Annotated in this window: 58 protein-coding genes and 1 riboswitch (2 of these 59 only partly in view); of the genes, 39 read left to right on the top strand and 19 right to left on the bottom strand. The window is 61.4% G+C overall.

What is annotated here, in order from left to right; all coding sequences use genetic code 11:
• The 5 genes from THPRO_RS17280 to THPRO_RS09600 form a co-directional block, all read left to right on the top strand.
• Nucleotides 1-583, top strand: partial view of a hypothetical protein gene (locus tag THPRO_RS17280; protein ID WP_052064716.1) — the final stretch only. 755 nt of this gene lie to the left of the window's left edge; 583 of the gene's 1,338 nt are visible here — the last part of the coding sequence; its start codon lies beyond the left edge, outside the window; the stop codon is at nucleotides 581-583.
• Nucleotides 584-950: 367 nt separating this feature from the next.
• The gene (locus THPRO_RS09615; protein ID WP_145930790.1) at nucleotides 951-1,292 is read left to right on the top strand and encodes a hypothetical protein; all 342 of its coding nucleotides are present in this window, start codon (nucleotides 951-953) and stop codon (nucleotides 1,290-1,292) included.
• A 53-nt stretch (nucleotides 1,293-1,345) separates the two neighbouring features.
• The gene (locus THPRO_RS09610) at nucleotides 1,346-1,963 is read left to right on the top strand and encodes a hypothetical protein (RefSeq protein ID WP_065089555.1); all 618 of its coding nucleotides are present in this window, start codon (nucleotides 1,346-1,348) and stop codon (nucleotides 1,961-1,963) included.
• A gap of 30 nt (nucleotides 1,964-1,993) precedes the next feature.
• Complete coding sequence (locus tag THPRO_RS09605; RefSeq protein ID WP_065089554.1) at nucleotides 1,994-2,485, top strand: C39 family peptidase; 492 nt, start codon at nucleotides 1,994-1,996, stop codon at nucleotides 2,483-2,485.
• 44 nt (nucleotides 2,486-2,529) lie between these two features.
• Nucleotides 2,530-3,612 (top strand): IS5 family transposase, encoded by a 1,083-nt coding sequence (locus THPRO_RS09600; RefSeq protein WP_038094256.1) that lies wholly within the window; start codon nucleotides 2,530-2,532, stop codon nucleotides 3,610-3,612.
• A 348-nt stretch (nucleotides 3,613-3,960) separates the two neighbouring features.
• Here THPRO_RS09600 and THPRO_RS09595 read toward each other — a convergent pair whose 3' ends face one another.
• The 3 genes from THPRO_RS09595 to THPRO_RS16680 all read right to left on the bottom strand — a co-directional run bounded on the left by THPRO_RS09595 (nucleotide 3,961) and on the right by THPRO_RS16680 (nucleotide 6,785).
• Nucleotides 3,961-4,542, bottom strand: coding sequence for a hypothetical protein (locus tag THPRO_RS09595; protein ID WP_038087728.1), 582 nt, complete (start codon nucleotides 4,540-4,542; stop codon nucleotides 3,961-3,963).
• An 89-nt stretch (nucleotides 4,543-4,631) separates the two neighbouring features.
• Entirely contained in the window at nucleotides 4,632-5,624 is a 993-nt protein-coding gene (locus THPRO_RS16280) for a hypothetical protein (protein WP_082954564.1), read from the bottom strand.
• A gap of 153 nt (nucleotides 5,625-5,777) precedes the next feature.
• Complete coding sequence (locus tag THPRO_RS16680; protein ID WP_145930789.1) at nucleotides 5,778-6,785, bottom strand: competence protein CoiA family protein; 1,008 nt, start codon at nucleotides 6,783-6,785, stop codon at nucleotides 5,778-5,780.
• Between the two features lie 104 nt (nucleotides 6,786-6,889).
• On the opposite strand from THPRO_RS16680, the gene THPRO_RS09590 reads away from it, so the two are divergent.
• Nucleotides 6,890-7,903 (top strand): integron integrase, encoded by a 1,014-nt coding sequence (locus tag THPRO_RS09590; protein ID WP_065089553.1) that lies wholly within the window; start codon nucleotides 6,890-6,892, stop codon nucleotides 7,901-7,903.
• 74 nt (nucleotides 7,904-7,977) lie between these two features.
• Here THPRO_RS09590 and argH read toward each other — a convergent pair whose 3' ends face one another.
• A complete protein-coding gene (argH, locus tag THPRO_RS09585; protein WP_038087731.1) occupies nucleotides 7,978-9,372 on the bottom strand; it encodes an argininosuccinate lyase in 1,395 nt (464 codons plus the stop codon).
• A gap of 92 nt (nucleotides 9,373-9,464) precedes the next feature.
• Here argH and THPRO_RS09580 point away from each other — a divergent pair, with 92 nt between their 5' ends.
• Nucleotides 9,465-10,529, top strand: a complete 1,065-nt coding sequence (locus tag THPRO_RS09580) for a sensor histidine kinase (protein ID WP_038088141.1) — start codon at nucleotides 9,465-9,467, stop codon at nucleotides 10,527-10,529.
• A complete protein-coding gene (locus THPRO_RS09575; RefSeq protein ID WP_038087733.1) occupies nucleotides 10,507-11,244 on the top strand; it encodes a LytR/AlgR family response regulator transcription factor in 738 nt (245 codons plus the stop codon). Before THPRO_RS09580 ends, THPRO_RS09575 begins: the two co-directional genes overlap by 23 nt.
• On the opposite strand, the gene THPRO_RS09570 is transcribed toward THPRO_RS09575, so the two are convergent.
• On the bottom strand, nucleotides 11,195-11,677 hold the full coding sequence (locus tag THPRO_RS09570) for a thioredoxin family protein (protein ID WP_052064106.1): 483 nt from the start codon (nucleotides 11,675-11,677) through the stop codon (nucleotides 11,195-11,197). The genes THPRO_RS09575 and THPRO_RS09570 overlap by 50 nt on opposite strands.
• A 115-nt stretch (nucleotides 11,678-11,792) precedes the next feature.
• Between THPRO_RS09570 and hemC the strand changes: the two genes are divergently transcribed.
• From hemC to THPRO_RS09550, 4 genes are read left to right on the top strand one after another with little or no spacing between them, the layout of a single operon-like run.
• On the top strand, nucleotides 11,793-12,737 hold the full coding sequence (hemC, locus tag THPRO_RS09565; RefSeq protein ID WP_038087734.1) for a hydroxymethylbilane synthase: 945 nt from the start codon (nucleotides 11,793-11,795) through the stop codon (nucleotides 12,735-12,737).
• An 8-nt stretch (nucleotides 12,738-12,745) separates the two neighbouring features.
• The gene (locus tag THPRO_RS09560) at nucleotides 12,746-13,552 is read left to right on the top strand and encodes a uroporphyrinogen-III synthase (RefSeq protein WP_065089552.1); all 807 of its coding nucleotides are present in this window, start codon (nucleotides 12,746-12,748) and stop codon (nucleotides 13,550-13,552) included.
• Nucleotides 13,549-14,712 (top strand): uroporphyrinogen-III C-methyltransferase, encoded by a 1,164-nt coding sequence (locus THPRO_RS09555; RefSeq protein ID WP_052064107.1) that lies wholly within the window; start codon nucleotides 13,549-13,551, stop codon nucleotides 14,710-14,712. Before THPRO_RS09560 ends, THPRO_RS09555 begins: the two co-directional genes overlap by 4 nt.
• Nucleotides 14,709-15,998, top strand: coding sequence for a heme biosynthesis protein HemY (locus THPRO_RS09550; RefSeq protein WP_065089551.1), 1,290 nt, complete (start codon nucleotides 14,709-14,711; stop codon nucleotides 15,996-15,998). Before THPRO_RS09555 ends, THPRO_RS09550 begins: the two co-directional genes overlap by 4 nt.
• On the opposite strand, the gene THPRO_RS09545 is transcribed toward THPRO_RS09550, so the two are convergent.
• On the bottom strand, nucleotides 15,995-17,047 hold the full coding sequence (locus tag THPRO_RS09545; protein WP_065089550.1) for a CDP-6-deoxy-delta-3,4-glucoseen reductase: 1,053 nt from the start codon (nucleotides 17,045-17,047) through the stop codon (nucleotides 15,995-15,997). The genes THPRO_RS09550 and THPRO_RS09545 overlap by 4 nt on opposite strands.
• A gap of 65 nt (nucleotides 17,048-17,112) precedes the next feature.
• Here THPRO_RS09545 and THPRO_RS09540 point away from each other — a divergent pair, with 65 nt between their 5' ends.
• Complete coding sequence (locus tag THPRO_RS09540; protein WP_038087745.1) at nucleotides 17,113-18,006, top strand: SDR family oxidoreductase; 894 nt, start codon at nucleotides 17,113-17,115, stop codon at nucleotides 18,004-18,006.
• Nucleotides 18,003-18,902 carry a DMT family transporter gene (locus tag THPRO_RS09535; protein WP_038087747.1) on the top strand — a complete coding sequence of 300 codons (900 nt, stop codon included), beginning with the start codon at nucleotides 18,003-18,005 and terminating at the stop codon, nucleotides 18,900-18,902. The genes THPRO_RS09540 and THPRO_RS09535 overlap by 4 nt, the downstream gene beginning before the upstream one ends.
• Nucleotides 18,903-18,937: 35 nt before the next feature.
• Here THPRO_RS09535 and THPRO_RS09530 read toward each other — a convergent pair whose 3' ends face one another.
• From THPRO_RS09530 to dnaA, 9 genes are all read right to left on the bottom strand, one after another.
• On the bottom strand, nucleotides 18,938-19,282 hold the full coding sequence (locus THPRO_RS09530) for a hypothetical protein (protein ID WP_145930787.1): 345 nt from the start codon (nucleotides 19,280-19,282) through the stop codon (nucleotides 18,938-18,940).
• A 108-nt stretch (nucleotides 19,283-19,390) separates the two neighbouring features.
• Nucleotides 19,391-19,477, bottom strand: a riboswitch (cyclic di-GMP riboswitch).
• A gap of 82 nt (nucleotides 19,478-19,559) precedes the next feature.
• The gene (locus THPRO_RS17120) at nucleotides 19,560-19,706 is read right to left on the bottom strand and encodes a hypothetical protein (RefSeq protein ID WP_038087752.1); all 147 of its coding nucleotides are present in this window, start codon (nucleotides 19,704-19,706) and stop codon (nucleotides 19,560-19,562) included.
• A gap of 51 nt (nucleotides 19,707-19,757) precedes the next feature.
• Complete coding sequence (ubiD, locus tag THPRO_RS09525) at nucleotides 19,758-21,224, bottom strand: 4-hydroxy-3-polyprenylbenzoate decarboxylase (RefSeq protein ID WP_038087756.1); 1,467 nt, start codon at nucleotides 21,222-21,224, stop codon at nucleotides 19,758-19,760.
• The gene (gene xth, locus THPRO_RS09520) at nucleotides 21,221-22,027 is read right to left on the bottom strand and encodes an exodeoxyribonuclease III (RefSeq protein ID WP_038087759.1); all 807 of its coding nucleotides are present in this window, start codon (nucleotides 22,025-22,027) and stop codon (nucleotides 21,221-21,223) included. The genes ubiD and xth overlap by 4 nt, the downstream gene beginning before the upstream one ends.
• Nucleotides 22,027-24,069 carry a M3 family metallopeptidase gene (locus THPRO_RS09515; RefSeq protein ID WP_038087762.1) on the bottom strand — a complete coding sequence of 681 codons (2,043 nt, stop codon included), beginning with the start codon at nucleotides 24,067-24,069 and terminating at the stop codon, nucleotides 22,027-22,029. The genes xth and THPRO_RS09515 overlap by 1 nt, the downstream gene beginning before the upstream one ends.
• Nucleotides 24,070-24,103: 34 nt before the next feature.
• A complete protein-coding gene (gene gyrB, locus THPRO_RS09510; protein ID WP_038087764.1) occupies nucleotides 24,104-26,503 on the bottom strand; it encodes a DNA topoisomerase (ATP-hydrolyzing) subunit B in 2,400 nt (799 codons plus the stop codon).
• Nucleotides 26,504-26,529: 26 nt separating this feature from the next.
• Complete coding sequence (recF, locus tag THPRO_RS09505; protein ID WP_052064109.1) at nucleotides 26,530-27,603, bottom strand: DNA replication/repair protein RecF; 1,074 nt, start codon at nucleotides 27,601-27,603, stop codon at nucleotides 26,530-26,532.
• A 17-nt stretch (nucleotides 27,604-27,620) separates the two neighbouring features.
• Nucleotides 27,621-28,718 carry a DNA polymerase III subunit beta gene (gene dnaN / locus THPRO_RS09500; protein ID WP_038087768.1) on the bottom strand — a complete coding sequence of 366 codons (1,098 nt, stop codon included), beginning with the start codon at nucleotides 28,716-28,718 and terminating at the stop codon, nucleotides 27,621-27,623.
• Between the two features lie 247 nt (nucleotides 28,719-28,965).
• Nucleotides 28,966-30,297, bottom strand: a complete 1,332-nt coding sequence (gene dnaA, locus THPRO_RS09495; RefSeq protein WP_038087770.1) for a chromosomal replication initiator protein DnaA — start codon at nucleotides 30,295-30,297, stop codon at nucleotides 28,966-28,968.
• A gap of 197 nt (nucleotides 30,298-30,494) precedes the next feature.
• Here dnaA and rpmH point away from each other — a divergent pair, with 197 nt between their 5' ends.
• The 20 genes from rpmH (at nucleotide 30,495) to glmS (ending at nucleotide 48,877) form a co-directional block, all read left to right on the top strand.
• A complete protein-coding gene (rpmH, locus tag THPRO_RS09490; protein WP_038087773.1) occupies nucleotides 30,495-30,629 on the top strand; it encodes a 50S ribosomal protein L34 in 135 nt (44 codons plus the stop codon).
• 8 nt (nucleotides 30,630-30,637) lie between these two features.
• The gene (rnpA, locus tag THPRO_RS09485) at nucleotides 30,638-30,982 is read left to right on the top strand and encodes a ribonuclease P protein component (protein WP_038087777.1); all 345 of its coding nucleotides are present in this window, start codon (nucleotides 30,638-30,640) and stop codon (nucleotides 30,980-30,982) included.
• A 4-nt stretch (nucleotides 30,983-30,986) separates the two neighbouring features.
• Nucleotides 30,987-31,235 carry a membrane protein insertion efficiency factor YidD gene (gene yidD / locus THPRO_RS16275; protein ID WP_236717286.1) on the top strand — a complete coding sequence of 83 codons (249 nt, stop codon included), beginning with the start codon at nucleotides 30,987-30,989 and terminating at the stop codon, nucleotides 31,233-31,235.
• Complete coding sequence (gene yidC, locus THPRO_RS09475; RefSeq protein ID WP_038087782.1) at nucleotides 31,228-32,868, top strand: membrane protein insertase YidC; 1,641 nt, start codon at nucleotides 31,228-31,230, stop codon at nucleotides 32,866-32,868. The genes yidD and yidC overlap by 8 nt, the downstream gene beginning before the upstream one ends.
• A 1-nt stretch (nucleotide 32,869) precedes the next feature.
• Nucleotides 32,870-34,219: a tRNA uridine-5-carboxymethylaminomethyl(34) synthesis GTPase MnmE gene (gene mnmE / locus THPRO_RS09470; RefSeq protein WP_038087785.1), complete on the top strand. Its 1,350-nt coding sequence runs from the start codon at nucleotides 32,870-32,872 to the stop codon at nucleotides 34,217-34,219.
• An 85-nt stretch (nucleotides 34,220-34,304) separates the two neighbouring features.
• The gene (gene mnmG / locus THPRO_RS09465) at nucleotides 34,305-36,188 is read left to right on the top strand and encodes a tRNA uridine-5-carboxymethylaminomethyl(34) synthesis enzyme MnmG (RefSeq protein ID WP_065089548.1); all 1,884 of its coding nucleotides are present in this window, start codon (nucleotides 34,305-34,307) and stop codon (nucleotides 36,186-36,188) included.
• A 2-nt stretch (nucleotides 36,189-36,190) separates the two neighbouring features.
• Nucleotides 36,191-36,835 carry a 16S rRNA (guanine(527)-N(7))-methyltransferase RsmG gene (rsmG, locus tag THPRO_RS09460; protein ID WP_038087789.1) on the top strand — a complete coding sequence of 215 codons (645 nt, stop codon included), beginning with the start codon at nucleotides 36,191-36,193 and terminating at the stop codon, nucleotides 36,833-36,835.
• On the top strand, nucleotides 36,822-37,613 hold the full coding sequence (locus tag THPRO_RS09455) for a ParA family protein (protein ID WP_065089547.1): 792 nt from the start codon (nucleotides 36,822-36,824) through the stop codon (nucleotides 37,611-37,613). The genes rsmG and THPRO_RS09455 overlap by 14 nt, the downstream gene beginning before the upstream one ends.
• Before the next feature lie 14 nt (nucleotides 37,614-37,627).
• Nucleotides 37,628-38,479, top strand: coding sequence for a ParB/RepB/Spo0J family partition protein (locus THPRO_RS09450; RefSeq protein ID WP_038087796.1), 852 nt, complete (start codon nucleotides 37,628-37,630; stop codon nucleotides 38,477-38,479).
• A 98-nt stretch (nucleotides 38,480-38,577) separates the two neighbouring features.
• Nucleotides 38,578-38,934: an ATP synthase subunit I gene (locus THPRO_RS09445; protein ID WP_038087799.1), complete on the top strand. Its 357-nt coding sequence runs from the start codon at nucleotides 38,578-38,580 to the stop codon at nucleotides 38,932-38,934.
• A gap of 51 nt (nucleotides 38,935-38,985) precedes the next feature.
• Nucleotides 38,986-39,870: a F0F1 ATP synthase subunit A gene (atpB, locus tag THPRO_RS09440; RefSeq protein WP_065089546.1), complete on the top strand. Its 885-nt coding sequence runs from the start codon at nucleotides 38,986-38,988 to the stop codon at nucleotides 39,868-39,870.
• A gap of 56 nt (nucleotides 39,871-39,926) precedes the next feature.
• Complete coding sequence (gene atpE, locus THPRO_RS09435; RefSeq protein ID WP_038087802.1) at nucleotides 39,927-40,229, top strand: F0F1 ATP synthase subunit C; 303 nt, start codon at nucleotides 39,927-39,929, stop codon at nucleotides 40,227-40,229.
• 38 nt (nucleotides 40,230-40,267) lie between these two features.
• Nucleotides 40,268-40,738, top strand: a complete 471-nt coding sequence (locus THPRO_RS09430; RefSeq protein ID WP_038087805.1) for a F0F1 ATP synthase subunit B — start codon at nucleotides 40,268-40,270, stop codon at nucleotides 40,736-40,738.
• Between the two features lie 14 nt (nucleotides 40,739-40,752).
• Nucleotides 40,753-41,289, top strand: coding sequence for a F0F1 ATP synthase subunit delta (locus THPRO_RS09425; protein ID WP_038087808.1), 537 nt, complete (start codon nucleotides 40,753-40,755; stop codon nucleotides 41,287-41,289).
• Between the two features lie 14 nt (nucleotides 41,290-41,303).
• Complete coding sequence (atpA, locus tag THPRO_RS09420) at nucleotides 41,304-42,845, top strand: F0F1 ATP synthase subunit alpha (RefSeq protein ID WP_065089545.1); 1,542 nt, start codon at nucleotides 41,304-41,306, stop codon at nucleotides 42,843-42,845.
• 6 nt (nucleotides 42,846-42,851) lie between these two features.
• Complete coding sequence (gene atpG / locus THPRO_RS09415) at nucleotides 42,852-43,712, top strand: F0F1 ATP synthase subunit gamma (protein WP_065089544.1); 861 nt, start codon at nucleotides 42,852-42,854, stop codon at nucleotides 43,710-43,712.
• Between the two features lie 45 nt (nucleotides 43,713-43,757).
• Nucleotides 43,758-45,158: a F0F1 ATP synthase subunit beta gene (gene atpD, locus THPRO_RS09410; RefSeq protein WP_038087810.1), complete on the top strand. Its 1,401-nt coding sequence runs from the start codon at nucleotides 43,758-43,760 to the stop codon at nucleotides 45,156-45,158.
• 20 nt (nucleotides 45,159-45,178) lie between these two features.
• On the top strand, nucleotides 45,179-45,607 hold the full coding sequence (locus tag THPRO_RS09405) for a F0F1 ATP synthase subunit epsilon (RefSeq protein WP_038087812.1): 429 nt from the start codon (nucleotides 45,179-45,181) through the stop codon (nucleotides 45,605-45,607).
• Between the two features lie 52 nt (nucleotides 45,608-45,659).
• Nucleotides 45,660-47,036, top strand: a complete 1,377-nt coding sequence (glmU, locus tag THPRO_RS09400; protein WP_038087814.1) for a bifunctional UDP-N-acetylglucosamine diphosphorylase/glucosamine-1-phosphate N-acetyltransferase GlmU — start codon at nucleotides 45,660-45,662, stop codon at nucleotides 47,034-47,036.
• Nucleotides 47,037-47,041: 5 nt separating this feature from the next.
• Nucleotides 47,042-48,877 carry a glutamine--fructose-6-phosphate transaminase (isomerizing) gene (glmS, locus tag THPRO_RS09395; RefSeq protein WP_065089543.1) on the top strand — a complete coding sequence of 612 codons (1,836 nt, stop codon included), beginning with the start codon at nucleotides 47,042-47,044 and terminating at the stop codon, nucleotides 48,875-48,877.
• Between the two features lie 39 nt (nucleotides 48,878-48,916).
• Here the strand turns inward: glmS and THPRO_RS09390 are convergent, their stop codons facing one another.
• Nucleotides 48,917-49,330: a hypothetical protein gene (locus tag THPRO_RS09390; protein ID WP_038087816.1), complete on the bottom strand. Its 414-nt coding sequence runs from the start codon at nucleotides 49,328-49,330 to the stop codon at nucleotides 48,917-48,919.
• Nucleotides 49,331-49,728: 398 nt separating this feature from the next.
• Nucleotides 49,729-50,427, bottom strand: a complete 699-nt coding sequence (locus THPRO_RS09385) for a hypothetical protein (RefSeq protein WP_038087818.1) — start codon at nucleotides 50,425-50,427, stop codon at nucleotides 49,729-49,731.
• A 255-nt stretch (nucleotides 50,428-50,682) separates the two neighbouring features.
• Here THPRO_RS09385 and THPRO_RS09380 point away from each other — a divergent pair, with 255 nt between their 5' ends.
• A complete protein-coding gene (locus THPRO_RS09380) occupies nucleotides 50,683-51,390 on the top strand; it encodes an SDR family oxidoreductase (RefSeq protein WP_201786969.1) in 708 nt (235 codons plus the stop codon).
• A gap of 10 nt (nucleotides 51,391-51,400) precedes the next feature.
• Here THPRO_RS09380 and THPRO_RS09375 read toward each other — a convergent pair whose 3' ends face one another.
• Nucleotides 51,401-52,285 carry a fructosamine kinase family protein gene (locus tag THPRO_RS09375; protein ID WP_065089542.1) on the bottom strand — a complete coding sequence of 295 codons (885 nt, stop codon included), beginning with the start codon at nucleotides 52,283-52,285 and terminating at the stop codon, nucleotides 51,401-51,403.
• A 38-nt stretch (nucleotides 52,286-52,323) separates the two neighbouring features.
• Here THPRO_RS09375 and THPRO_RS09370 point away from each other — a divergent pair, with 38 nt between their 5' ends.
• A complete protein-coding gene (locus tag THPRO_RS09370) occupies nucleotides 52,324-52,710 on the top strand; it encodes a group III truncated hemoglobin (RefSeq protein ID WP_038088156.1) in 387 nt (128 codons plus the stop codon).
• A gap of 53 nt (nucleotides 52,711-52,763) precedes the next feature.
• On the opposite strand, the gene THPRO_RS09365 is transcribed toward THPRO_RS09370, so the two are convergent.
• Complete coding sequence (locus THPRO_RS09365) at nucleotides 52,764-53,159, bottom strand: DUF302 domain-containing protein (protein ID WP_065089541.1); 396 nt, start codon at nucleotides 53,157-53,159, stop codon at nucleotides 52,764-52,766.
• A gap of 180 nt (nucleotides 53,160-53,339) precedes the next feature.
• Between THPRO_RS09365 and THPRO_RS09360 the strand changes: the two genes are divergently transcribed.
• The 3 genes in view from THPRO_RS09360 to THPRO_RS09350 are tightly spaced (each overlapping or abutting the next) and all read left to right on the top strand, a layout consistent with a single transcriptional unit that may run on beyond the window.
• Nucleotides 53,340-53,861, top strand: a complete 522-nt coding sequence (locus THPRO_RS09360) for a GspH/FimT family pseudopilin (RefSeq protein ID WP_082954558.1) — start codon at nucleotides 53,340-53,342, stop codon at nucleotides 53,859-53,861.
• Nucleotides 53,858-54,427 carry a type IV pilus modification protein PilV gene (gene pilV, locus THPRO_RS09355; protein ID WP_161489962.1) on the top strand — a complete coding sequence of 190 codons (570 nt, stop codon included), beginning with the start codon at nucleotides 53,858-53,860 and terminating at the stop codon, nucleotides 54,425-54,427. Before THPRO_RS09360 ends, pilV begins: the two co-directional genes overlap by 4 nt.
• Nucleotides 54,424-55,043 carry the 5' portion of a prepilin-type N-terminal cleavage/methylation domain-containing protein gene (locus THPRO_RS09350; protein WP_038087825.1) on the top strand. Its footprint extends 136 nt past the window's final position, so only the first 620 of its 756 coding nucleotides appear in the window; it begins with the start codon at nucleotides 54,424-54,426; the stop codon falls past the right edge of the window. Before pilV ends, THPRO_RS09350 begins: the two co-directional genes overlap by 4 nt.

The following is a 55,043-nucleotide window of genomic DNA, read 5'->3' as shown; positions in this document are numbered from 1 at the left end:
CCAGGGCGGCGTCTATCGCGGCACGGAATCCGGTCGCTACAGCGGCACCTACAACGGCACCACCTCCTCCACGTCCACGGGCACGGCCGATCAGTACGGCAATGTCTACCTCGACGTGTGGGCCAAGGATTCGACCAACACGAATCCGGCAACCCAGCATCCCACCGATGGCGGCCTGATCGGTCACATCGATGTGGATAGCAGTGCGCAGGGGGCCAAGGATCTGAACGGCGACGGCGGCGCTTTCGCATTCAAGACCAAGAGCACCTCGACGGGCACCGAGTCCGGCAGCGAGCGCGGCAGCTATTCCGGCAGCGAGCGCGGTCAGTGGGGTGGCATCGAGATGGGCGCCATCGGCCTCGAAGGCACCTTCACCGGCAACGTGACCACCACGCGCCTGGTGTACACGCCTACCGCGAACAACGCGACGCTGGCTGGCGGCACGCTCAAGAACGCGAGCGGCAATATCGGGGTGAACGTGGCTGCGGGCACCGGCAACCTGCAGAACAACAGCATGGCGCTGGCCGCGACCTACCCGGGTGCGGCACCCACGCCGGTTCCGGGCCCTGGCCCGGGCGAATGACGGATAGGGTTTGACCGTCACGTCTTCGGGACGCGGTAGTCTCGATTTGACCCGGCTGCGCAGGCAGCCGGGTCTTTTTTTGGACCGGGGGACGATCGGTGCGAGTGTTGGCCGCGTCAGCAATGGACGCCATCGAAAGCCACGAAATGTAAAAGGTGTATCGCAAGGTTTACATATTCGCGCCGCCCCGAGACGCAGGCGCCATGCAGGTTCGGCGCGCTTGAGGAATTTATTGCCATCGACGGCTTTACAGTCAAAGCGTTCCGCAGACACCGGAATGATTTGTTTGTCATTTAAATCAATATCTTATGATTTGGCGCGCAACTTGCAAATAATATGGGTGTGAAGATGGACGGGTGGATGCGCCATGAAGCTGAAAATACGGAACATGAGCTCTGGAGTTCTCTGTCGCACTGTTCTCGTACTGAGTTTTGCGCTTGCGGCAGGGATGCAAACGGCAGCTGCCGATGCATTGAATCCGGCCGATCCGGTCGGCATGGGCCTGAATGCCCCGCTCAGCGATGGCGTGCTGAGTGGTGTGCGCGGGCGTGGCGCGGAGACGGATCTCAAGGTAGGCAACCAGGTGGCCGTGGTGCTTTGGGACGAGCTCAACAAGCAGGGTACCCGCGGCGGCAACAACGGGCAGCTGACGCAGGATCGTGGCAGCAACAATCATCAGGTGAATTCCATTCTGATTTCGCGACAGTAACGACGACCATGTGCCGTCGATCGCGAAAGGAATATCGAGCAGGAGAAAAACCCATGCGTGCGCAGATGAAGTGGATGTTGCTGATGGTGCCGTTGGCGGCATGGGCATCCCCCACGCTAGCGGACCCGGCAACCGCAGCCTGGAGCAACAGCAGCCTGATTCAAAGCGAGGCCATGAGCGATTTTCGCGGCGTGGTGGGCGTCAATGTCGCGGCGGGTGTCGACAATGCCCAGATCAATGCCACGTCGATTGCCTTGGGCGCCGAACGCGGCAGGGGGATCGCAAAAAATCAGATTCGACAGGAATTGAATGTCGAGATGCCAGCACTGCCCTATGAAGGCGACAGCAAGATAGAAGGGAGTGCGTTTACCCATTCGCATGGCGTGATTTCCGTCAACCAGGCCAGTGGCGTGGGCAACGCGCAAGCCAATGGTGTGGCCATTTCGGTGGGCGTCGGCGTCGAGTCACTATCCGAAAACGAGCTTGCGCAAACAGTCACCGTGGCGCGGCAGGGCAATGTCGCGACGGCGGCAACGCAGGGGCCGCGTAGCGCGATTGTCGATGAACGCGCATTCGGAGGCGCGCGCGGAGTCGTGCAGCTCAACCAGTCGGCCGGTGTCGGCAATGCGACTGCGAACGGGTTCTCGCTGAATATCAGCAACCCGCAATAATCCGACGGAATCAGACGGATGACATCGAACATGCCCATAGCGCCACAAAGCCGGAAACGCCTGTTCGCGAGTTTGTGTCCGCTGGTCATGGCGGGTGCGGTGACGGTAGCCATGCCGGTTGCGTCGCCGGCGGCCAATATCGGCTTTGCGGGTGTGCTGCCCGGCGGGAGCGGGCTTTATCACAAGCCCGTGGTCAGTCTCAAGGAAGCGAAGTACAACGGCCTGATACGCCAGCATACGGATTTCAGCTGCGGGGCCGCCGCGCTTGCGACCATCCTTAAATATGCCTATGGGCAGCCGGTCAGTGAAGCGGATGTTCTCAAGGGGCTTTTCACGGTTTCGGATGAAAGCATGGTCAGGCAGCGCGGTTTTTCATTGCTCGACATCAAGCGTTACGTCGGCAGCCTGGGCTACCGCGGACGCGGATACCGAATTCCATTGCCGGCGCTGGAACACGTCAGGATACCGACATTGATTCTGCTCGATATCAACGGCTACCAGGCTGTTGAAAAAGTCCTGTAAACCCGGAAGATTGGTTTTGTATTGTTGAGTGAGGGTTGTGGCCGATGCGCGGTGCCGACATACATCAGGATGGGCTGTTCAGCACGGTCAGCCCGGAGCAACGGGTGCCGAAGGACCATCCTCTGCGCCCGATCCGGCGGATGGTCGATCAAGCGCTCAAAGAACTCGACGCTGACTTCGATGCGCTGTATGCCCATATGGGCCGTGACTCGATCCCGCCGGAGAAGCTGCTGCGCGCGCAACTGTTGATGGCGTTCTACACCATCCGCAGCGAACGCCTGTTGGTCGAACAGATCGACTACAACCTGCTGTTTCGCTGGTTTGTGGGCTTTTCCATGGACGATCCGGTCTGGCACCACTCCACGTTTACCAAGAACCGTGACCGCCTGCTTGCAGGCGATGTGGCCCGCACCTTCTTCGCCCGGGTGCTGGATCAGGCCCGTGCGGCCGATCTGCTGTCTAGCGAACACTTCAGCGTCGATGGCACGTTGATCGAAGCGCTGGCCTCGCACAAGAGCTACCGGCCCCGGGACGAGGACGCGCCGCCGAGCGGTGGCGGGCGCAATCCCACGGTGGACTTTCGCGGGCAGAAGCGGTGTCGGGAAACGCACGTCTCCAGGACCGACCCGGATGCCTTGCTGTATCGCAAGAGCGAAGGCACGACCGCCAAGCTCAGCTACCTCGGACACCTGCTGATGGAAAACCGCCACGGCCTGATCGTCGAGTCGCAGACGAGCCAGGCCACCGGCACGGCCGAGCGCGAGGCCGGTGTCGAGCTTGTCGACGCGCTCGGCGGGAGCCACCGGATCACGCTGGGCGCGGACAAGAACTATGACACGCAAGGCTTTGTGGCGGCGATGCGTGGACGAAACGTCACGCCGCATGTGGCTCAGAACACGGCCGGGCGCCGCTCGGCCATCGACGGGCGCACCATCGGCCATCCCGGTTACCGAACCAGCCTGACGATCCGCAAGCGGATCGAAGAATGCTTCGGTTGGCTCAAGACCATTGCGGGTCTGCGCAAAAGTCGGTTTGTCGGACGCGAGAAACTGGATTTCCAGTTTGTGCTCAGCGCGGCGGCCTACAACCTGGTGCGGATGCGCAATCTGGGACTGGCAGCATGTTGAAGGCACACATCAAGGGATCGGTGCGCCCAGAGATCGGGATTTGGGCTGTTTTCGGGAAAAATCAGGCCCCAGATCCGAAGGGGCACGTCGCCAATGGACCCTGATCAACATGATAACCGCTAAATCGGGGGAATTTTCAACAGCCTGTTAGTGGCGTGTGCGGCTCGATACTTCCGAGGGGGGCCAGAGGACGCTGAGTAGGTATTGGTTCATTCATCTCGGAGCCCACAGTTGGTCATGCGCGCTGAAATGACGCCGAACGCCCGCCTTCAGCCGCGAATTTGGCGACGCGAAGCGGCGACAAATACGTCGGCTGGAAGGCATGGTTGGGCCATAGCTGGCACGACATTACTGATTTCTACTTTCATGCTTCTCCTTGATCTGCGGTGCGTCGCTCATAAACCATTCAATCATTTCCCAGCGGTCAAGTGAGCTGGAGGCGTTGCCCATGCTTTTTCTGATCTCGAGCAGAAGTGTCCCCATCAAAGCGAGCCAATCCTGTGTCTTCTCATCAATGGGTCTCAAATCTTGTTCTGTGTGATAAAAGAACTGCATCAATGCGTTGTATGCACGCACCACCGTATCGTTTGCGACCAGAGACAGTTTGAAGCCAACTTGCCGGTACTCCACTGACAGCATTTTTGCGATGGCAAGGTCGTTTTTGTTTTTGTTCTTGAACTTCGGATCCAGTGAGAAAGCAGCTTCGCTTGTGAACAAGAGAAAGAAGGGATCCAGGATTGCGTTGTAAGTTACGATTCTGTCCTCCCGCAATTTGTCCTCAAGCTCGCGAATCCGTGACGCCTGGGCATCTTGCTTCGCCTGAGATGACTCGATTCGGTTCTTGATGATCCACGCAAGCCCGCCTAGTCCCGCTAGGAGAAAGGGCGTCGCGAGCGACGCTATTGAGCTAATCGTTTCTAACGTCGTCATTCTTAGGCCCAACGGCCGGCATGTGGGGCTGGCAACCGCAGAGCGAAGCGGCGCGGTTGACAGTCCCACACGATGCCATTGTTATGCATTCACTTAGCGAAGTCTGCGACTGGTGAAATCAATAATTCATTAAGGATGCTTTCACCCTCTCGCTCTACTTCTGTATCCACATCCTTTTCTGAAGCTGAAATAAGATCTGTCTGCGACTGTGCTTCCAAAGCTGCAATTACGTCCGCAACAGGAAAGTCCCGCCTCATTTCCAATTCTTTAGCGACTTGGCGGTCAGCGGGCGCAGGAAGTGCGACGGGCGCAGGAACCTTTGCATCTGCGTGAATAAATTGTTGGACAATTCTCCATCCAGTATAAAAAAGCTCCATGAATGAGGCATCGTAGGGAATTGGGCAAACGATCAGGTTCTTGGTTGAATCTTTATAGATTTTATCAGACCCTCCTTGCGTAGCAGGCACTATCCCAACACGTAGCCCGTTAGCACCTTCCAATTGTTTTGCGTTAATTTTTAGCGTTGTTCCAATCCAACGATCCGCATCTGTCGAGCCAAAGAACAAATCAGCTTTCCATAGCCCATTAATAGAAGACGGTAGGGATGCGCGCGTACTTGGGCGATTGAATGCTGCGGCTAGCATATTCATATAACTCTTAAGCTTTGGTGGCTGCGCCCGCACCCCTGTCAAAATGCGTGAGTCATTAGTCAGGAGATCATTCGCTGTGTCAATGATTCTGGTTTTGCCGGACTTTTCTATGCCAAATAGAATGGATTGAAATTCATTGCCAGGCAATTTGCATTGCTTAGATGCGGACTCAAGACGCTCCATTACCATCGGGTCTTGACGGCGAATGGCATCATGGATTGCCCATTCAAAGCAGAACCCTATATCACCAGAGCCGTCACGATATGCTCTTGGCAACATAAAGAGCTTAATATTCTCCATACCGCCAAGCTCATTCAGGACCTCTCGCTTTATTCCCGTCAGCAGTGCCGTGAGAATCGGTCTTACAATAGCGATTCTGGCCAGCACCTCACTTCCGACAGGGTTCTGCTGGCTTTCAATCAGTAATTTCAACTTAACTCCTCATCTCTACGGGACTCGATTGCATAACGCCCATGGTAACGGGCGTTCAACATGGAGCGACTGCTCGCGCAACAATGCCGAAGGCATGCGCGAGCTGGCGCGGAGTGTTGAACGTCCCAGTGAGCCGCAGGCGAACGAGTTGACCTACTTGTTAGCACATTCCCACCTACCGTTGCATTCACCGGTGACAAATGACTCCGCGTATTCTGCTTCTTCCTCCCGAGCGGCTTTCAGTTTTTGCATTAGGTAATGGTTGGCTTGCGGTTGGCCACAGTGCAGGCATTCAGAACAATACGGGAAACTAGGAGCATTGCCTTTAAAGGTTGGGAAGGCCGAGATTTTGTTTATGCCGCGAGCCGCTAAGTTTTCGTTTCCCACGTACCCGAGTATTTTTTCAAGCACCGTAGAGCAGTTTGGTACGGTTTTAACGAAATCGTGATAGACGTCGATGCTGTATCCGTAGGGTTGTTTAACCGGCTTTCCACAACTCCAACACGTATCTTTGATGTAGTGGATATTCATTTCTTCTGGATCGGTTTTCCAGGATATGAGCCCAGACAACAGGTCTCTCACGAAATCTCGAAGAGGCAAGTTGAAGCCGGATACCAATGGAATTGAGCCCTCAATGGAATAATCTTCAACAACGAAGATCGGCAGTTCTTTTGATTGAGGATAGTTGATGGAGTTTGCGACATTAGCTGACACAAACCATGCTGCACGAATGCCCGATTCTTTGTACCTAGCCTGCCTGTATTTAAACTCACTAAGCGTTTGTTTTGAGAGTTGAATTTCAAAAGCAATTTTAGCTGATTTTTTCTCGCAAAATACATCGGCTACCCATTTATCTCCCTTTGGGGAAGCCCCTGGATGTTCAGTGATAACCGCCCAGTGAGCAGCCTTCGCTGATGTTGCGATAATTTCCTTCAAATAAACATGTTCCGGGCTTTCTGGTGCGGCATAGCAATCGGTAGCCTTCCGATAGTGAGCAAAGAAAAATGTGCCTAGGGGGCTCGTTTTCGCTATAGCTCGTTCGCCGCAGCAAGGCATAGCTAGCTTCTTGCGCTCTGGCGAGTTTTTCAGCTTGTTCCACGACTCAACGGTTTGCTCATAGGCAAACAGGTTGATGTTATCGAGTACAGCGCGAAGGGGCATTTTTCAGTGCTAACTTAAAGTAGACACCCTAAACGGGTGCGTTGAATCACACCTAGTAGGTGTCTAAACTGACTTTATGTTCGGTTTACCAATGCTTATCAACCATGTCAAGTCAGCAACCGCACCCTATAAACACCCGCAAACACACCTCGGACACGAATTCAAAGCCGAAACTGCTCGATCAAGTCCGCGAACGCTTGCGGACGCTGCATTACAGCATCCGCACCGAAGCCGTTTATGTCGACTGGGCCCGGCGTTACATTCTGTTTCATGGCAAACGCCATCCTCGGGAATTGGGCGCAGCCGAAATTGAAGCGTTCCTGAGCCACCTCGCCGTCGAGGGGCGGGTTTCCGCATCCACGCAGAATCAGGCGAAAAGCGCGCTGCTTTTCCTTTACCGCGAAGTGTTGGGCATCAAGCTGCCCTGGCTGGATGGCGTGACGAGCGCAAAGCGCGGCGAGCGGCTGCCGGTCGTGATGACCAAAAACGAAGTCGAGGCGGTGTTGGGACATTTGTCAGGCATCCACTCGCTGCTCGCGCGCCTGTTGTACGGCACGGGCATGCGCTTGATGGAAGGCATTCGTCTGCGCGTCAAGGATGTGGATTTCGAGCGTGGCGAAATCGTGGTCCGGGAAGGCAAGGGCAACAAGGATCGGATAACGATGCTGCCGACCCGGCTGGCCGATGAGTTGAGGGCGCATCTTGCCCAGGTCAAGACGCTGCACGAGAACGATCTTGCCCAGGGCTTCGGCGAGGTTTATCTGCCGTTCGCACTGGCGCGGAAGTATCCCGGCGCAGGACGCGAGTGGGGTTGGCAGTATGTATTTCCTTCGGTGAAGCGATCCATCGACCCGCGCTCAGGGGTCGAGCGCCGCCATCATCTGGATGAAAAGGGCATACAGCGCGCGATGAAGCGGGCGGTGCGCGATGCGGGCATCGTCAAGCAGGCGACGCCGCACACGCTACGCCATTCGTTCGCAACCCATTTGCTGCAGTCGGGCTACGATATTCGCACGGTGCAGGAGCTGCTGGGCCATCGGCATGTCGAAACCACGATGCGCTATACGCATGTGCTGAACAAGGGCGGACGCGGCGTGGTCAGCCCCTCGGACATGTGATTCGGGCCTCACGCGTCGCGCCGGCATGCGCCGCCGTCGAGCAGCCGGAACCGGCGTGAATGACCGCGACGCGTTTATTCGTTCTCCAGCGTCGTACGCGCTTCCTTGATCCTCGCCCGCACCGCGTCGGGCGCGGTGCCGCCGTAGTGGCCGCGGGCCGCGACGGAGCCTTCCAGGGTCAGTACGTCGAAGACGTCCGGGCCGATCTGGTCGCTGAAGGCCTGCAGCTCGTCGAGCGGCAGTTCGCTGAGATCGAGGTCGCGCTCGATGCCGTGGCGCACGGCCTTGCCGACGACTTCGTGGGCATCGCGGAAGGGCACGCCCTTGCGCACCAGATAGTCGGCCAGATCCGTGGCCGTGGCATAGCCCTGCATGGCGGCGGCGCGCATGCGCTCGCGGCGTGGCTCGATGGCCGGGACCATGTCGGCGAACACGCGCAGGCTGCCGCGCACGGTATCGACCGCATCGAACAGGGGTTCCTTGTCTTCCTGATTGTCCTTGTTGTAGGCGAGCGGCTGGCCTTTCATCAGGGTCAGCAGGCTGATCAGATCGCCGTTGACGCGGCCGGCCTTGCCACGCAGCAGCTCGGGTACGTCCGGATTCTTTTTCTGCGGCATGATCGACGAGCCGGTGCAGAAGCGGTCGGGCAGGTCGACGAAGCCAAACTGCGCCGAGGCCCACAGGATCATTTCCTCGGACATGCGCGAGAGGTGGGTCATGATGAGCGCGGCGGCGGCGCAGGTCTCGATCGCAAAGTCGCGATCGGAGACGGCGTCGAGCGAGTTCGCCGCGACGCCCTCGAAGCCGAGCAGGCTGGCCGCGTAGGCGCGGTCGATGGGGTAGGTGGTGCCGGCAAGCGCGGCGGCGCCGAGCGGCATGACGTTGACCCGGCGACGCGCATCGCGCAGGCGCGCGCTGTCGCGGGCGAGCATTTCGTACCAGGCGAGCAGGTGGTGGCCGAAGGTGACGGGCATGGCGACCTGCAGGTGGGTGAAACCGGGCATGATGGTGTCGGCCTCGCGCTCGGCGAGATCGAGCAGGCCGCGGCGCGCGCGCTTGAGTTCCGCGAGGATGTGGTCGATTTCCTCGCGCAGCCACAGACGGATGTCGGTGGCGACCTGGTCGTTGCGCGAGCGCCCGGTGTGCAGCTTCTTGCCCGCGGCGCCGATGCGCGCGGTCAGCCGCGCCTCGATGTTCATGTGCACGTCTTCGAGCCCCACGGACCACTCGAATTCGCCGCGCTCGATCTCGCCGAGGATCTCGTCCAGCCCGGCGACGATGTCGTCGCATTCGCGGTCACTGAGCACGCCGACGTGGGCAAGCATGTGCGCATGCGCCTTGGAGCCCTCGATGTCGTGCCGGTAGAGCCGGCGGTCGAAGTCCACCGAGGCGGTGAAGGCCTCCACGAAGGCGTCCGTGGATTCGCTGAAACGCCCGCCCCAAAGCTTGTCGACACGCTGATCGCTCATCTTTTACCTCCTGTAGGCTCGCGAGTATACGCAACTTGCGTTTACCGGCGAACTCGCTGACCATCGGTGAAAATCCTATAAAAGACACCCGCATGCGCGTAGAGGGCAGTCCATCGAGCCCGTTTCTCCCGGATTTCTGCCGGGATAACACTCTGCTGCTCGTGATCCTGATGGCCGAGTTGCTGGCCGTGATCCTGTCGCTGGCGCATAGCGGTACCGGCGTCCACTTCTGGCGCGCGCTGGCCCTGACCTCGCTGTTCATCCAGTGGATAGCGCTCGGTTCGATCGCGGCGCTCTGCCGTCTCGGCCCCTGGCTGAACCGGCGCCCGCCCGTAGTCGCCGCCGCCATCGCCTACGTCATCGTGATTCTGGTCACGCTCGGACTTTCGGCCCTCACCGCGCTGTTTCTCGATTGGGTCGTACGGCCGGACAACGTGAACCTCGACCGCGACCTCCAGTTTCTAATGCGCAACACCTTGATCAGCGCCATAGTGACCGCGGTCGGTCTACGCTACATGTATGTGCAACACGATTGGAAACGCAGCATCGAGGCGCGAACGGGGGCAAGACTGGCCGCGCTGCAGGCTCGCATCAGACCGCATTTCCTGTTCAACAGCATGAACAGCATTGCGGCCCTGATCCGCAGCCGGCCTGCGGTCGCCGAAACGGCGGTACTCGATCTGGCCTCGGTTTTCCGCTCGGTGCTGGAGGAGCGGGACTGGTCCACCCTGGCGGAGGAGCTGGAGCTGAGCCGGCACTATCTCTCGCTGGAGGCCCTGCGCCTGGGCGACCGACTGCGGATCGAATGGCGCATCGAGCCCGGATTGGATGCGGCACGCATGCCGGCGTTGTCGCTGCAGCCGTTGGTGGAAAATGCCGTTTACCACGGCATTCAGCCCAGGCCGTCGGGCGGTACCATCCGCATCGACGCGCGCCGCGACGGCATGAAGCTGGTCGTGGTCGTCGAAAACCCCTTGCCAGGGCCCGATGCGAACCCGCACCGCGGCAACGGGATGGCCGTGGACAATCTCAGGGAACGGCTCGCTCTGGCCTACGACGGCCGAGCGAAGCTCGTGGTCGAACAGGACGCCGAGCGGTTCTCGGTGCAACTCCGCCTGCCGATGGAAGCAAAAGATGCGCGTGATGATCGTGGATGACGAACCCCTGGCACGCGAGCGCCTCAAGGCGTTGCTGCCCGACTGCGGGGACTACACCCTCTGCGGCGAAGCCTCGAACGGCGAGGAAGCACTGCAGACCGCCGCCCGCTGCCGGCCGGACATCGTGCTGATGGATATCCGCATGCCGGGCATCGACGGCATGGCCGCCGCGCGGCGGCTCGCCGAGCTGCGCGACGCGCCCGCGGTGATTTTCACCACCGCCTACGACCAGCACGCCCTGTCCGCCTTCGAGGCCCAGGCCACCGACTATCTGCTCAAGCCCGTGCGCCGCGAACGTCTGCAGGAAGCCCTGGCCAAGGCGCAGCGGCTGACGCGGCCGCAGCTGGCCCACGTGCTGCAGGATGCCGAAGACGACGGCGAAGGACGCAGCCATCTGTGCGCGCGTTCACGCGGGCGCCTGGATCTGGTGCCGATCGAGGAGGTCTATTACCTGCGCGCCGACCACAAGTACGTGACCGTGCGCCACCCCGGCGGAGAGATGCTGATCGAGGAATCGCTCAAAACGCTAGAAGAGGAATTTCCACGTCGTTTTCTGCGCATCCACCGCAACGCCTTGGCGGCACGGGCGCATATTGCCGGGCTGGAGCGCGACGCGCGCGGCCGGCTGACCGTCTACTTCAAGGGCATCGACGAAAGACTGGAGGTCAGCCGCCGGCACGCGGCTGAGGTGAGGGAGTCCGTGCAGCGTCTTTGAGCACGGCAGCCGCATGATCGATCGCCTCGTCCAGGAACGCGCCGTAGAAGTCGGGGGTGCTCAATCCCACCAGCGGCTTGGTCAGCAGGCGCCCGTCCGGGCCGAGCAGCAGCACGGTCGGCGTCACGGTGACGTTGTAGCGCGCGGCAAAGGCCTCCGGCGAAACCCAGGCGCCGTCGAACCCCTTCAGGCGCTGCCCCGAATCGCGGTGGAGCTGCAGCAGGATCACGCGATCGCGATAATCGCCGCTCAGGATCATCGGTTCGAGGAAATCCTCCCGCACGGCGATGCAATAGGGACAGTCGCGCTGAGCGATCTCGATCAGGATGGGACGTTTGCCTGCTGCCGCTGCGACCGCCGCCAGATCGCTCGCCTCCGGCAGCTTGCCGGCCGCGTGCGCACCCACCGAGGCGAACAGCAGCAGCCCCGCCACGACACACCAAATCCTCGCTTCTCTGACCATCCCGACCCCCAGACCCGCGCCGAACAACGCCGCAGGCTAATCCTATATACTCATAGCCCTGTTTCACGCAACCATCATATCGATTATGACGAATCGCCTCAGGATAGCCACCCGCAAGAGCCCGCTCGCCGTGTGGCAGGCCGAGGAAGTCGCCAGACGGCTGCGCGAGCTTCACCCCGGGCTGGAGGTCACGCTGGTGCGCATGAGCACGCGCGGCGACCAGATGCTCGACAGCCCGCTGTCCAAGATCGGCGGCAAGGGTCTGTTCGTCAAGGAACTGGAGCAGGCACTGCTCGACGGCGAGGCGGACATCGCCGTGCACTCGATGAAGGACGTGCCGGTGGCCTTCCCGCCAGGGTTGGGGCTGCAGGTCATCCTCGAACGCGACAGCCCCTTCGACGCGTTCGTTTCCAACCGCTACGACAGCCCGGCCGACATGCCCCCCGACGCGCACGTGGGCAGCGCCAGCCTGCGCAGACAGGCGCAGATCATGTCGCGCTTCCCGCGCTTCACGGTCAGCCCGCTGCGCGGCAACGTCAACACTCGACTCGCCAAGCTGGATGCCGGCGAATACGACGCCATCATTCTCGCCGCCTCCGGATTGCGCCGCATCGGCCTGAGCGAGCGCATCCGCGCCGTCATGGACGCGGACGAATCCCTCCCGGCCATCGGGCAGGGCGCCCTTGGCATCGAAACCCGGCTGGACGACGCTCGCGTGCAGGCGCTGATCGGACCGCTGGACCATGCCGATACGCACTGCTGCGTACGCGCCGAACGTGCGCTGAACGCACGCCTCAACGGCGGCTGCCAGGTACCGATCGCCGGTTATGCCGAACTCGACGGCGACCGCCTGCGCTTGCGTGGTCTGGTCGGCACGCCCGATGGCGGCCGGATCTACCGCGCGGAAGCAGACGGCCCCGCGGACATGCCCGAAGCACTGGGCACGGCAATCGGCGAAGCACTGCTGGCGCAGGGCGCGGGCGAGGTCTTGGTCTCGCTCGGCATCGCACCGCCCGACGTCGCCCACTAGGCTCGCCCATGGCCATGCCCGCCCCCATGTCGGACCGCCCGCTCTCCCATCTTGGCGTGGTGATCACCCGCCCGGCTCATCAGGCCGAAACCTTGTGCGCGCGCATCGAGGACGCGGGCGGGCGGGCCATACGCTTTCCCGTTCTGGAAATACTCGATCCCATCGACCGCGCGCCGCTGATTCGGCAGATCGACCAGCTCGAAACCTTCGATCTGGCGATCTTCATCAGCCCCAATGCCGTGCACAAGGTCATGAACCTGGTCAAGGCACGGCGCAGTTGGCCCGCCAATGTGCGCATTGCCGCCATTGGCGCGAAATCGGCCCGTGCGCTCGAACAGAGCGGTCTTACCGTGGATATCCGGCCCGGCCGGCGTTTCGACAGCGAAGCGCTCCTGGAGGCGCCCGAGCTGCAGGACATGGCCGGTCGCCGCGTGATCATCTTTCGCGGCGACGGCGGCAGGGAAATGCTCGGCGATACCCTGCGCGCGCGTGGTGCCGAGGTGGTCTACGCCAATGCCTACCGCCGTGAAAAGCCCAGCGGCGATAACGGTGCGCTGCTCTATCACTGGTCGCGCGGCGAGGTCGGCGTCGTCATGGTGACGAGTGCTGAGGGCCTGCACAACCTGTTCGATATGGTCGGCAAGCTCGGCCAGATGTGGCTGCGCAAAACGCCTCTGATACTCGGCAGCGCTCGCCTGGCGGAAACCGCCCGCGAGCTGGGTCACCAGCTGCCGCCCATCGTCGCCGAAGATCCAAGCGACGAAGCGATGTTCGATGCTCTCTCCAATTGGGCCAGTCACCGGGACGCGACATGACAAGCGAAGCCTCCGAACCCAAACGCGGAGATCAGGCGGCGCCTGACGCGCTCACGCCTACGACCGCTCAGGACGCCCCGGCAACCGAGCCGCCGGCAGCCGACGACGCCGCAACGGATGCCGGGGAAACCCCGACGCCTCCGCGCGCTTCGGCCAGCGGGCGCGTGGCGCTGGTACTGGCGCTGCTCGCGCTGATCCTGTTGGCCGCCGGCGGCGGCGCGGGTTACTGGGCCTGGTCCCAGTTCCGCCACACGATGGACATGCAGGCGGCTACCCTCGCGCAATTGCGCGAAACGCTGGACAGCAAGGCCTCCGAATCGAGTCTCGCCGACCTGGATCAGCAGACCAGGCAGCTCGACGCGCAGCAGCAGGCACAGTCACACGCCCTCAAGTCGCTCAACCAGGCCCTGCAGCAAAGCCAGGTTCTGAACCAGCGTGATCAGCGCGGCTGGACGGTCTCCGAGGTCGAGTATCTGATGCGCATCGCGCGCTACCGGCTCGACCTTCTGCACGACGTTCATGGCGCCGTGGCCGCGTTGACGCAGGCCGACCAGCGCCTGGCGCATCTTGGCGACCCCGATCTGCTGCCGGTGCGCCAGGCGCTCGCCGCGGAGATCCAGTCGCTGCGCGACTACCAGGCTCCGGACAAGGTCGGTATTCTTTTGCAGCTCAATCAGATCCTCAGCCACATCGTCCTGCCCACACCGCTCGGCACGGCGCTGCTCGATCGCGGCGACGCGACCGCCACCCCGGTCCATGCCGAAACGACGAAGAAGCCCGGCGGCTTCCGCGGCTTCATCGAAGCCGTATGGCACAGCATCTCCGAACACGTGAGCATTCGCCACTATCCCCAGCGCGTGAACGACCTCGCCGTGATCACGACGCAGGCGCAGGCCGCACAGTCGCTGTATCTGTACCTCGAAAACGCACGCGCGGCCGTACTGGCGGGCGATAACGGGGCCTATCACCAGGCGCTCGCTCACGTCATGGACGCCCTTCACCAGGGCAATGGCGATCAGGCGCTGCGCAGCGGCCTGCTCAGCACACTCGACAAGCTGAACGCGGTCGATCTGGCGCCGCCTCTGCCATCGCTCGGCGAGGCCCTCAAGCGGCTCAGACATCTCGCCGCCGCCGCGCCGGCCGGGGGTCCGTCTGCATGAGACTCCTGTTCGCCGCCTTGCTGGCAATGTTGGTGACCGGTGCCGCCGTGCACTGGGCGCTGCGCGATCCCGGCTACGCGGTTCTGGCCTGGGGACATTGGTCCGTCGAGCTGTCGCTGGTCGATCTACTGGTGGTACTGGCCCTGTGCTTCGTGCTGCTCTACGGCCTGATACGTCTGATCGCCCGGGTCTGGCGCACCCCGCGCGACCTTTCCGCGCGCCTGCACCTGCGCCGCGCCGAGCGGGCACGGCGCGGCCTGACCCGTGGCCTGATCGAGCTGGCCGAAGGACGCTGGAAGGAGTCGGAAAAGCTGCTGATCCGCAGCGCCTCCGGCAGTCAGACGCCGCTGCTCAACTACCTCGCGGCCGCCAGAAGCGCGCAGATGCAGCAGGCCTACGACCGGCGCGACGAATACCTGCGTCGCGGCCTTGAAAGCAACCCAAATGCACAGGTGGCCGTCGAGCTGACCCAGGCCGAGCTGCAACTCGCGCATGGGCAGACCGAGCAGGCACTCGCCACGCTCAACCATCTGCGCGAGGTGGCGCCGGATCACGCCTACGTTTCCAAGCTGCTCGGCCGTCTGTACATCCAGCTCAACGACTGGGAGGCACTGGCCAAGCTGCTGCCGCGTCTGCGACGTACCACGGCCATCAGTCCCGATCGCGTCGAGGATCTGGAGATCAAGGTGTTCGGCGGACTCTTCGCCCGGCAGACGGAGCAGGCCGATCTGTCACGCCTGAGTGGATTCTGGGAGGCGCTTCCGCGCAAAAGCCGTCAGCGACCCGAGCTGATCGGACTTTACGTCGACCAGTTGATCGCGCTCGGCGCTACGGAACAGGCGGAGCGCCTGCTGGCGCGCAGCCTGAACCGCTCCTGGAGCGATGCACTTGCCGCGCGTTACGGCATGCTGTCGCTGCCCGAGCCCACACAGCAGCTCAAGCAGGCGGAATCCTGGCTGCGCTCGAATCCGCACAGCGGAGCTTTGCTGCTCAGTCTGGCGCGCATCAGCCGTGGTGCCCAGCTCTGGGGCAAGGCCCGCAGCTATTACGAAGCCAGTCTCGCTGAAAACCCCGGCGGCGAGGCCTATCTGGAACTGGGCGAGCTGCTCGTGCAGATCGGCGAGAACGACGCCGCCTGCGACTGCTACCACCGCGGCCTGAGTCTACTGATCCACGGTGCACAGGCGCTGGAAAAAGCCAACATCCGTCCAGAAAGGGATCGCTATCTCAGACCGCAGATCAGCGAGCGCCTCGTCAACGACGTCGACGACATCTATACGGTTTAACCGACGTCGCCATCGTCCGACTGCAGCGCTTCCAGCGTATCCGCGCCATACTCGAAACTATCGTAAAACAATCGGTCTTCCGGCAGCCCGCGCGCCAGAAAGGCCTTTTCGGCCGCCGCGATCATCGCCGGAGGTCCGCAGAGATAGACGTCGAATGCGCTCAGATCAGGGTATGCCCGGAGCACCGACTCATGCACCCATCCGGTCTCGCCGGACCAATCATCGGCCGGCAACGGCGCCGACAGCACGGGCGTATAACTCAGTGGCGCCCATGCGTCCGCCCAGGCCCGCACTTGCTCATGGCGATACAGGTCCGCGCGCGCGCGCGCCCCCCAGAAAAAATGAATCGGCCGCTCGACGCCCGTTTCCATGGCATGCTCGATCATGCCCTGGATAGGCGCATACCCGGTGCCTCCGGCGACCATCAGCAGCGGACGCTCGCTGTCCTCGCGCAGAAAAAATGCGCCTAGCGGACCTTCGATACGCAGCAGTGCCTTGGGCGCCATGCCGCCGAATACGCTACCCGTGAAATGACCGCCGGGGACATGGCGGATGTGCAGCTCGAGGTACTCGCTGCGATGTGGCGGATTGGCCAGGGAGAAGCTGCGCCGACGCCCATCCTTGAGCAGGATGTCGATGTACTGGCCCGGCAGGAACGTCAGCTGCTCCGTACTGGGGAGACGCAGGCGCATTTCCATCACGTCGTGGTTGAGCCGCTCCAGCGCGACCACGCGCACCGGCAGGATCTTGACCACGATGTCGCGCGCGGCACCGATGTCGCGAACTTCCAGCTCCAGGTCGCTCAAGGGCACGGCCTGGCAGCAAAGCACCTTGCCGGACTCGATGTCCTGCGCGCTCAGGCCCGGGGGTTTCCTGGGTCCATAGTCGACTTCGCCTTCGATCAAGCGGCCTAAACAGCTGCGGCAGGCGCCGTTGCGGCAACCATAGGGGAACGCGAACCCCTCGCGCAGCGCGGCTTCAAGGATACGCTCGTCGTCATCCACCTCGAAACTGTGGCCGCTGGGGCGTAAAGTCACCGTGAAACTCATAGTCGTTCCGTCCGCGTATTGGCAAACGCAGTATTATGTGGGATTGAATCAACGGATATAAGGCCGTGACGACCACGCTCATTATCGGATGCGGCTACGTGGGAACGCGCGTCGCGCAGCGGTTGCGGGCCCAGCCTGGCCATACCGTCGTCGCCACCACGCAACGCCCGGAACGGGCAGAAAGGTTGCGCGACCTGGGGGTCGAGGCCGTTGCCCTCGACCTGGATGGTGACGATATCGCCGGCCTGCCCCTGCCCGAGCCGCCCTACCGCCTGCTCTACCTCGTCGCGCCGCCGCCGCAGGGCGAGGTCGACACACGTCTGCAGCGCGTATTGCGACACCTCGCCGATCACGCGCCAACCCATACCGTCTACGTCGGCACGACCGGTATATACGGCAATCAAGATGGCCGCTGGGTCGACGAACAAACGGCGCCGAAGCCCGCCAGTGCGCGTGCATATCGCCGGCTTGATGCTGAATCACGATTCACCGCCTGGTGCGCCGCATCCGGAAGCAGTCTCACCCGGCTCCGCGTGGCCGGTATCTACGGCCCCGACAGGCTGCCGCTCGATCGCATCAGGCAAGGGCAGCCGATCGTCATTCCGGCGCAAGCGCCCTGGAGCAATCGTATCCAGGTCGAGGACCTCGCCACGGTTTGCCTGGCGGCACTTTCACGGACAGGTCAAAACGAGTTGTTCAACGTCACTGACGGCAATCCCAGCAGTACGAGCGCATATGTCCTCGCCGTTGCCGACGCATGCGGACTCGCTCCGCCACCCTGCATTCCTCTCGCGCAAGCCATACGCCATGCCAGCCCGGCCGGACTCAGCTATCTCACCGAATCCCGGCGGATCGACATTCGCAGACTACGAGATGCATTGGGTTTCACACCGCAATACCCGGATGTGACCGCCTATCTTGCCGAAAACCGACTCGACCCCGGCTACCTCGCAAAATGACCTATCTCAAACTTTTCGCGATGGCCCTCTTCTGGGGTGGCACATTCGTTTCCGGACGCCTGCTATCCGGCCATGTTGATCCTGCCGCAGCCGCTTTCATTCGTTTTACCTTCGCATCGATCTGCCTCTTGTTTCTTGCGCAGCTGATCGAGGGTGGATTGCCGAGGCTCGGCGGTCGTCAAGTATTGGCCGTTCTGCTGCTGGGTGCGACCGGTGTTTTCGCTTACAACCTTTTTTTCTTCAAGGCACTTGAAACACTCGCCGCCGGAAGGGCGGCGGCGACCATCGCCATGAACCCGGCACTGATCGCATTGCTGTCCTGGCTTCTGTTACGCGAATCGTTAAGCGGTGTGCGGTTATTCGGCATCGCCACGTCGCTATGCGGGGCTCTGATCGTAATCTCGCATGGCGAACCCGCCCGCCTGCTGGATGGCGGTTTGCCCAGCGGCACGCTGGACATCTTGGTATGCTTGGTCAGTTGGGTCGCCTATTCGTTGATCGGCCGACAGGTGATGCGCGGGCTTACGCCGCTGGCTTCCGTGACCTATTCGTCGATGGCAGGCGCGCTAATGCTCTTGTGGCCAGCTCTGCACGGCGGGGTCGCCAGCGCGGTCTGGGCCTATACGGCGATGGACTGGGGCAATCTCGCATATCTCGGTATCGCGGGCACCGCCCTGGGATTCGTCTGGTACTACCAGGGCATTAAGCGTATCGGCGCCACTCGCGCCAGCATTTTTATCAATATCGTACCGATCAGCGCGGTCACGCTGGGGCACCTGATACTGGGCGAGGTGGTCGATGGCTCACTGGTCGTGGGCGGACTGTTGGTGATCGGCGGGGTCTATCTGACCAACGTCGGATTGGCCAACCCTTTCAGGCGGCGTACCCTCGCCTAACCACCTAACTAACGCCGAACGCCGAACGCCTGACGTCAGAAGGTGCTGACCAGGTAGAAGCCGTACTTGATCCTGCCCGCGATATCGGGACGGAAGTCCTGCCCGACGATCGAAACCGGCGGATCGCTCGCGGCTCCAAGGTAAAAGCCCAATCTTGCCGGGGCGTAACCGTCGACGCTGACGCTCTGAATGCCGCCTGCACGCATGCGGACATCATTGACCAGAAGCCCGGGTGCAACCGCCCGAGCCTGCGCTCCGACCAATGTCCAGGTCAGGCTGTTGTCCTGCGGCAGATCGAACTCCGTATTGGCTACGGCGAGCGCCGGCATGGCCATGCAAAGGGCCAGTGCCCACGCACGGATACCGCTCAATCGGTTCATCGCAAGCTCCCTCTTCATATACTTATCGGTAGGGAGTCCCAAGCCGTCGCATAGTCATCCGTCGCCGCACCTTTAGTGAGTCGGAGATTCACCACGGATCTCATCCGCTGTGGCAACCGGCTGTCATGGCTCATGACGAGCTGTAGACCCCTGGCTTTGCGTCCCCGCCTTTCGACGGGTTTGCCTTTTCCCTATTCGGTCTATGGATGTTAGGCGAAAGCTCCCGATGATGGCAAGTTCGTCGACTAACGGCCGTCGATGACGGACCGGCGGTCGGTCATCGTTGCAGAATCAGCATGATCCCCGCAACCACCGCCAAAGCAGACATCAGCAACTCACGATATTCAAAACGTATGTGCACCAGTGTGCTGAGTCCCGTCAGCAGCAACCAGATACCCGTCAGCACAAATCCCAGACGACGCATGGGAGATCTCCTTGTATTGGTTTTTGGTGTTGGTTTTGGCCCGTAAGCGGATCAGCCCAGATTCAGGCTGGGCCAGAGCGCATCGACGCGAGCCTTCACGCCCTCATCCATCTCGATGGGGCGCCCCCATTCCCGTTGCGTCTCTCCAGGCCATTTGCTGGTCGCATCCAAGCCCATTTTGGAGCCGAGTCCAGACACGGGCGATGCGAAATCAAGATAGTCGATGGGCGTATTGTCGATAAGGACCGTGTCTCGTATCGGATCCATGCGTGTGGTGACGGCCCAGATCACATCCTGCCAGTTCCGCGTGTCGATGTCCTCGTCCACGACGATCACGAACTTGGTATACATGAACTGCCGCAGGAAGCTCCAAACGCCCATCATCACGCGCTTGGCGTGCCCAGGATACTGTTTGCGCATGCTGACGACGGCCATCCGGTACGAACAGCCCTCCGGCGGAAGATAGAAGTCGACGATTTCTGGAAACTGCTTTTGCAGCAGCGGCACGAAGACCTCGTTGAGCGCAAGGCCCAGCACGGCAGGTTCGTCCGGTGGGCGCCCGGTGTAGGTGCTATGGTAGATGGGGTCGCGCCGATGGGTCATCCGGTCCACGGTCAGAACGGGGAAACGATCGACTTCGTTGTAATAACCCGTATGATCGCCAAACGGCCCTTCATCGGCCTCATCGTCGGGCATGATACGCCCTTCAAGCACGATTTCTGCCGACGCAGGCACGGACAGGTCCGAGCCCAGGCACTGCGTTAATTCGGTCTTGCTGCCACGCAACAAACCGGCAAACGCATATTCGGACAGGCTGTCGGGCACCGGCGTAACCGCCGCCAGGATCGTGGCCGGATCGGCGCCTAGCGTTACCGCGACAGGGAAACCCTCGCCAGGGTGTGCCTTCTGCCAGTCGCGGAAATCCAACGCGCCACCACGATGCGACAGCCAGCGCATGATCACCCGATTTCGCCCTATTACCTGTTGCCGATAGATGCCCAGATTCTGTCGCTCCTTGCATGGACCCCTGGTTGTAACCAGTCCCCACGTGATCAGCGGACCCGCATCTCCGGGCCAGCATGTTTGCACCGGAAGGCGTGAGAGATCGACATCGTCACCCTCGAGCACCACCTCGTGGCAAGGCGCAGCCGTCACCAGTTTAGGCGCCATATCGAGAATTTTTCTGAATATGGGCAGGCTCTTCCATGCTGCCTTGAGTCCCTTTGGCGGTTCGGGCTCCTTAAGGAATGCCAGCAACTTGCCGACTTCACGCAGGGCTTCGACCGATTCCTCGCCCATACCCATCGCCACGCGCTCCGGTGTACCGAATAAATTCGCCAGTACCGGAATCTGGTGGTTCCTCGGATTTTCGAACAGAAGCGCTGGCCCGCCGGTTCTCAGTATGCGGTCGCATATCTCCGTCATCTCAAGTACGGGATCGACCTCCACCGCGATACGTCGCAATTCACCGCGCGACTCGAGTTGGCGCATGAAATCCCTGAGATCGCGGTACTTCATCGTGCCTGTACATCCATTGCGTTATCCAGATCGAATTCGCCGATCACCGGCGCATGGTCGGACGGTCTGTCCCAACCACGTGGCGTACGATCGATCCAGGCGCGAGTGCAACGCTTTGCCAATGCCGTATTGGCCAGTAGCAGGTCGATTCTCAAACCGAGATTTCGACGAAAGCCCGCTGCGCGGTAGTCCCACCACGAAAATGAATTATCAGGTTGCTCAAAAAGCCTGAAGGTATCCTTGAAGCCCAGCGATTTGATGTTTTCCAAGGCGGACCGTTCCTGTACCGAACAAAGTATCTTGTCTCGCCACATATCCGGGTCGTGTACGTCCTCATCGGCTGGCGCAATATTGAAGTCGCCAAGGATTACGTAATAGTCGTAAACGCCTACGTCCGATCGTACGTAATCCGTCACCTTATCCAGCCAGTGCATTTTATACGCGAACTTGTCCGAGCCGACTTCCTGTCCATTCACGACATACAGATTCAATATTCTCAGATTCCCAATATCGGCGGCCAGTATTCGTCTTTGCGGATCGTCAAGACCCGGGATGTCGGTCAGCGGGTTTCGAATTTCATAGTGAGTTCTCGCCAATATCGCGACGCCGTTATACGTCTTTTGGCCCGAGTAAAGCACCTCGTAACCCAATTCCGAAAAGTGATCGGCGGGAAAACGGTCGTCCGGAAGTTTGGTTTCCTGCAAGGCAAGAATGTCGGGTTTTTCCGCGTCTAGCCACTCAATCACGTGCGGAAGCCGTACATTGAGCGAATTGACATTCCAGCTTGCGATTTTGACCGGCATCAGGCCGCTATCCCCATATGTTTGAGGAGCGCATCGATCCTGGGCTCGCGTCCACGAAACCGCTTGAATAGCTCCATGGCCGGCTTCGAACCGCCCATTTCCAGAATATTCTCGAGGAATGCCGTTCCCGTACTGCTGTCGAAAAGGCCCTTTTCCTCAAATTTCGCGAACGCATCTGCCGATAGGACTTCGGCCCATTTGTAGCTGTAATAACCTGCCGCATAACCACCGCCGAATATATGCGCGAAGCTGTGCTGGAAACGATTGAAGGCAGGCGGCCTTACCACCGCCACCTCCTGTCTGACCTCATCGACGATGGCCTGAATCTCCGCCGCATTCGGCGCTGTTTCCAACATGTGGAGACGCATGTCCACCATCGCGAACTCCACCTGCCTCAGCATCTGCATGCCTGCTTGAAAATCTCGGGTAGCCAGTAACGAGGCTCTCAAGGTGGCCGGCAGCGAGGCGCCGGTTTCATAGTGACCGGAAATGCTTTCGATGACTTCGTCCTGCCAACACCAGTTTTCCATAAATTGGCTCGGCAATTCGACGGCATCCCACTCAACTCCGCGTATACCCGAGAGCTGTGCATACGGCACTCGAGTGAGCATGTGATGAAGTCCGTGGCCGAATTCATGAAACAGCGTAACGACCTCGTCGTGCGTGAACAGGCCCGGTTTACCATCAACAGGCGGTGAGGAATTACATGTCAGGTAAGCAACCGGGTGACGAACACCATCGGCCGCCGCGTGATAAGCCCTGCATTCGTCCATCCATGCGCCACCGCGCTTATGCTTGCGCGCGTGCAGGTCGACATAAAATTGTGCTCGGAGCTCGCCCGTACTGTCGTGCACATCGTAGAAGCGGACATCCTCATGCCAGGTTTCAATCTTGGCGTCGCTGAGCGAAATACTGATGCCGAACAGTCGATTGGCAAGGTTGAATAAGCCTTGCAGAACACGATCGACCGGGAAATACGCTTTGACTTCCTCTTCACTGTATTGGTATCGATGCTCTCTCAACTTCTGCGTGGCGTACGCCATGTCCCATGATTGTAACTGTGGTATATCAAGTTGCTCCGCAGCAAAGGCTCGTAATTCGTCCAATTCTCGTTGAGCTGCCTGACGCGACCTTTCTGCAAGATCTCGCAGAAAATCCATCACTTCCTCTGCCGACGAAGCCATCTTGGTCATCAACGATTCTTCGGCAAAATTTCGCATACCCAGCAAATGTGACAGTTGCAGCCTCAGATCCAGAATCTCACACATGATCTCGGAATTATTCCAGCGTCCGGCTTGCGGTCCCTGGTCCGACGCTCGTGTGGCATAGGCGGTATAAATCTGCTCGCGCAGGTCGCGGTCATCGCAATAGCTGATAACGGCATCGTAGGAGGGAAAATCCAGAGTCAGACGGTAACCGGCTTCGCCAAGTGTAGCGGCTGCCTGTCTGGCCTGTGCCAAACCCGATGGCGTCATGCCCGCAAGCCGGTGTTGGTCGCTGACGTTCACGCTCCAGCCATCCGTCGCATCCAGGAGATTCTCTTCGAATTTCGACTGCAAGGCCGACAGTCTCTGCTGCAACCTGGAGAACACTTCCTTGTCTGCCGGTGCCAGGTCGACACCGGAAAGATGAAAATCCCTCAAGGTATCGTCGACCAGTTTGCGCTGGGTTTCATCCAGCGCCAGCTCTTCCGCACGCTCGGACAGATCACGCCAAAGCTCGTACAAGGCGCGGTTGTGACCCAACTCAGTGTGATAGGCCGAGATCAACGGCAGGCAGGCGTTATAGGCCTCGCGTAATGCCTCGTGGCTGGAAACCGCATTCAGATGCCTGACCGGCGACCATACCCGCTCAAGCCCCTCGTCCAGTTCTGCCGCCCACTCCGCCACGTTGTTCCAGTTCGCCGGTTCGCCACTGTCGAGACGCTCAAGGATGCGTCGGCGATTGTCCGCCAGCTTTTGCGTAATCGCCGGTACCACGTGAGCGGCCTCGATGCTCGCGAATGCGGGCAGCCCGTGGGATTCGAGCAGTGGGTTATACATGGGGCACCTAAATTTAAATTATTGATATATAAGTTTAAATATCAATATTCTCGGCTTTGAGAGCATTCGCTTCGATGAAATCGCGACGCGGTTCCACCTGATCTCCCATCAGTGTCGTGAACACTTCGTCTGCCGCAATCGCATCCTCGATCCGTACCTGGAGCAGCCGCCGCGTCTCGGGATTCATGGTGGTTTCCCACAGTTGATCCGGATTCATCTCGCCCAGACCCTTGTAACGCTGAATGGAAACGCCGCGTTTGCCTTCCTCGGTCAGCCAGTGCATGACCTCGGCGAAGTGACCGACCGGCTGACTGCGTTCGCCTCGTTGGATAGAGGCACCCACTTCCAGCAGTCCATCGATGCGCTCCGCCAAACCATTGAGCAGCGCGAACTCCGCCGACTGAAAGAACGCCATCGGAATCTCTTTCGCGCTATCAAGTCCGTGCTGCGTGCGGATCAATCTAATAACCGCATGCGCTTCATCCACCTCGACCCGTAGCGTCGCTGCCTCCAGTTTTGCGTTGGCGCGCTCGGTCAGGATTTGAAGCCAATTGCGGAGCGACGGCACATCATCCACTTGCTGGCGCAGCGGCAGGAACATCATCTCGCCAGTCACCTCCGACGGATAACGCCTTGCCAGTCGTCGGACCGTTGCGACGCAGGCTTGATAGCGTTTCGCTAGATCACCCAGCGCTTCCTCGCTCAAAGGCGGTGCAACGGCATTGATATGCAATTGCGCGCCGTCCAGCGCGTTTTGCAGCAGATACGCCGTCATTTCCGCGTCGTCCTTGACGTAATGTTCCTGCTTGCCGCGTTTGATCTTGTACAACGGCGGCTGTGCGATGTAGATATGCCCGCGTTCGACAAGCTCGTGCATCTGCCGATAGAAGAATGTCAGCAGCAACGTGCGAATATGCGAGCCATCGACGTCCGCATCGGTCATGATGATGACGCGATGGTAGCGCAGCTTGTCCGGGCTAAATTCATCACGGCCGATCCCGCAACCCAGCGCAGTGATCAGCGTGCCGACCTCCGCCGAACCCAGCATCTTGTCGAAACGTGCCTTCTCGACATTCAGTATCTTGCCCTTGAGCGGCAGGATTGCCTGCGTCCGCCTGTCTCTGCCCTGTTTTGCGGAGCCGCCTGCCGAGTCACCCTCCACCAGGAAAAGCTCAGATAACGCCGGATCCCTTTCCTGGCAGTCCGCCAGCTTGCCCGGCAACCCCGCAACGTCAAGCGCCCCTTTGCGGCGCGTCATCTCGCGTGCGCGCCGGGCCGCCTCTCTTGCCCTTGCGGCATCGATGATCTTTGCCACGATGGACTTGGCTTCGACCGGATTTTCCAGCAGGAAGCTTTGCAGACGCTCCGACATCTCGGATTCGACCACCGCCTTGACCTCGGAAGAAACCAGTTTCTCCTTGGTCTGAGAGGAAAACTTAGGATCCGGCACCTTGACGGACAATACGGCTGTGAGGCCTTCTCGCGCATCGTCGCCGCTCATCGAGACCTTTTGTTTTTTGCTGATGCCTTCGGCCTCAAGATACTGGTTCAGCGTCCGCGTCATCGCCGCGCGGAACCCCGCCAAATGCGTACCGCCATCCTTTTGCGGGATGTTGTTGGTGTAGCAGAAGATGGTTTCCTGGTAGCTGTTGTTCCACTGCAGCGCGACTTCAACGCCGATGCCGTCACGTTCCGCCGTGAAATAGAGCACCGTCGGGTGCAATGGTTCCTTGTTGCGGTTCAGGTGCGCCACGAAGGCGTTGATGCCGCCTTCGTATTGAAAGACATCACGTTTATCGTTGCGCTCATCCGATAGCTCGATGCGCACACCCGAGTTCAGGAATGACAGTTCGCGCAGTCGCTTGGCGAGTATGTCGTAGTGGTATTCGGTGTCGCCAAATATTGACGGACTTGGCTTGAAGTGAACCATCGTGCCGGTCCTATCGGATGGTTCGCCCCGGACAAGTGCCGTCGCCGGCTCACCCATGCGGTAAGTTTGACGATGAACATGGCCTTCCCGGTATACCGTCAGCTCCAACCACTCGGAAAGCGCATTTACCACCGATACGCCTACGCCGTGCAGTCCGCCCGAAACCTTGTATGAATTGTCATCGAACTTCCCGCCCGCGTGCAGCACGGTCATGATGACTTCCGCGGCCGGCCGCCCTTCCTCGGGATGGATGTCCACTGGGATGCCGCGGCCGTCGTCTTCGACCCGTATGGAATTGTCGGGCTTGATCTCGACCTTGATCGAATGGCAGTGACCAGCCAGGGCTTCATCGATCGCATTGTCAACGACTTCGAAGACCATATGGTGTAAACCGGTACCGTCATCGGTATCGCCGATGTACATGCCCGGGCGCTTGCGCACGGCATCCAGCCCTTTCAGTACCTTGATATTCGACGAGTCGTAGCGCTTTTGGGTCTCAGACATAGGTTCACCTCGATGGCAGCGGCCCATTATAACAGTTCGCTCAACCGCCCATGTTCCACGTGGAACATACGATGGTCGCCATGCATAAACGGTTGGGCATCGTCCAGACTCAACGCGCTGACAAAGCACTGGCCTGAGCGTTTTCCGATTGCATCCGCGACGAGCCGTACCGAATGCGCATCAAGTTCGGAAGCGATATCGTCGATCATCAGCGTGCAACTGTGTCCTGCGTTCGATTCGTACAGGGTCATCTGGGTCAACATCAACGCCACCGTAACGCGTTTGATCTGACCTCGTGACAGCGCGGTTGCGGCAGGTTCGCCTCTGTGCAGAACGGTCAGATCGGCACGGTGGGGCCCAACCATGGCCGAGCCGAAACGTATGGCGCGTTGACGGTGTTTGCCCAATGCGTCCAGAAGGGGCGTATTGACATGCCAACCGGGCTCATAGACCAGCACCCGGTCTTCAGGCTCAGGCCAAAGCGGGTCCATAGACGAAAGAGATGCGAGCAACTCTGACAGATAAAACCGGCGACGGCGGTCAATGTCCTCGCCGTGAACAGCCAGCGCTTGTTCCAGGCCGTGTAGGATATTGCGATCAATCCGTCCCTTGAGCGCGCAATTGTACTGCGCAAGCGCACGGCGGTACTGGCGCCAAACGGCATGAAAACCGGCATCGGCATAAAAACAGCCCCAATCCAGAAAGGCCCGGCGATGCGCCGGACCCGAGGTCAGCAGACGATGGGAGTCGGGGTGGATGATCTGTACCGGCAAGGTGCGCGCGGTCTGGGCCACGCTGGTGGCGTCGGTGCCGTCGATTCTAAAGCGATTGCGCTTGCCGGCACGCTGAAAACCGATACGTGTGATACGCCCATCGCGGCGAACCGAGCCTCTGACCCAGCATTCGGATTCGGTCGAGGAGACGACACGGTCCAGTTGACTCGTGCGGAACGAACGCCCCAACGAAAGCAGATGAATGGCTTCCAGCACGCTGCTCTTGCCGGCCGCGTTGTCTCCCGTGATCAGGTTGACACCAAAGCCCGGCGAAAACGCCCCCTCGGACAGGTTGCGTATATTCGAATAAGCGATCTCGGTCAGCACACGGGCAATGCGCCAGGCTACAGGCGCATGGGCATGACCACGTACAGCGCGCTTGGTTCGTCCGGATCGGTGATCAGCACGCTGCTGCTCGAGTCCTTGAAACAAAGCTGAAGCGTATCGCCGGATACCGTTGCGATCACATCCATCAGATACGTCAGATTGAATCCAATATCCAGACTCTCACCGTCGTAGTCCACCTGCAGATCGACCTGCGCTTCTTCCTGCTCGGGGTTGTGAGCCTCGACACGCAGCAATTGTCTGTCGAGCCCGATCCGTACGCCTCGGTACTTCTCGTTGGAGAGAATGGAGACACGCTGCAGCGCCTGGCGCAGCGTTTCGCGTGAGACGGTCAGTATTTTTTCACCGCCGCTTGGAATAACGCGCTTGTAGTCGGGGAAGCGTCCATCGATGAGCTTTGACGTAAACCGGACGTCATCGAACTCCAGGCGAATCGCCTGAGTGCCCAGGTGGATCGTCACCTGGGCATCGCGTTCGTCCAGCGTACGCACGAGTTCCATGATTGCCTTGCGGGGCACGATCACCGCATGTTCGCCGCTACCCGGCGCGTTATCCAGTTTCGCCAGCGCAAGGCGATGGCCATCCGTGGCGACCGCGGTAACCTGGCCGGGATTGACCTCGAGCAACAGGCCGTTGAGGTAGTAGCGCACATCCTGCTGAGCCATCGCGAACGAACTGTGGACCAGCAAGCCCTTGAGCTGCGCTTGATTGAGCGAAAACTGGGCCTGCGCCACGAATTCATCCAGGTTCGGATACTCGCTGGCGGGCAATGTCACCAGGGAGAATCGACTACCGCCCGATTTGAGTATCGCGCGCCCTTCCTCGAAATCCAGCGATATCTCGGCATCCTCGGGCAAGGCCTTGCAGATTTCATAAAGCTTGCGTGCAGGCAGTGTCGCGGCCCCATCTTCCCCATCGATCAGAAAGCAATGGCTCACCAGCTCGATTTCGAGATCGGTCGCGGTCAATCTCATCCGATTGTTCTCGATTTGCAGCAGCACGTTACCCAGTATCGCCATGGTCTGTCGGCGCTCGACCGCACCGATAACGCGCTGCAAGGGTTTGATGAGTTCTGAACGGCTGATCGTAAAACGCATGGTCGGCTTCCAGTGTCGGTGGGTCGGCTGGTTATTAAGGTTTAAAAAATAAAAGATGATAGTAATAGGCTAGCGGCCTTTCTGTGCATAACTATCATAAATATATGATTTAAAGGTTATTTATGGGCGATATCGGTTAGGGTAAGCGGGCGCCCCGGCTGTCATCTAGCTGTGGATAAGTTGTTCGCCATTTTGCACCCGATCGGACTTCAAGACTATTTATACAGCTTATCCACAGGTCGTTCCGCTAGCTCGTCAACAGTCTTACCAGATTGGTGTAATCCTCTTCCATACGGGCATCGCTTGCCCTTAACTCCTTGATTTTACGGCACGCGTGCAACACGGTGGTGTGGTCGCGGCCGCCGAAGGCATCGCCGATCTCAGGCAGGCTGTGACTGGTGAATTCCTTGGAAAGCGACATCGCCAGCTGACGCGGGCGCGTAATCGAACGGCTGCGGCGTGTCGACAACAAGTCCGCGACCCTGATGTTGTAGTACTGCGCAACGATTTTCTGGATGTTGTCGAGCGTGACCAGCTTGTCCTGAAGTGCCAGCAGGTCGCGCAGGGCCTCCTTGGTGAAGTCGAGGGTGACCTCGCGGCCGCTGAATTGCGCGCTTGCGATGATTCTGCGCAGCGCTCCTTCCAGTTCGCGGACATTGGACCGGATACGTTTGGCTACGAAGAAGGCGACCTCGTTGCTCAATGCGATCCCGGCGGCCGTGGCCTTGCGCTGCAGAATCGCTACCCGCGTCTCAAGCTCAGGCGGCTCTATTGCTACGGTCAATCCCCATCCGAAACGCGATTTGAGACGTTCTTCCAGCCCGTCGACCTCCTTGGGATAACGGTCGCAGGTCAGGATGATCTGCTGCTGGCCTTCGAGCAGCGCGTTGAAGGTGTGGAAGAACTCTTCCTGGGAGCGTTCCTTGTTGGCAAAAAACTGGATATCGTCTATCAGCAGCGCGTCGACCGAGCGGTAGTAGCGTTTGAAGTCGGCGATCGCGTTGTGCTGCAGCGCCTTGATCATGTCGCCGACGAAACGCTCCGAATGCAGATAGATGACCCTCGCGTTCGGGCGCTGCTTGAGAATGGCATTGCCAACGGCGTACATCAGGTGTGTTTTGCCGAGGCCGACGCCGCCGTAGATGAACAGCGGGTTGTAGGCCCGGCCGACGTTTTCCGCGACCTGAAACGATGCCGCGCGCGCGAGCTGATTGGACTTGCCCTCGACGAAATTGTCGAAGCTGAAGCTCGGGTTTATGTTGTGCCGCGCACTGGCCCGGCGCTCGATCTCGGCGCCGGACTTGCGGGCCGGGCTGGCCTTGGGACGACTTTCCGCGCTTCCGACCTCGATCAGGACCGGAAGATCCGCGCGCTGACTGAGGTCGGCGACGATCTCGCTGATACGCCCGAGAAAGTGCTCGCGCACCCAGTCGAGCACGAAGCGGTTGGGGGCCAGAAGACGCAGGGATTGGGCCGACTCGTCGGCATGCAGTGGACGCAGCCAGGTGTTGATCTGCTGTTCGGATAGTTCGTTTTGGAGCTGGGCAATGCAGGATTGCCAGAGTGGACTGCCAGCCAAAGCTTGCCCCCTGGGGGATCGGGAAAACGGATGAGATCGTATGACGCTCGACGGACGAAAGAGTGTATACGCAGGCATCATCCGGTTCCACTTGGCTAGGTGGCACGTACTTGACACCATGACGGGCGCCGCGTAACTTTCCCCCTCTTTTTCCTGAGCCCGGGATGGCCCGGTCTCGCCAAGTGGATTGAACCGATATGAAACGTACGTTCCAACCCAGCAATCTCCATCGCAAGCGCACCCATGGTTTCCGCGCGCGCATGCGTACCCAGGGTGGCCGTGCCGTGATCGCCGCACGCCGAGCGAAGGGTCGCCATCGCCTGACGCCGTAACGTCGGCCATGATTCCGGCACAGTCCTTTCCGCGCTGTGCCAGGCTGACGGAAGCCGCCGACTACTCACGCGTATTCGCGGGGAGGCACAGGTCTGGCGGCCGCGTCTTTTTGCTGAAGTGGACGCCGAACGACACCGGCAGAGCGAGACTGGGGCTAGCGATATCCCGCAAGTGTGCCAAGCAGGCGGTGGTCAGGCAGCGAATCAAGCGCGTAATCAGGGAAAGCTTCCGTCAACGGCGGTTGGCGTTTCCGGCGGTCGATATCGTGGTAATGTGCAGACCGGATGCAGCCAGACTGGACAAGCGGCGCCTGCGCGAGGCCTTGGAGCGACAGTGGCAATCGATCGGATAAAACCATGCGTGGTTTGCTGATCTTACTGATCAAGGGTTACCGCCTGTTCCTGAGCCCGTATATCGGGCAGCATTGCCGATTCCAACCGACATGCTCCGCCTATGCCATCGAGGCGTTGGAACGTTTCGGCGCCATCAAGGGTGGTTGGCTGGCGGTCCGGCGCCTGTCCCGTTGCCATCCCTGGCATCCGGGCGGCCATGATCCCCTTCCGAACGAACCCATAAAACAACCAACAAGTCGACACGATGGATAACTTCCGCCCCCTGCTGTACATCTCGTTGCTGTTCGTGCTGTTCGTGATCTGGCAGGACTGGCAGCATGCCCATCAGCCCAAGCCACCGGTTGCAACGGCGACGCAGGGCGGCGGCGGTATGACGGCGGACAAGGGCACGGGCGTGCCGAGCGTCACGCGGGGGGCACCTCCCGCCGCCGCAAGCGTACAGGGCGCCGGGCAGGGCGAGCGCATCCACATTCGCACGGACGTGCTCGATCTTACGCTCAGCACGCGCGGCGGCGATATTCTTGAGGCGAGGCTGCCGACCTACCCGGTGTCGGTCAACAAGCCGAACGACCCGTTCACCCTGATGTTCGATCGTGACGGTACCTTCGTAGCGCAATCGGGTCTGGTTTCGGCCGATGCGAAACGGGCGCCGGACCATTACGCGCTCTATCGCACCACGCAGACGTCCTACGACATGAAGCAGGGCGAAAACACGCTGCGCGTGCCGCTGACCTGGACCGGGCCGGAGGGTGTCAAGGTGACCAAGACCTATATCTTCCACCGTGGCAGCTTCCTGGTCGATGTCGACTACCGCATCGAAAACGCCGGCACGAAACCCTGGAAGGGGATGCTCTATTCGCAACTCGTGCACGGACCACTGGAGAGTCACAGCAGTTTTCTTCAGGCTCACTCCTACCAGGGCGCGGCCTACTACGACGGCAGCTATCAGAAGGTGCCCTTCGATGACATGGCGAAATCGCCCTTGTCCAAGACGGTCAAGGGCGGCTGGATGGCCATGGTGCAGCATTACTTCCTGGTGGCCTGGATACCCGCGAAGGATCAGGATTACGATTACTACAGCAAGGCCGTGACGGGCGGCAATCAGCCGCTTTATCTGATCGGCTATCGCACCGGAGCGGTCGATGTCGCGCCCGGCGGCGATACGCGGGTAGGCAGCCGCATGTGGATCGGGCCAGAGCTCCAGGAGAAGCTGGAGAAGGTGGCGCCGGGCCTCGATCTGACTACGGGTTACGGCATTTTCACCGTCATCGCCAAGCCGCTGTTCTGGTTGCTCAGCAGAATCCACGGCTTCGTCGGCAACTGGGGTTTCGCGATCATCCTGCTGACCCTGATGATCAAGCTCGCTTTCTACAAGCTGTCCGCGACGAGCTATCGTTCGATGGCGCGCATGCGCAGCCTGCAGCCCAAGATGCAGGCACTCAAGGAGCGCTATGGCGACGACCGCCAGAAGCTCAGTCAGGCCACGATGGAGCTATACCGGACCGAGAAGATCAATCCGCTCGGCGGCTGTCTGCCGATCGTGGTGCAGATCCCGGTATTCATCGCGCTTTACTGGGTGCTGCTCGAAAGCGTCGAACTGCGCCAGGCGCCATTCATCTTCTGGATTCATGACCTGTCGACGAAGGATCCCTACTTCGTCCTGCCGGTGATCATGGGTATCACCATGTTCCTGCAGCAGCGCCTGAACCCGGCGCCGATGGACCCCCTGCAGAAACGCATCATGACCATCATGCCGCTGGGTTTTGCCGTGTTCATGGCCTTTTTCCCTGCAGGCCTGGTGCTCTATTGGGTGGTCAACAATACGCTTTCGATCGCCCAGCAATGGCTGATTACCAAGCGTATGGAAAAAGACAGCGGGAAATAGCATGAGCGCGCCTGACGAGCGCGACACCATTGCCGCCATCGCCACCGCGCCCGGGCGCGGTGCGATCGGCATCGTCAGGGCCAGCGGGCCGCAAGCCCTGGCGCTCGCGCAACGCTTGACCGGGCGCGATCCGCCCGCACCACGTACGGCCGTTCTGCGCACCTGTCTGGACCACCGCGGCGAGGCCATCGACCAGGGTCTGCTGGTGTGCTTTCCCGGCCCGGATTCCTTCACCGGCGAGGATGTGATCGAATTCCAGGGGCATGGCGGCCAGCTTCTGCTGCACCTCATCTGGGAGCGTTTGCTGGCACTGGGCGCGCGACCGGCCCGCCCCGGGGAATTCAGCGAGCGGGCATTTCTCAACGGGCGCATCGATCTGACGCAGGCGGAAGCCATCGCCGACCTGATAGACGCAGGCAGTCGGCAGGCGGCGCGCGGTGCGATGCGGTCACTGCGCGGCGAGTTCTCGTCCCGCGTCGAGGCGCTGCGCACCCGCCTCGTAGGCCTGAGAATCGAGCTGGAAGCGGCGATCGATTTCGTCGACGAGGATGATGTCGGACCAATCGGCGATCGCCGCCTGACGGCCTCGCTTGCGGACGTTGCCGCGAGCCTCGACGCATTGCTGATGCAGGCGGAGCAAGGACGCAAACTGGCTCAGGGCGCTGTCATGGTCATCGCCGGGGCGCCCAACGTGGGCAAGTCGAGTCTGCTCAATCGGTTGGCAGGCGACGACATGGCGATCGTCACGCCCATTGCCGGAACCACGCGCGATCTGCTGCGCACCGATGTCGTGATCGCCGGCATGCCGGTACGGATCGTTGATACGGCGGGCATTCGAGAAACCGAGGATCCGGTGGAACGCGAGGGCGTTGCGCGAGCGCGACAGGCGATAGATCAGGCAGACCTGATTCTGGCGATGGACACGGGCGACGAGCCGACAGACGGCGTGACATCGGTCACGCTGCCGCCGCAGATACCCGTGCTGCGCGTTAGGAACAAGATCGATCTGAGAGGCGAGCCCGCAGGCTGGTTAAGCGGTTCTGACGTGCTCGGCGTCTCGGTGCTGACCGGGGAAGGGATGGATCTGCTGACCGACGAGCTGGCGCAGCGGCTCGCCGGAGCTGCACAGGGCGAATCGACCTTCACGGCGCGGCGTCGGCAGGTGCAGGCGCTCAAACAGTGCGCCGACGCGGTCGAGGCGGCGCGCGCGGGCCTGCAGCAAGGACTCGGCATCGAGCTGCTGGCCGAGGACTTGCGCCGTGCGCACGATCGACTGGGCGAGATCACCGGCCGCGTCACGCCGGACCAGTTGCTCGGAGAGATTTTTTCGACCTTCTGTATCGGCAAGTAACGACCGCAGGCAACGCATTTTGACGGTCCGGCTTGCTTGCCGGACAATGTGTCCGGCTGCGGTTAAGTGCCGCGTGGGAAGGCTAATGAACGAACAGTACGATGTCATTGTGGTCGGTGGTGGCCACGCCGGTACGGAAGCGGCGCTTGCCGCCGCGCGTATGGGCGCGCGCACGCTGTTGCTCACACACAATATCGAAACCATCGGGCAGATGAGCTGCAATCCTGCGATCGGTGGCATCGGCAAGGGTCATCTGGTCAAGGAAATCGATGCCATGGGGGGTCTCATGGCAGCCGCTGCCGACCGCGCAGGCATACATTTCCGGACCTTGAACGCGCGCAAGGGTCCGGCCGTGCGCGCCACGCGTGCGCAGGCCGACCGCAGCCTATATCGCGCGGCCGTGCGCGCGGCCGTGGAGACGCAGCCCGGTTTGAGCGTGTTCCAGCAGTCGGTCGACGATCTGATCCTGCAGGGCGGGCGCGTCACGGGTGTGGTGACGCAAATGGGGCTGCGTGTGAACGCGGCCAGCGTGGTGCTGACTGCGGGAACCTTTCTGGCGGGCCGTATCCACATAGGGGAGCATCAACGGGAAGGCGGTCGCGCAGGGGATGCGCCCGCCACGACGCTTGCGGCGCGGCTGCGCGAACTGCCGCTCGGTGTCGGCAGGCTCAAGACGGGCACGCCGCCGCGGATCGACGGCAGGAGCATCGATTACAGCGTGCTCGAAATCCAGCCTGGCGACGAGCCAAGACCGGTATTCTCGTTTCTGGGTTCGCGTGATCAGCATCCGCGACAAGTGGCCTGTCATATCGCGCGGACCAATCCACGAACGCACGCGTTGATTGCCGAGGCAATGGACCGCTCCCCGCTCTTTTCGGGCCAGATCGAGGGCGTTGGGCCCCGTTACTGTCCGTCCATAGAAGACAAGGTCGTCCGGTTCGCTGATCGCGACTCGCATCAGATTTTCGTGGAGCCCGAAGGGCTGGATACCCGCGAGATCTATCCGAACGGTATTTCGACCAGTCTGCCGTTCGATGTCCAGCTCGCGCTGGTGCGCAGCATCCGGGGTTTCGAACAGGCCCACATCACCCGGCCCGGCTACGCGATCGAATACGATTACTTCGACCCGCGCGGGCTTGCGGCATCGTTGCAGTCGCGTGAAATCACGGGGCTTTTTCTGGCCGGTCAGGTCAACGGCACGACCGGTTACGAGGAAGCGGCTGCGCAGGGTCTGTTGGCGGGCGTCAATGCCGTGTTGTGGCAGCGTGGCGAGCCGCCTTGGTCGCCGGCCCGCCACGAGGCGTACCTCGGCGTGCTGATTGACGACCTGATCACGCAGGGGACCCTTGAACCCTACCGCATGTTCACCAGCCGCGCGGAATACCGGCTGATGCTGCGTGAGGACAACGCGGACCTGCGGCTGACGCCGGTGGCGCGGCGTCTCGGGCTGATCGACGACGACCGCTGGGCCGCCTTCGAGCGCAAGCGCGAGGCCATCGAACGCGAGCAGACGCGCGCCTACGATACGCGTTTGACGCCGGAGGACTGTCGGCAGGGCGACCTTGCCGACCGCATGGGACAGATACCCGTGGAGCCACTGCGCGTGGCCGAGCTTCTACGACGCCCCGGCGTGAGCATGCGCGACCTGCAGGCGGCGGGTGTCTACCGCTGTGCGAGCGAGGACGAGGCCGTGCTGGAGCAGGTCGAAATACAAGCCAAGTACGCCGGGTACATCGAACGGCAGACGGCGGAAGTCCGCCGCAACCTGAGTCAGGAAGGTCTGGAAATCCCCGGTGACCTCGACTATGCGGCGGTCGACGGGCTTTCGCATGAAGTCCGCCAGAAGCTGTCCCGGCATCGACCGCGGACGCTGGGGCAGGCCTCGAGGATATCCGGCGTGACGCCGGCCGCTATCTCGCTGTTGCTGGTGCACCTTCGTCGCCGGCACGGCGAACGGGTTTCCGCCTGAACATGGATGGCGTGGTCGTTGCCCGCCTCGAGGCGGGCCTGGAGGCGCTGGGCCTGGATCGGGACCCGGAGCGGATTCAGGCCCAGCAACATTACCTCGAACTGATGGTGCGCTGGAATCGGGTGCACAATCTCACGGCCATACAGGGCGACCGCGAACTGGTGTCGCATCACTTGCTCGACAGTTTGTCCATTCACCGATTTCTGCACGGCGACCGTGTGCTCGACGTTGGTAGTGGTGCGGGCCTGCCCGGGATTCCATTGGCCATCTACCATCCGGCGCGCCATTTCACCTTGCTGGACGCCAGTGCGAAGCGCGTGCGCTTCCTGCGGCAGTGCGCACTGGAGCTGGGCCTGGACAACGTCGTCGCCGTGCACGCACGGATCGAGCGCTACACGCCCGTGGAGGGCTTTGCTACAGTCGTCAGCCGGGCATTCGCGACCCTGGCCGATTTCACGCTGGCGGTCAGACACGCCGTGTCACCCGGTGGGCACATGCTGGCGATGAAGGGCCGCTATCCGGCTGCGGAACTGGATGCCCTGCCGACGGGCGTGCGGGTGCATGCGGTGCACGAATTGCAAGTGCCGGGGCTGGACGCCCGGAGACATTTGGCGGACCTCGGCTGGGAAGCGAATGACCACAACTAGGATCAGGGCGCTGGCCAACCAGAAGGGCGGCGTCGGCAAGACCACGACCAGTGTCAACTTGGCGGCGTCGCTCGCGGCGACGCGCCGGCGCGTGCTGTTGGTGGACATGGACCCGCAAGGCAATGCCACGATGGGCAGCGGGGTAGACAAATACCATCTCGCTTACTCCGCCCTCGATCTCATGCTGGGCGATGTCGGCGCCAGCGATGCGATACGTCCGGCGGCGGACCACGGCTACGACATCATTCCGGCCAACGGCGATCTTACCGCGGCCGAGGTCGGTCTGATGCAGGTGCAGGAAAAGGAATACCGCCTGCGCGCCGCGCTCGAGCCGATACTCGGACGTTACGATTACGTGCTCATAGATTGTCCGCCGTCGCTGAACATGCTCACGGTCAATGCGCTGGCGGCCGCGCATGGGGTCGTGATACCGATCCAGTGCGAATACTATGCGCTTGAAGGCCTGACTGCGCTGATGAAGACCATTGAGCGGATTCGCGAGAACGTGAACCGCGAGCTGGAAATCGATGGCCTGCTGAGGACCATGTTCGACCCCAGAAACAATCTGGCGAACGACGTGTCCGCGCAGTTGATCGCGCACTTCGGAGACCGCGTATACCGGACCATCATTCCGCGCAACGTGCGTCTGGCCGAGGCACCGAGCTACGGTATCCCCGTATTGAACTATGATCGCGCCTCCAGCGGAGCGCTGGCGTACCTCGCGCTGGCTGGCGAGATCATCCGGCGCGACGAGCGGTCACGAAACGGTACCGATTAGGAGACTCTGAAAACATGGTGAGGCGTAAGCGAGGCTTGGGCTCGCGCGGACTGGATGCCCTCTTGTCCGGTCAGGCGGACAGCGCGGAAGACGACAACGAGGACGGCGAGCTGCGCACACTGGCGGTGGAGCATATTCAGCGCGGACGCTACCAGCCTCGGATGAATATCCGCAGCGAGGAACTGGAAGAACTGGCATCGTCCATCCGCGCCCAGGGGCTCATACAGCCGGTGGTGGTGCGCAAGCATGGCGACGGCTACGAGCTGATCGCCGGCGAGCGCCGCTGGCGCGCGGCCCAACTCGCGGGATTGCGTGAAATTCCGGCACTGGTCAGGGATCTGCCCGACCAGGCGGTGGCGGCGATGTCGCTCATCGAGAATATCCAACGCGAAGATCTCAATCCGATCGAGGAATCGATGGCGCTCGCGCGCCTGATCGAGGAATTCGGACTGACCCATCAACAAACCGCGGATGCCATCGGCCGCTCGCGCGCGGCGGTAACCAATCTGCTGCGTCTGCGCGAACTGGGCGAGGTCGCGCGGCAGTTGCTCGAGACGGGAGTCATCGAAATGGGCCACGCCCGTGCCTTGCTCGCGCTGGAGGCCGCCGAGCAGGCACGCGTGGCGCGCGAGATCGCGGCCAAAGGCCTGAGCGTGCGGCAGGCGGAGCAGCTGATCCGCACGCGTGCGAAAGCGCCCGTCGCCCCCAGGAAGTCCTCTCCGGACGTCGCCAGGGTGGAAACGGACATTGCCGAACGACTGGGGGCTAAGGTGCGTATCGAGCAGGGTAACAAGGGCAGTGGCCGCCTGATCATCCAGTACAACAGTCTCGATGAACTGGATGGGATTTTGTCACATATCAAATAATTAGGTGTTCGGTTGACGCTGTCAGGGCGACTCTCTATACTGCGCCGCGGGCATGTACGGGGGGAGGCCCCGGGGCCCTTCCGGTCGAAGAGGGCGGTATGCGCAGCGCAATCTTGATGTTTCAGGCCGGATTGGTGCTGATCGGGGTAGGATTAGCCGCTTACGCAAAAGGACAACATGGTATCGAGGCCGCGCTCTATGGCGGCGCGGTGGCCTTGGCCAATACTTTGATGCTGGTACGCCGCATCGAGCGCGTCGAAGCGGCGGTTTCGGTCAGCGCCCAGCGCGGAATGGCGCAACTTTATCTCAGCGCTGTTCTACGCTTTGTGTTCGTTCTGGCGGCGCTGGCGATAGGGCTGGGCTGGTTCAAGCTCGCTCCCCTCCCGCTGATAGGCACTTTTGTAGGTGCGCAGGCCGCATACATCTTGATAAGCATGCGTGCGAACGGCCGCTGAGCGGACCGCGCGGACAGCAGACAGATAGACACGATTGAGGAGCGTACGAGAATGAGCGCAGCCGAAACCTCTCAACCGGTAAATCCCGTTGAGTACATGCAGCACCATTTGACCGACTGGTGCATCGGTTGCGATCCGAAGACGCATCAAACCTCGAATATCATCGATTTCCACGCATTCTTCGTCGACTCCTGGCTGATGGGTCTGCTGATCGCGATTCTGATCGGCTTCGTGGCCTGGCGTATCGGCCGCAGCCTGGATGCCGACAATCCGACCGGCATGCAAAATCTCCTTGAAGCAATGGTCGAGTTCGTCAACGGCCAGATCAAGGACGTATTCACTTCCCGCGCCAATCCGCTCATCGGTCCGCTGGCGCTGACGATCTTCGTCTGGGTTTTCCTGATGAATTTCGTCGATCTCATCCCGGTCGACCTGATTCCGCTGACGGTTGCCTGGATCGGCCACCATGTATTCGGCGTCGAGGGTCCGGTGTATTTCCGCGCCGTCCCGACCGCCAACCTCGGTGCGCCTTTCGGGATGGCCCTGACGGTCTTCGCCCTGGTGATCTTCTACAACCTGAAGGTCAAGGGTCCGGTCGGTTACGTCAAGATGTTTCTGTTCCACCCCTTCGGCAAGTATCTGGTGCCGGTGAACATCGTCATGACGCTGATCGAGGAAATCGCCAAACCCCTGAGCCTCGCCCTGCGACTGTTCGGCAACATGTTTGCGGGCGAGCTGGTGTTCATGCTCATCGCTCTGCTGGTGCTGACGCATGCCGATACCCTGAATTGGGGGCTGTTGGGCTGGTACCCGCTACAGATTCTGGCCGGTCTCGGATGGTCCATATTCCACATCCTCGTGATCTCCCTGCAGGCCTTCATTTTCATGGTACTCACCATCGTGTACCTGGGAATGGCGCATACCTCGGATCACTAAGAACGTTCTTTTAACCTAGCCATTGACGAAATCATCAGACTTTTGAGGAGGTCACCATGAACTTGAATCCCGAAATGATCACCATGATCTACGCCTACACCGCCGTCGGCGTGGGCGTGATCCTTGCCGCTGCGGGCCTTGGCTCGGCCATCGGCTGGGGCCTGATCTGCTCCAAGACGCTCGAGGGCATCGCACGCCAGCCCGAACTGCGCCCGACCCTCATGACCAATATGTTCATCTTTGCCGGCCTGATGGAATCCTTCCCCTTCATCATCCTGGCCTTCGCCATGTGGTTCCTGTTTGCAAACCCGTTCATCGGTGCGGCCACCAGCGCCGTCAAGGCTGCCGTAGGCGGCTGATCTTCCGATAAACCCAGCCTGCAGACCGGGGGGCTACCGTGAGTATTACCGCAACACTTTTTGCCCAGATCCTGACGTTCGGGTTGCTGGTATGGTTCGTCAAGGCGACCCTGTGGGGGCCGATGACGCGCATGCTGGAGGATCGCAAGAGCCGCATCGCGGAAGGTCTTGCGGCCGCCGAACGCGGGCGTCGCGAACACGAACTTGCCGAGCAGCGTGCCGAGGAACGTTTACGCGAAGCCAAGGCGCAGGCCGCTGAGATCATTGCGCAGGCGCAAAAGCGCAGCGCCGAGATCATCGACGAGGCCAAGAATGCGGCTACCGCCGAGAGCGATCGAATCAAGGCGGCTGCAGAAGCCGAGCTCAACCAGGAGATCGCCAGGGCACGGCAGCAGTTGCGTGGTCAGGTCGTTACCCTGGCCGTCGAAGGCGCCGGCCGTGTGCTGGTGCGTGAGGTCGACGCCAAGGTACACGAGCAGGCGCTCGACGATCTCGTCGGCCAGATCTGACGGAGACCCGTACTATGTCCGAGCAGATCACCTACGCCCGACCCTACGCCAGGGCGGTTTTCGAGCTGGCGCAGTCCTCGCAACGCGTCGATGCCTGGAAAAAGGCCGTCGACACCTTGGCCGAGCTGGTGCGCCTGCCCGACGTGCAGACGCTGATCCTAGACCCGCGTGTGCCGCCATTGGTCCAGGCACAGATCATCATCGATGCCGGCGGTGACGTATTTGATGCTGAGTCGTCCAACCTAGTGCGCCTGCTGGCCGAAAACCGCCGTCTGCAGGCAGCCGGCGAGTTGGCCGCCTGCTTCGAGTCGCTTCGCGATGCCGCGGAAGGCACGGTCGAGGCCGAGGCGATCAGCGCCTTTCCGCTGGACGAAAAGCAGCGGGATTCGCTGGTGGCGGCGCTCAAGCGGCGGCTGGGCAAGAACGTGAATCTCAGCACGCGCGAGGATCCCGAACTGCTGGCGGGCGTTGTCGTACACGCAGGCGATCTGGTCATCGATGGCTCACTCAAAGGACGTCTCGGGCAGATGGCCCGGGCCATGAGCCGCTAAGAGGAATTTAAGAGATGCAACTCAATCCGACTGAAATCAGCGATCTCATCAAAAAGCGCATCAAGGATTTCGAGTCCGTGGCGGAGGCCCGCACCGAAGGTACGGTGGTCAGCCTTTCCGACGGCATCGTGCGCATTCATGGTCTGTCAGACGTGATGGCGGGCGAGATGATCGAGTTCCCCGGCGAGACCTACGGCCTCGCGCTCAATCTGGAGCGCGATTCGGTGGGTGCCGTGGTGTTGGGTGACTACAAGCACATCAGCGAGGGCGACGCCGCCAAGTGCACTGGGCGTATCCTCGAGGTGCCGGTCGGCCCCGGCCTTCTGGGCCGCGTCGTGGACTCGCTGGGCAATCCCCTTGACGGCAAGGGTCCGATCGAATCGGACGGGACCTCGCCGATCGAAAAGATTGCGCCCGGCGTGATCGAGCGCCAATCGGTCGACCAGCCGGTGCAGATGGGCATCAAGGCCATCGACGCCATGGTGCCGGTCGGTCGCGGCCAGCGCGAATTGATCATTGGCGACCGCCAGACCGGCAAAACCGCGGTGGCCGTCGATGCGATCATCAACCAGAAAGGCACCGGCGTTAAGTGCATCTACGTGGCGGTCGGTCAGAAAGCCTCCTCGATTGCCAACGTGGTGCGTAAACTGGAAGAGCACGGCGCGCTCGAACACACCATCATCGTCGCCGCCGCCGCCGCCGATTCAGCAGCCATGCAGTACATTGCGCCTTACGCGGGCTGCGCCATGGGCGAGTACTTCCGCGACCGCGGCGAAGACGCGCTCATCGTGTACGACGATTTGACCAAGCAGGCCTGGGCCTACCGACAGGTGTCGCTGCTGCTGCGTCGCCCGCCGGGCCGCGAAGCCTATCCCGGTGACGTGTTCTACCTGCACTCGCGTCTGCTGGAGCGCGCCTCGCGCGTCAATGCCGACTATGTCGAGGCGTTTACCGGTGGCAAGGTCAAGGGTAAGACCGGCTCGTTGACGGCGTTGCCGATCATTGAAACCCAGGCCGGCGACGTGTCCGCCTTCGTGCCGACCAACGTGATCTCGATCACCGACGGCCAGATTTTCCTGGAAACGGACCTGTTCAACTCCGGTATCCGTCCGGCGATTAACGCGGGCCTCTCGGTTTCGCGCGTGGGCGGTGCGGCGCAGACCAAGATCATCAAGAAGCTGGGCGGCGGCGTGCGTCTGGCGCTGGCGCAGTATCGTGAGCTGGCGGCTTTCTCGCAGTTCGCCTCGGATCTGGACGACTTCACGCGCAAGCAGCTTGAGCGCGGCCAGCGCGTCACCGAGCTTATGAAGCAGAAGCAGTATCAGCCGTTGTCGATCGGGGAGATGGCTTTCTCGCTGTTCGCCGCAAACGAAGGCTTCCTGGATGACGTCGACGTCAAGAAGGTCGTCGACTTCGAGGCGGCCCTGCACAGCTATCTGAGGTCCGAAAAGGCCGAATTGCTTGCACGCATCAACGAGAAGGGTGATTTCAACGACGAGATTGCCGCGGAGATGAAGCAGGCTCTGGAGCATTTCAAGGCCAACAACGTCTGGTAACGCGCAATGGCAGCCGCTAAAGAGATCCGCTCGAAGATCAAGAGTATCAAGAATACTCAGAAGATCACCAAGGCCATGGAAATGGTGGCCGCGAGCAAGATGCGCAAGGCGCAGGAGCGCATGGAGGCGAGCCGCCCCTATGCGCAGAAAATCCACGAGGTGATCGGGCATCTGTCGATGGCGCATCCCGAGTACCGCCATGCGTACATGGAGAACCGCGATGTCAAGCGGGTCGGCTTCGTGCTGATTTCCACGGACCGCGGGCTGTGCGGCGGCCTCAATGTGAACCTGTTCAAGCGTGCGCTGGCGTCTATGCGTGAGTGGCAGCAACAGGGCAAGGAAATCGATCTTTGCCTGATCGGTGCCAAGGCAAGCTCATTCTTCAAGCGCTTCGGCGGCAACATCGTCGCTCAGACTACACACCTCGGCGACAAACCGAGGCTCGGTGATCTGATCGGTTCGGTGGGTGCCATGCTTTCGGCTTACGAGGAAGGCCGTATCGATCGCCTCTATCTGGTCGAGAACGAGTTCGTCAATACCATGACGCAAAAGCCCGTGATCACTCAGTTGCTGCCCATCGAGCCGATCAAGGACGAGCGCCTTGAGCACCACTGGGACTACCTGTACGAGCCCGAGGCCAAGCAGGTGCTCGACGAATTGCTCAAGCGCTATGTCGAATCGCTTGTCTACCAGGGGGTGGTCGAGAACGTGGCTTGTGAGATGGCTTCGCGCATGGTCGCCATGAAGAGCGCTTCGGACAACGCGGGTTCGCTGATCAACGAGCTGCAGCTGGTGTACAACAAGGCCCGCCAGGCCGCGATCACCCAAGAGATTTCGGAAATAGTCGGCGGCGCCGCGGCCGTCTAAACAGACGCACCGGCCCAAGGAATACGTGTTTACAGGGGACAGACCATGAGTTCTGGGAAAATCGTTGAAATCATCGGTGCCATCATCGATGTGGAGTTTCCGCGAGACAACGTGCCGAAGATCTACGACGCACTGAAGATCGAGGAAAAGAATCTCACGCTGGAAGTGCAGCAACAGCTGGGCGACGGCGTGGTGCGCGCGATCGCGATGGGCTCGACCGACGGCCTGCGCCGCGGTATGGATGTTGCCTCCACCGGCGCGCCGATTTCGGTGCCGGTCGGCAAGGGAACCCTGGGACGCATCATGAATGTCCTGGGCGAACCGCAGGACGAACGCGGGGAAGTGAAGACCGAGGAAAGGTGGCCGATCCACCGCGCTGCTCCGACCTTCGACGAACAGGCGAGCTCGACCGAACTGCTCGAAACCGGCATCAAGGTCATCGACCTGCTTTGCCCCTTCGCGAAGGGCGGCAAGGTCGGTCTGTTCGGCGGCGCCGGTGTGGGCAAGACCGTCAACATGCTCGAGCTGATCAACAACATCGCGACCCAGCATTCCGGGCTTTCGGTGTTTGCGGGCGTGGGCGAGCGCACCCGCGAGGGCAACGATTTCTATCACGAAATGTCGGAAGCCAACGTCATCCGCCTCGACAATCTCGAGGAATCCAAGGTGGCCATGGTCTACGGCCAGATGAACGAGCCGCCGGGCAACCGTCTGCGCGTTGCGCTGACCGGCCTCACCATGGCCGAGTACTTCCGCGACGAAGGTCGCGACGTGCTGATGTTCATCGACAATATCTACCGCTACACGCTGGCCGGTACCGAGGTGTCCGCACTGCTGGGCCGCATGCCGTCCGCGGTGGGCTACCAGCCGACTCTGGCTGAGGAAATGGGCGTGCTTCAGGAGCGCATCACCTCGACCAAGACCGGCTCGATCACCTCGATCCAGGCCGTGTACGTGCCTGCGGACGATTTGACCGACCCGTCTCCTGCGACCACCTTCGCCCACCTCGACGCGACTGTCGTGCTGTCTCGCCAGATTGCGGAGCTGGGCATCTACCCCGCGGTGGACCCGCTGGACTCGACCAGTCGCCAGCTGGATCCGCAGGTCATCGGCGCCGAGCATTACGATACGGCGCGCGCGGTGCAGAATGTGCTGCAGCGCTACAAGGAGCTCAAGGACATCATTGCGATTCTGGGCATGGACGAGCTGTCGGAGGACGATAAGCTGATCGTCGCCCGTGCGCGCAAGATCCAGCGCTTCCTGTCACAGCCCTTCTTCGTCGCCGAAGTGTTCACCGGCGCGCCGGGCAAGTACGTGTCGCTCAAGGATACGATCCAGGGCTTCAAGGCAATCGTGGCCGGCGAGTACGACCACCTGCCCGAGCAGGCGTTTTACATGGTCGGCACCATCGACGAAGCAGTCGAGAAGGCCAAAACTCTCAAGTAAGCTGACGATCGGGGTCCAAGATGGCAATGACCATGCACGTCAATATCGTCAGCGCGGAAGAGTCGATCTATTCCGGCACGGCGGAGCATCTGTTTGCACCCGCCGCGCTGGGCGAGGTCGGCATCTGGCCGAGGCACACCCCGCTGCTTTCTCAGCTGAAGCCCGGCGAGGTCCGGGTCAAGCCTGAAGGTTCCGCCGAGACGATGCATTTTTTCGTTTCAGGCGGCGTGCTGGAAGTCCAGCCGCACGTCGTGACCGTGCTGGCTGACAGCGCGGTGCGGGCGAAGGACCTTGATGAAGCCGAGGCCAAGGCCGCCAAGGAGCGTGCGGAGGCATCGATGGCGAACCGCAAGGCCGACATCGATTTCGCGCGCGCGCAGGCCGAACTGGCGGAGGCCGAGGCGCGTCTGCGCATGATTCGCAACCTCAAGCAGGGCCGTCACGGCTAAGCCAGACGCGCTTGCGCCCGGCGGGCCACTGCCGCCCGATGGATCGCACCTGATGCCCGTGGATGTACCGGTAGTTCCCGTGATCCTGGCCGCCGGCCGAGGGACACGCATGCACTCCGCCCGGCCGAAGGTTTTGCAGGCCTTGGCCGAAAAGACCTTGCTGGCGCATGTACTCGATACCGTCTGCGGGCTGGAGTTGGCGCCGCCCGTCGTGGTGCTCGGCCATGCTGCCGATCAGGTGGAGGCGGCCCTGGGCGGCAATTATGTCACCGCAACTCAGTCGCCGCAGCTCGGCACCGGCCACGCATTGCAGTGTGCGCTCGCTGCCATCGATGCCGCCGCCGTGGTGCTGGTGCTCTACGGCGACGTCCCGCTGATACGTCCGCAGACCCTGAAGGCCTTGCTGGCAAGTCGCCCCTCCGACGGGCTTGCACTGCTCACTGTGACGTTGCCGGACCCCAGCGGCTACGGGCGTATCGTGCGCGACGATAGCGGTGCGGTTGTCGGCATTGTCGAGGAACGCGACGCGGACGAATCCCAAAAAGCACTCCGAGAAGTCAATACCGGTATCATGGCGGCGCCTTGTGCGCGCTGGGCCGATTGGTTGTCGCGCGTTGGCTGCGACAATGCGCAGGGCGAATACTATCTGACCGACTGTATCGCGCTCGCGAAAGCGGACGGCGTTCCTATCGCGACGCATCGTTGCCACGATATCGATGAAACTCAGGGCGTCAACGACCGAAGCCAGCTCGCACAGGCGGAGCGCGTCCTGCGCGCGAGGCGGGCGAGCGCGCTCATGCGGGCCGGTGCGCTGCTGAGAAATCCCGATACGATCGAGATCCGCGGGCATGTCCACGTCGGTAGCGATGTCGAGATCGACAACGGCGCGGTTTTCGAAGGCGATGTCACGCTGGCGGACGGCGTTCGCATCGGCGCCCACTGCGTATTGCGCAATTGCCGTCTTGAGCGCGGGGCCGAAGTGCTCGCGCAGTCGGTGATCGATGGCGCCGAGGTCGGCGCTGGGTGTCGCATCGGACCATTCGCGCGCCTGCGGCCTGGGACGCGCCTGGCCGCTGGCGCGCATGTGGGCAATTTCGTGGAGATCAAGAACGCGGAGATCGACAGCGGCAGCAAAATCAATCACCTGAGCTATATCGGCGATGCCAGCATCGGCGCGGGCGTCAATGTTGGTGCCGGCACCATCACCTGCAACTATGATGGCGTGAACAAGCATCGGACGCGGATCGGCGCGCATGCGTTCATAGGCTCGAACACCGCTCTGGTGGCGCCCGTGAGCGTCGGCCCGGGGGCCACCATCGGCGCGGGGTCCGTGATCACGCGCGACGCGCCCGACGACAAGCTCACACTGGCGCGCGCCCGCCAGTCAACGATAGAAGGCTGGCGCAGGCCGGCCAAGCACAAGGAATAGCGCGCATGTGTGGGATAGTCGCCGGCATCGCCGAAAGAAACGTGCAGGACATTCTGCTCGAAGGGCTGCGCAGGCTCGAATATCGCGGCTACGATTCGGCCGGGCTGGCCGTGCTCGACGAGCAGAACCAGCTGCATCGGCGTCGACGGGTAGGCAAGGTCGCGGAGCTGGGGCAGGCGTTGGCCGAGACGCCGCTGATCGGCAAGGCCGGTATCGCACATACCCGCTGGGCGACACATGGTTCGCCGACGGAGTTGAATGCGCATCCGCACATATCAAGTGGCCGTGTGGCCATCGTCCACAATGGCATCATCGAAAATCACGCACCGTTGCGCGCCGAGCTGAAGGCGCTTGGCTACAACTTCGAGTCCGAGACGGACACCGAGGTCGCTGCACACCGAATTGCCTACTACCTCGATCGGGGTGACGACCTTTTGCAGGCCGTGCAGCACGTGGTGGCCGAGTTGGAAGGTGCCTATGCCCTGGCCGTGATCGCCTGCGATGATCCCGGGCGCGTGGTCGCGTGTCGCAACGGACCGCCATTGGTCGTCGGTTTCGGTATTGGCGAACATTTCGTGGCCTCGGACGTGCAGGCCCTGCTGCCAGTGACTCAACGGTTTTCGTTCCTTGAAAACGGCGAAGTGGTCGACCTGCGCCGAGACGAAGTGGCCATCTATGACCGCGAAGGCGACCGGGTGATGCGCGAGATAAGGGTTTCCGGGCTGACCGCCGGCGCCATCGATCGCGGACAGTATCGCCATTTCATGCAGAAGGAAATTTTCGAGCAGCCTTTCGCGATCAGCGAGACACTGGAGGGGCGCGTGATCGAAGATCGGCCGCTCTCGCCCGGTGTGCTGGGCGTGGCGGCAGAGGCGCTTCTGCCGCAGATCGAGGCCGTGCAGATCGTTGCCTGCGGGACCAGCTATCATGCCGGCATGATCGCGCGTTATTGGATGGAAGAGATCGCCAATATCCCCTGCCAGGTAGAGGTGGCCAGCGAGTACCGCTATCGCCGTCACGTGGTGTTGCCCAATTCGCTGTTTCTGACACTGTCCCAGTCCGGCGAGACCGCAGATACGCTGGCCGCGGTGCAGGCATCGCGCGACGAGCATTACCTCGCCCGGCTGGCAATCTGCAACGTGCCCGAAAGTTCGCTGGTACGCGAATCCGAACTGGTGCTGTTGACGCATGCGGGTCCCGAGATCGGCGTGGCCTCGACCAAGGCCTTTACGACCCAGCTGGTGGCGCTGATGCAGGTTGTGCTGTTGCTGGCGCAATCGCGCGGCGCGGACGCCGCTGTGATGCGCAGGTTACGCGGCGAGCTCTTACAGCTGCCGGGCTTGGTCGAAAAGGCGCTGGCGCTCGATCCACTCATCACCCGCGTTGCCGAGCGCTACGTCGAACGCGGCCACGCGCTGTTTCTTGGGCGCGGCGCGTTCTATCCGGTGGCGATGGAAGGCGCACTCAAACTCAAGGAAATCTCTTACATCCATGCCGAGGCCTACCCTGCGGGTGAGCTCAAGCACGGGCCGCTGGCCCTGGTCGATGCGGACATGCCGGTAATCGCCGTCGCGCCGAACAACGACATGCTGGAGAAGCTCAAATCCAATTTGGAGGAAGTGCGCGCACGTGGCGGAGAGCTGTTCGTGTTCGCCGAGCCGGGCGTAGCGCTCGAGAACGGTCCGGGGATGAACGTGATCGAGGTGCCTGGGGGCTCGGGGATGCTGGCCCCGGTGCTGATGACCGTGCCGCTGCAATTGCTGGCGTATCATACCGCGGTATTCAAGGGTACCGACGTCGATCAGCCGAGGAACCTGGCGAAGTCCGTCACCGTGGAGTAATCGCGTGGTTGGGCGGTCACGCGCAGCCGCAACGCTACCTCAATTGTCCGGTTGCGAGGCGGCATCCTGCGCGTCCTGCTGGGCCTGCTGCTGGGCTTGCTGCTGGGCCTGCTGTGAGGATTCCTGGGTTTGCTGCGACGTTTCCTGAGCCTGTTGCGACGACTCCTGAGCCTGCTGCGAGGATTCCTGGGCTTGTTGGCTGGATTCGCTGGCCTGAGCGCTTGCGTCGGACGATTCGTGAGCGGCGGAACGCGCCTCGGAGGCGCCGGGGGGCGGCACGAGCGCATGGTCGCCAGCCGGGATGCTGATGTGATTCTCGATAGCGCCCTGGACGTCCTGATTGGGCCCCACGACGTTGATGGTGATGTCAAGATCGCTACCGGCGGCTTGCGCATTGGCGGAAAGTGCCAGGCCGGTCAGTAACATCATGGTTGCCAGGGTGTTGCGTCGCATGTCGTCAATCCTCGAGGCGCGTCTCCAATCGGGCTGTGCAGGCCACAATAGGACGCGCTATCCTGGGTCGGTCTCCTGCGGTATGGTCCCCGCGGGTCGCTCCGGTATCGTTTCCGGTTATGTGTCTTGTCTGTTAACACGACGCGGCCGAAAAAAAAGTTCCATCGATCAAGTGCGTAATCATGTCCCGCGCAAACGGCCGCTTCAAGTCATTCTTATGATGCGGAGCTGTGGCGCATGACCGGCGTATGCGCGCCTTTAGCGCCGTCGACACGCTTCTCGGGACGGTATGTGCGTGTCGCTGCGCGATGAAAAAAAGCGGCACGGATCTGCAAGGATCCGTGCCGCGCAGGGCCTGCCGATTCAGGCCTGAGCTGTGCCTAGCGTGTCGTGCGGGCTTAGCCGTCGATACTCATGTTGACGGTGTTGGGCGGATAGATGCGCGCCACCGACAGATCGGTCTGCAGACGCTTGAGCTTGACCGCGTGGCCGACCTTGAGCGGCGCATAGCCGTAGAGTTCGGGGTGCAGATTGATCGCCAGCAAAGTCGTAGCCACTTCCTCGGAAGACTGGATCGGCCCGAGTTGGCCGACCAGACGATTCCAGGCCTTGTTCAGGCGGCGCATCTGGTCGCCCTTGGCGAGCACGGCGTTCCAGCTGTGCATCTGGCCATTGATGCGTGCCTGTATGCGATACACCTGGCCCATGTGCCCGGCAACATTGACCTGCGTGTGGGTCGGGATGACACGGATGCTGCTGGGTTCCACGTTGAGACCCGGGCGGCGCGGGCTTGTTACGGTCTGGGCCTTCGACTCGGTGTCGCCGGGGGCCGAATAACGGCTTACCAGCTGGCCGTGGTCGATCCAGTAACTCACGTCCTTCTGACCGAAGAGGCCGGGCGTGCCGTATTTGATGCTGGCGCGGGTGACCTGCGCCTGATCGATGCCCATCTTCAGGCGGGCATGGTTGGCCAGCGTGTACTCGGCCTTGAGAACCCCATTGTGATGCGACTGTTCGGTCAAGGGGCTGGCGGCCACGGTGATGCCCGCAACGGTCATGCCCAGCAGTGCGTAGGAAAGGTAGATGTAACGCTTCATGTTCGTTCTCCCAATTCAGTCGGTCGATAAAGCCCGTCGATGCGTTTGCTAACGGACAGTGCTCTGTCTCGTTACGGCTAAGCACGCAGACACGCGCAATAAAGTTCCCGAAAAATCCGTATTGGCGATAAATAAAGCGAATTTTTCGTAATCCGTAAGACTCAAAGGCTGAAATGGAACCCGCCGCCCAGGAATGCCGTGTTAAAAGGGTTAAGCGGGATATTTTCCCGGCCAGGAGCGTGGCGAAATCCACCAATGGCCGGCGTCGCGAGGTTTGAATTCATGCACAGTGTTTTGATTACGGGGGCCGGGCGTGGCATAGGCTTGGCTTTGGCCAGGCATTACCGCGCAGCTGGCTGGCGAGTCTATGCCTGCCATCGGCAGGCCAGCGCCGAGCTGGAGCGGATTGCAGATGACAATCTGAGCCTGCATGCGCTGGATGTGGCCGAACCGGAGCAGATGGCCCGGCTTGCCGATTCGCTGTCGGGCCTCCCGCTAGACGTACTGTTCAATAACGCGGGTGTCTACGGCCCATCGGTGGACGGTTTCGGGTCGCTGGACGCCGAAGGCCTGCTGGATACCTTGCGCGTCAATACGGTTGCCCCGCTGCTCCTGGCGCAGGCGCTGCTGCCCAATCTGCACGCCGGCGCGCTCAAAACGATCGCGACCCTGACCAGCCGCATGGGCAGTATCGGCGACAATGGTTCCGGGGGACATTATCCCTACCGCGCATCGAAGGCCGGGCTGAACGCGGCGCTCAGGAGCCTCTCGATTGATCTGCGCCCGCATGACATCAAGGTACTGATACTGCATCCAGGCTGGGTGCGTACGGATATGGGCGGTGCGCACGGAACGCTGTCCGTGGAACAGAGTGCGGCGCAATTGTTTCGGCACGTGGCAAGCGCACAGATGCGCGACAGCGGACGTTTTATCGACATCGATGGCAGTAAGCTGCCGTGGTAGGCGTGGCAATCTAGCCGTTGAGACTCAGCAGGTTTTCAATCAGTCTTTGCGCCTGTCCGGCATAGCCGCCACCGAACAGGTTGTAGTGATTGAGGACGTGGTAGAGGTTGTACAGGTGCTTGCGGCTCTCATAGCCGCCCGGCAACGGCCAGACGGATTCGTAGGCGGCGCGGAAGCTTGCGCCGAAACCACCGAACAGTTCGGTCATGGCGAGGTCAGTCTCGCGGTCGCCGTAATACGGTGCCGGATCGAATATCACCGGATTGCCGTCGGCGTCATAGGCGTGATTGCCGCCCCAGAGGTCACCGTGCAGCAGCGCGGCCGGCGGCGCATGACCGTCGAGCAGTGCGGGCAGGCGGGCGAGCAGGCGATCGCCCGCCTCCATGAGTCTCCTTGGCGCGCCATGATCCGCCGCCATTCGCAGTTGCGGCGCGAGGCGTCGCTCGTACCAGAAACGCGTCCAATCGCGCATGGGGCGATTGTCCTGCGGTGTGGCACCGATCGTATTGTTGCGATGCCAGCCGTAATGCGGGCCGGTATGACGGTGCAGCTGCGCCAGCCGTTCGCCTAGGGCGGTCTCTTTGCCGTGATACGAAAGCGATAGGTATTCGAGCACCAGGCAGGCGCGGGCGTCGACGACGCCGTGCCACAGCGGACGCGGGCAACGGAGCGTGGCCGTAGCGTTGATGGCCGCAAGCCCTTCTGCTTCGGCAGCGAACATTTGCAGGGCAGGGGCGGGGCCGCATTTGACGAAATACGACAAACCGGAGAGCGTCAACCGCCACGCAAGGCTGGTATCGCCGCCGGGTACCGGCTGCACGCGCTCGATTCGTGCGGAGATACCCCGCTCGCGCGCCAGGCGCGCGGCGAGCGCCGGCCAGAAGTCATCGTTCATGCCGCGGGTGGGCCGGCGCCCGGTGATAGCATGTGCGCATGACGACACATCGACGCCTGAACCCTCTGAGTCAGCGTATCGGCCGAGAAGCCGTGGAGCGAACGATCGCTGAATTTTACCGCCGCCTGCGTGCTGACGCACTGCTCGGACCTAATTTTGCGAGCCTGCCCGATGGGCCCGCGCATGAACGTCGGGTGGCGGATTTCTGGTGGATCGCCATGGGCGGCAAACCACCTGAATACGAGGTGGCGGTGGATATGGTCGGTGTGCATGCGCGGCTGAACCTGCGGGCGGCGCATTTCACACGATGGCTGGAATTGCTGCGGCAAACCCTTGATGCCGAATTGCCTCCGGATCAGTCGGCCGACTGGCTGCGCATGGCCGAGGGCATCGCCGCGCGGCTCGCTACGGCGCTCGCGCGTTAGCGCGTGCGGGAAAGCCGCCCTGCCCGCGTCTTTGCCGGACAGGGCGGCAGGCTTCAGCCCGCGGCCAGCGCGTCGCGAACGGCCTCCAGGCGGCCGCGTACCTCGCCGGCGAGTTCACCGATGCCGTCGCGCTCGACCAGGCCGAGTACGGCCTGCGGGTCCATGAAGCCGACCGTGACCTTGCCGTCACCATCGTCGCGCACCACCACGTTGCAGGGCAGCAGCAGGCCGATGTCGGGATCCGCGTCCAGCGCGCGGTTGGCGAGCTGTGGATTGCAGGCGCCGAGTATCCGGTACGGGCGCTTGTCCACGCCGATCTTGGCCTTGAGCGTGCCGGCCACATCGATGTCCGCCAGTACGCCGAAACCTTGGGTCTTGAGCGCATCGGTCACGCGTCCGATGACCTCGTCGAAACCCGCATTCAGGCTGATCGAGAAACCATATGCCATATCGTCCTCCGGTTATTCTGCAGTGAACCCGCGGTCGAGGCGGGTCGCACACATGGTAACGGACTTGAGGCGAGACTTCGCGCGCGCGCGCCGCCCCGCTCGTCAGCCGTAAGCGGGGCTTCATCCGCTGCCGGTTCGAGGAGCCTTTACAGCCCTCGCGGACCTCTTTACATAGGGAGCATGGGAAAAAGAACAAGACAAACTGCGTTCACGCTGATCGAGCTGATGGTGGTGGTCGCGCTGGTGGCGATTTTCGCGCTGGTGGGCATTCCAGGCTACCGCAGCATGACCACGACCAACCGGATGTCGACGGAAATCAACAGCCTGATGGGAGACATGCAGTATGCGCGCAGCGAGGCGATCATGCGGGGCGTCAACGTGAGCATCTGCGCGAGTTATGTGCAGAACAGCCCGCCGACCTGCGACAACCCGGCCACTGGCTGGAACGCCGGCTGGATCGTGACCGTTGTCGGCGGGCCGGTGCTGCGCATTCATGACGCCATGACCTCCTCCGACAGCTTCAGCAGCTCGAACACAAGCACGGGCAATCTGAATGCCGTCACCTTCGACCGCGGTGGTTTCAGCGCCAATGCCGGCACCATCTCGCTGCACGATCAGGCGGACACGGTCAGTCGCCGGCAATGTCTGGTGGTTTCGATGGTCGGGCGGGTGCGACTGGAGAGCGGAGGTGTGTGTCCATGAAACCCCGGACCACGCAGAATGGCTTCAGCCTGATCGAGGCGCTGGTGGCGCTGTTGGTCATCACCATCGGCCTGCTTGGCGTCGCCGGCCTGCAGGCGCTGGCGGTCAACAACACGCATTCGGCGAGTCTGCGCAGCATCGCGGCCATGGAAGCCTCCAACATGGCCGCCTACATGGCCGCCAATGCCAGCTACTGGGCCTATGTGGCGCCCGCCGGCTTGACCGTGACGCCGATCGGCGCATCGGCCACGTTCACCGGTGCCGGTGCCAGCGTATTGGCCTCGGCGATGCCGAGCAGCTGCACCGGGACCAGCAGCAATTGCAGCGCCAAGGGCATGGCGGCCTGGGATTTGCGCAACTGGGGCATCGGCCTGGGCCGCCAGCTGCCCGCGGCCCAGGGCCACGTGGCCTGCTACACGGCGGTGAACGACCCGATGACCTGCGTGATTTCCGTGCAATGGCGCGAGAAAACGCTGGCCCTCAATGCGCCGGGCGCATCGGGTACCGCGGTCGCGCCCGCGCCGTCGACGACCATGCAGACCTACTCGCTGGTGACCCAGCCATGAGCAGGCGCATGCGGCATCAGGCGGGACTCGGCCTGGTCGAGCTGATGGTGGCCATGGTGCTCAGCCTGTTCCTGCTGGCCGGTATCGTGACCGTGTTCGTCAGCACCAAGCAGACCTACGCCGAGCAGCAGGCGATGGCGGCATTGCAGGAGAATCAGCGCTTTGCCGGCTCGATGCTGGGGAACGTGATCCAGCAGGGTGGCTATTTCCCCTACAGCAGCACCATCCCGACGAATTTGATCGCATTCCCGGCGAACGGCACCTTTACCACCGCGGGTCAATTCATCTACGGCACCGGCTCCACCATCGTCGTGCGTTATGTGGCGGCGCCAAGCGGTGCCAGCAGCAGCCCCATGATCAACTGCAACGGCGGCAGCAACGCCAGCAGCCTGGCGGTGGTGACGGTGAATGTGATCAGTGTGGATCCGGCCCAGTCCGAGCTGGAATGTCAGGTCAACGGCAATACACCACAGCCTGTCATCTCGCCCTTGGCCAACATGGGCTACAACCCCTTGGGTGGCGGCATCACCGGCCTGCAGGTGCTGTATGGGGTGGCGGCGCTGTCCGGCGGTTCGGTTCGCCAATATCTGACCGCCGCCGAAGTACAGGCACAGAA

This window comes from Acidihalobacter prosperus (assembly GCF_000754095.2).
GTDB lineage: Bacteria > Pseudomonadota > Gammaproteobacteria > DSM-5130 > Acidihalobacteraceae > Acidihalobacter > Acidihalobacter prosperus.
Note: the sequence above shows the minus strand (reverse complement) of the source record. Positions and strands in the feature narration are given on the sequence as shown.

What these genes read in the sequence shown, in the direction of transcription:
- THPRO_RS09575 (WP_038087733.1), top strand. Translation starts at nt 10,507, where the DNA reads ATGCGCGTGATGATCGTGGATGACGAACCCCTGGCACGCGAGCGCCTC.
- atpD (WP_038087810.1), top strand. Translation starts at nt 43,758, where the DNA reads ATGAGTTCTGGGAAAATCGTTGAAATCATCGGTGCCATCATCGATGTG.
- THPRO_RS09615 (WP_145930790.1), top strand. Translation starts at nt 951, where the DNA reads ATGAAGCTGAAAATACGGAACATGAGCTCTGGAGTTCTCTGTCGCACT.
- mnmG (WP_065089548.1), top strand. Translation starts at nt 34,305, where the DNA reads ATGAACGAACAGTACGATGTCATTGTGGTCGGTGGTGGCCACGCCGGT.
- THPRO_RS09365 (WP_065089541.1), bottom strand. Translation starts at nt 53,159, where the DNA reads ATGGCATATGGTTTCTCGATCAGCCTGAATGCGGGTTTCGACGAGGTC.
- ubiD (WP_038087756.1), bottom strand. Translation starts at nt 21,224, where the DNA reads ATGAAGTACCGCGATCTCAGGGATTTCATGCGCCAACTCGAGTCGCGC.
- dnaN (WP_038087768.1), bottom strand. Translation starts at nt 28,718, where the DNA reads ATGCGTTTTACGATCAGCCGTTCAGAACTCATCAAACCCTTGCAGCGC.
- THPRO_RS09425 (WP_038087808.1), top strand. Translation starts at nt 40,753, where the DNA reads ATGTCCGAGCAGATCACCTACGCCCGACCCTACGCCAGGGCGGTTTTC.
- THPRO_RS09600 (WP_038094256.1), top strand. Translation starts at nt 2,530, where the DNA reads ATGCGCGGTGCCGACATACATCAGGATGGGCTGTTCAGCACGGTCAGC.
- THPRO_RS09610 (WP_065089555.1), top strand. Translation starts at nt 1,346, where the DNA reads ATGCGTGCGCAGATGAAGTGGATGTTGCTGATGGTGCCGTTGGCGGCA.
- THPRO_RS09405 (WP_038087812.1), top strand. Translation starts at nt 45,179, where the DNA reads ATGGCAATGACCATGCACGTCAATATCGTCAGCGCGGAAGAGTCGATC.
- xth (WP_038087759.1), bottom strand. Translation starts at nt 22,027, where the DNA reads ATGCCGGTCAAAATCGCAAGCTGGAATGTCAATTCGCTCAATGTACGG.
- THPRO_RS09530 (WP_145930787.1), bottom strand. Translation starts at nt 19,282, where the DNA reads ATGAACCGATTGAGCGGTATCCGTGCGTGGGCACTGGCCCTTTGCATG.
- THPRO_RS16680 (WP_145930789.1), bottom strand. Translation starts at nt 6,785, where the DNA reads ATGCCCCTTCGCGCTGTACTCGATAACATCAACCTGTTTGCCTATGAG.
- mnmE (WP_038087785.1), top strand. Translation starts at nt 32,870, where the DNA reads ATGAGCGCGCCTGACGAGCGCGACACCATTGCCGCCATCGCCACCGCG.
- hemC (WP_038087734.1), top strand. Translation starts at nt 11,793, where the DNA reads ATGACGAATCGCCTCAGGATAGCCACCCGCAAGAGCCCGCTCGCCGTG.
- THPRO_RS09380 (WP_201786969.1), top strand. Translation starts at nt 50,683, where the DNA reads ATGGCCGGCGTCGCGAGGTTTGAATTCATGCACAGTGTTTTGATTACG.
- argH (WP_038087731.1), bottom strand. Translation starts at nt 9,372, where the DNA reads ATGAGCGATCAGCGTGTCGACAAGCTTTGGGGCGGGCGTTTCAGCGAA.
- rpmH (WP_038087773.1), top strand. Translation starts at nt 30,495, where the DNA reads ATGAAACGTACGTTCCAACCCAGCAATCTCCATCGCAAGCGCACCCAT.
- pilV (WP_161489962.1), top strand. Translation starts at nt 53,858, where the DNA reads ATGAAACCCCGGACCACGCAGAATGGCTTCAGCCTGATCGAGGCGCTG.
- THPRO_RS09605 (WP_065089554.1), top strand. Translation starts at nt 1,994, where the DNA reads ATGCCCATAGCGCCACAAAGCCGGAAACGCCTGTTCGCGAGTTTGTGT.
- atpB (WP_065089546.1), top strand. Translation starts at nt 38,986, where the DNA reads ATGAGCGCAGCCGAAACCTCTCAACCGGTAAATCCCGTTGAGTACATG.
- THPRO_RS09455 (WP_065089547.1), top strand. Translation starts at nt 36,822, where the DNA reads ATGACCACAACTAGGATCAGGGCGCTGGCCAACCAGAAGGGCGGCGTC.
- THPRO_RS09550 (WP_065089551.1), top strand. Translation starts at nt 14,709, where the DNA reads ATGAGACTCCTGTTCGCCGCCTTGCTGGCAATGTTGGTGACCGGTGCC.
- THPRO_RS09555 (WP_052064107.1), top strand. Translation starts at nt 13,549, where the DNA reads ATGACAAGCGAAGCCTCCGAACCCAAACGCGGAGATCAGGCGGCGCCT.
- THPRO_RS09545 (WP_065089550.1), bottom strand. Translation starts at nt 17,047, where the DNA reads ATGAGTTTCACGGTGACTTTACGCCCCAGCGGCCACAGTTTCGAGGTG.
- THPRO_RS09370 (WP_038088156.1), top strand. Translation starts at nt 52,324, where the DNA reads ATGACGACACATCGACGCCTGAACCCTCTGAGTCAGCGTATCGGCCGA.
- THPRO_RS17120 (WP_038087752.1), bottom strand. Translation starts at nt 19,706, where the DNA reads ATGCGTCGTCTGGGATTTGTGCTGACGGGTATCTGGTTGCTGCTGACG.
- THPRO_RS09560 (WP_065089552.1), top strand. Translation starts at nt 12,746, where the DNA reads ATGGCCATGCCCGCCCCCATGTCGGACCGCCCGCTCTCCCATCTTGGC.
- THPRO_RS09390 (WP_038087816.1), bottom strand. Translation starts at nt 49,330, where the DNA reads ATGCGACGCAACACCCTGGCAACCATGATGTTACTGACCGGCCTGGCA.
- yidC (WP_038087782.1), top strand. Translation starts at nt 31,228, where the DNA reads ATGGATAACTTCCGCCCCCTGCTGTACATCTCGTTGCTGTTCGTGCTG.
- atpA (WP_065089545.1), top strand. Translation starts at nt 41,304, where the DNA reads ATGCAACTCAATCCGACTGAAATCAGCGATCTCATCAAAAAGCGCATC.
- atpG (WP_065089544.1), top strand. Translation starts at nt 42,852, where the DNA reads ATGGCAGCCGCTAAAGAGATCCGCTCGAAGATCAAGAGTATCAAGAAT.
- THPRO_RS09595 (WP_038087728.1), bottom strand. Translation starts at nt 4,542, where the DNA reads ATGACGACGTTAGAAACGATTAGCTCAATAGCGTCGCTCGCGACGCCC.
- THPRO_RS09445 (WP_038087799.1), top strand. Translation starts at nt 38,578, where the DNA reads ATGCGCAGCGCAATCTTGATGTTTCAGGCCGGATTGGTGCTGATCGGG.
- THPRO_RS09450 (WP_038087796.1), top strand. Translation starts at nt 37,628, where the DNA reads ATGGTGAGGCGTAAGCGAGGCTTGGGCTCGCGCGGACTGGATGCCCTC.
- THPRO_RS09535 (WP_038087747.1), top strand. Translation starts at nt 18,003, where the DNA reads ATGACCTATCTCAAACTTTTCGCGATGGCCCTCTTCTGGGGTGGCACA.
- gyrB (WP_038087764.1), bottom strand. Translation starts at nt 26,503, where the DNA reads ATGTCTGAGACCCAAAAGCGCTACGACTCGTCGAATATCAAGGTACTG.
- THPRO_RS09360 (WP_082954558.1), top strand. Translation starts at nt 53,340, where the DNA reads ATGGGAAAAAGAACAAGACAAACTGCGTTCACGCTGATCGAGCTGATG.
- glmU (WP_038087814.1), top strand. Translation starts at nt 45,660, where the DNA reads ATGCCCGTGGATGTACCGGTAGTTCCCGTGATCCTGGCCGCCGGCCGA.
- yidD (WP_236717286.1), top strand. Translation starts at nt 30,987, where the DNA reads ATGCGTGGTTTGCTGATCTTACTGATCAAGGGTTACCGCCTGTTCCTG.
- THPRO_RS09385 (WP_038087818.1), bottom strand. Translation starts at nt 50,427, where the DNA reads ATGAAGCGTTACATCTACCTTTCCTACGCACTGCTGGGCATGACCGTT.
- THPRO_RS09515 (WP_038087762.1), bottom strand. Translation starts at nt 24,069, where the DNA reads ATGTATAACCCACTGCTCGAATCCCACGGGCTGCCCGCATTCGCGAGC.
- atpE (WP_038087802.1), top strand. Translation starts at nt 39,927, where the DNA reads ATGAACTTGAATCCCGAAATGATCACCATGATCTACGCCTACACCGCC.
- THPRO_RS09590 (WP_065089553.1), top strand. Translation starts at nt 6,890, where the DNA reads ATGTCAAGTCAGCAACCGCACCCTATAAACACCCGCAAACACACCTCG.
- glmS (WP_065089543.1), top strand. Translation starts at nt 47,042, where the DNA reads ATGTGTGGGATAGTCGCCGGCATCGCCGAAAGAAACGTGCAGGACATT.
- rnpA (WP_038087777.1), top strand. Translation starts at nt 30,638, where the DNA reads ATGATTCCGGCACAGTCCTTTCCGCGCTGTGCCAGGCTGACGGAAGCC.
- THPRO_RS09580 (WP_038088141.1), top strand. Translation starts at nt 9,465, where the DNA reads ATGCGCGTAGAGGGCAGTCCATCGAGCCCGTTTCTCCCGGATTTCTGC.
- THPRO_RS09375 (WP_065089542.1), bottom strand. Translation starts at nt 52,285, where the DNA reads ATGAACGATGACTTCTGGCCGGCGCTCGCCGCGCGCCTGGCGCGCGAG.
- rsmG (WP_038087789.1), top strand. Translation starts at nt 36,191, where the DNA reads ATGGATGGCGTGGTCGTTGCCCGCCTCGAGGCGGGCCTGGAGGCGCTG.